Source organism: Collimonas rhizosphaerae, assembly GCF_038896935.1.
Classification (GTDB): Bacteria; Pseudomonadota; Gammaproteobacteria; order Burkholderiales; family Burkholderiaceae_D; genus Collimonas; species Collimonas rhizosphaerae.
The window spans coordinates 283,982-341,652 of the sequence record NZ_JBANDC010000001.1; the positions used below are offsets into that span (position 1 = coordinate 283,982).

A 57,671-nucleotide genomic window follows, 5' to 3' on the forward strand; every position below is an offset into this window, starting at 1 on the left:
CGAAACCGGCCATGGTGCAGCGGATTTGCGCCGTCAAGCAAGCCGGGGCCAGCGTTTCAGCCTTGCGCATCGCGTGAGGAATCCAGCGCAGCTTATGGATAAATTGCTAAATGGCAATTGTATTTGTAACCTGTTTTACAAGCGGAAATACCCACAGCCACTGTGATCCGCTACAATCAGTCTTTTATTTTTTCGCATTTACGATCATGATCAAGGGCAGCATTGTTGCAATCGTTACTCCCATGCATACCGACGGCAGCCTCGACTTGCCAGGTTTGCGCAAGCTGATCGACTGGCACATCGCGGAAGGGACCGACGCTATCGTCATCGTCGGCACTTCCGGAGAATCGCCGACAGTCACCGTGGAAGAGCACTGTGCCTTGATCAAGCTGGCGGTCGACCATGCGGCCAAACGGATTCCCATCATCGCCGGCAGCGGCGGCAATTCCACCGCGGAAGCGATCCAGCTGACCCGCTTCGCCAAGGAAGCCGGCGCCGACGCATCGCTGCAGGTGGTGCCTTACTACAACCGGCCGACGCAAGAAGGCATGTACCAGCACTTCAAGAAGATCGCCGAATCGGTCGACTTGCCTATCATCCTGTACAACGTGCCCGGCCGCACCGTGGCCGACATGAGCAACGAGACCATCCTGCGCCTGGCGCAGGTGCCGGGCATCATCGGCGTCAAGGACGCCACCGGCAACATCGGCCGCGGTTCCGACCTGATCCGCCTGGCGCCGCCTGAATTCGCCGTCTATTCCGGCGACGATGCGACCGCCATGGCGCTGATGTTCTGCGGCGGCAAGGGTAATATTTCGGTGACGGCCAACGTCGCTCCGCGCGACATGCACTTGCTGTGCGTGGCGGCAATGGACGGCAATGTCGCCGAAGCAGTCAAACTGAACAACAAGCTTTTGCCGCTGCATAATAAATTATTTGTTGAGCCGAATCCTTTGCCTGTGAAATGGGCTCTCACGGAGATGGGCATGATGTCTGACGGGATCCGTCTGCCGTTGGTGCCGCTGGCTGCCGAGTACCACGCAACGGTACGGGCCGCGCTGCGTGAATCGGGTGTATTACAATAAACTGCGCTGACAGGCGTTTCCATTTCTCTCGTTTTTTTGATCCTGTATCCACATGACTATTCGCAAGAACATTTCATCGACTCAAATCAGTCTCACACAACGTGGCGTTGTCATCGCTTTGGCGCTCGCCGGTCTGGCAGGATGTTCGTCGATCAGTTCGGTGCTTGAGCCGGATCGCATCGATTACAAAAGCGCAGGCAAGGTAACCGCGCCGAAACTGGATATCCCGCCTGACCTGACCCAGCTGCAGCGCGAGAATCGTTATGCGATTCCTGAATCCAACGCAGGCACCGCCACCGCTTCCGGCTACAACCTGGAGCAGGGCGTGACGCGTCCGGCCGAAGCTGCCGCGGCAGTCGCGCCGAATGCCGCGCCGGACATGCACATCGAACGCGACGGTTCGCAGCGCTGGCTGGTGGTCAACGCCACTCCTGACAGCCTGTGGCCTAAGGTCAAGGATTTCTGGCAGGATTCGGGTTTCCTGATCAATGTCGAAAATCCGTCGACCGGCGTGATGGAAACCGACTGGGCGGAAAACCGCGCCAAGATCCCGCAGGATTTCGTGCGCAACACGCTGGGCAAGGTATTCGATTCGCTGTATTCGACCGGCGAACGCGACAAGTTCCGCACCCGCCTGGAACGCGGGCCTAACGGCACCACTGAAATCTACATCAGCCACCGCGGTGCGGAAGAAGTGCTGTCCGGCGCGCAAAAAGAATCGAGCATCTGGACCGCGCGCGCTCCCGATCCGCAGCTGGAAGCAGAATTCCTGTCGCGCCTGATGGGTCGCCTGGGCAATGACGAAGTGAAAGCCAAGGCAGCAGTCGCCAATGCGCCATCGCTGCAAGCACGTTCCAAGCTGGTGAAGAATGCCGCCGGCGATTACGTGCAGGTTGATGAAGGTTTCGACCGCGCATGGCGCCGTGTCGGCCTGGCGCTGGACCGCGTCGGCTTCACCGTGGAAGACCGCGACCGCACGCAAGGCTTGTACTTTGTGCGTTACGTCGACCAGGACGCGGACGCCAAGGACAAGAAATCGGACAAGGGTTTCTTCGCCAAGCTATTCAGCAGCTCGGATAGCGACAAGGCAAAGAATGCCGCCAGCTACCGCATCCTGGTCAAAGGCTCTGACGCCGGCAGCCAGGTCGCCGTGCTGGACAAGGATGGCAAGCCTGAACTATCGAAGACTTCCGGCAAGATCCTGGCTTTGCTCAACGAACAGCTGAAGTAAGCTGACTCGCAGTCGTAGCGCGCAATGCGGCTGTCTTCCTGTCACCAGAGCTACCCTTGAAATTCGCAAGCCTGGGTAGCGGCAGCGAAGGCAACGCATTGCTGATTTCAGCAGCGTCAGGCAGCACCGCCACCAACGTGATGCTTGACTGCGGCTTCGGCATTCGGGAAACCGAACGCCGCCTGGCCCGCCTGGGCCTGGATGGCGCTGCACTCTCCGCAATTATCGTCACCCACGAACACCAGGACCATATCGGCGGCGTTTTCAAATTCGCCCGCCGCCATCGCTTGCCTGTGTGGCTCACCTACGGTACTTATCAAGCCTTGCGCCAGGACAGCACGGACGGCGTCGCGGTCTGTTTCTGCCGTGACAGCGATCCCTTTGCCGTCGGTAATCTGCAGTTAATTCCATATACGGTCCCGCATGATGCACGCGAGCCGGTCCAGTACGTCGCCACCGACGGCGATCGCAGGCTGGGCGTGCTGACCGACGCCGGCAAGCTGACCGAGCATCTGGTGCAAGCCCTGGGCGGCAGCGATGCGCTGGTGCTGGAATGTAATCATGATAGGAAGATGCTGAGCGATTCCGCTTATCCGCCATCGCTCAAGCGCCGCATCGGCGGCGAATACGGCCATTTGTCGAACGATGCGGCGCGCGAAATCCTGGCGGCGCTGGATCAGTCGCGCTTGCGCAAGGTGGTTGGCGCGCATTTGAGTGCGCGTAACAATTTGCCTGAGCTGGCGTATGCGGCGCTGTGCGGCGCCCGCTGCAGCGAATCGGTGGAAGTGACGATAGCGTGCCAGGAAGAAGGCTTCGGCTGGATAGAGATGTAGTGCGCGGCATGGCGCGCGAGCGATGCGCCGGTTCGATATTTACCGGAAATTTTCAGCAATAAAAAAGCCGACCCAGAGGTCGGCTTTTTTTAAGCAACCAATGATTACTTGGAAGCAGCAGGTGCGGCAGCAGCTTTAGCAGCGTCAGCAGCAGCGTCAACAGCTGTGTGAGCAGCATCAGCAGCAGCGGAACCAGCGGCAGCAGCAGCGGAACCAGCAGCAGTTGCAGCGTCAGCAGCAGCCGAACCAGCGGCAGTTGCAGCAGCAGCAGCGTCGGATGCAGCGGATGCAGCAGCGTCAGCAGCAGGAGCAGCGACGGATGCAGCAGGAGCAGCGTCAGCAGCAGGAGCTTCGTCTTTTTTGCCGCAAGCAGCCAGAGTCAGAGCCAACAGGGATGCGATCAACAGTGTTTTTTTCATGAATGTTCCTTCAGTAGTAATCAAAAATTTTGCGATGAATAATTACCGGTAATTATCGCTCTACAGGATGTTTTCGCAGTGCTTTGCCGGGACTGCGCATCGCGATGCAACAAAAACTTTCCAGCTCAGAATTATAGCTGGAATTTGTTAAATATGACATTAACGGTTTGCTATTTGGTAAGAATTTGTATCAATGCAACAGCGCTGTCGCGTGTCCAGGTAAACGTTGCCAGCTAGTCGGTGACAGATATCTGCTGTACTTATTCAATTTGTCGCTGAATGCGCATTTGCCGTCGCTGCATGACTAGTCGCGGCAAATGTGAATGGATATCCGCTTTTGGCAGCTTATTTGTTAAATAGTGTGAATTGCAGATAATGTTTATGGCGACCGGATTAAATATTAACTCCGGTATTTGTTTTATTATTAATGGCATTAAAACAAAGTTATATTTATTCTATAACTAAGTTTCAGATGTGGTTTCTCGCAGTTTCTCGCGGTTCCTCGCAGTTCCTTATTCGCGGCTGCTTATTTAAAGCAGCCGCGATAACATTCCGCTGCACCGCCATGGCGGGAAAGGCATCCGGCGCGGCCGGCCTGAAGCGCGTCCCAGCAATCAGCCGAGGGTAATCCAGCCGTCTTCGTACCAGGTGTAGAGCGCCTCCAGCACATCAGTGGAAACCTTGGCGGCGGCTTCGCTATCGAGCCGGCGCTGGTCTGCCAGCAGCGTCAGCGATGTTTTGTCGGCACGGCCCGCAGCGAATGATTCGCCGTTGATGAATACATGCTTGCCGCGATACAGCATCTGGGTCTTGCGCGACAGCGCGACGCCACGCTTGTTCAACGCAGCGGTAAAGCGCGCCAGGGTCAGCGGCCGCGCCGGCGATTCGAAAAACACATTGGCCTTGGGTTCGGACAAATACTCGCCGACGAAAATTGCAATGTCATCTTCGGTGAAGCGCACCTTGTTGAGTTCGTCCGAGATTTGCGCCAGCATGGCGCTGCCGATTTCCGCCGGATGCTTGCTGGCCTGCAGGTCCGGGTCGGCATAGCGTCCCGGCAGGTCGATCGAGTCCGCCATGAACTGCAGGAAGGCTTCGCCCAGTTCCTGGAACGGCGGGGCGCGGAAACCGATCGAATACGTCATGCACTCGCCGATCGCGGTGCCGTCGTGGGCGTATTGCGGCGGCAGGTACAGCATGTCGCCCGGTTCCAAGATGAATTCCTGCTCGGGCGTGAAGTTCTTGAGTATCTTCAGCGCGCTGCCTTCCACCAGGGTCAGGTCCTGGGTGGCGCCGATTTTCCAGCGCCGCTGGCCGTGGGCCTGCAACAAAAACACATCGTAGGAGTCAAAGTGCGGACCGACGCCGCCATTGTCGGTCGCATAGCTGATCATCAGGTCGTCCAGCCGTGCATCGGGGATGAAACGGAACTGGCGCAGCAAGGCGTCGGCGCCGTCGTCGTGCAGGTTGACGCCTTGCACCAGCAGGGTCCAGTCCTTCTGTGCCGTGTCCGGCAGCTCCAGGGCCGGGCCGTTGCTGACTTGCCATTGCTGCTTGAAGTGGGTCACCAGGCGTGATTCGACGTCGTCCCGCTGCGCCAGTTCAAACAAGGCGTCGGGCGTCAGCAAGGGGATGAAGCCAGGCAGGGCCTGGCGGATCAGCAGGGGTTTCTTGTGCCAGTAATCGCGTAAAAATTGCGCGGGCGACAGGCCGCCCAGGAGTGTTGAATTTTTCATGCGGTCATTATATCGGGTTGGATGCCGTAAAATCAGGTCGGGGATCGGGATTCGACGTGCGTTCAAGCCGCTTGGACGGAACCATCGCGTAATTTTTTGCTATCCCGGCGAGGCAGGGCCGTTCCGGCGGGTATAATCCGAACGCATGTTAAATGAAAGGAATGATCATGAAGATTGCCAAAAATACGGTAGTGACTGTACGCTACAAATTGTCAGATGCCCAAGGCAATCTGATCGAAGAAAGCAGCGAACCGATGGTGTACTTGCACGGCGGTTACGAAAACACGCTGCCGAAAATCGAAGAAGCACTGGATGGCAAGGAAGTCGGCTATCAAACCGAGCTGCAGGTTGAGCCGGACGATGCGTTCGGCGAATACGATTCGAACCTGGTCAAGATAGAGCCGCGCAACCGCCTGCCGACGCCGCTGGAAGTCGGCATGCAGTTTGAGGGCACGCCGGACAACGAGGATGAAGAAGAGCAGGCATTGATTTTCACGGTGACCGACATTGCCGACGACAAGGTGGTGCTCGACGGTAATCATCCGCTGGCCGGGATTGCCCTGCGTTTCGACCTGAGCGTGACCGAAGTCCGCGCCGCCTCGGAAGAAGAAATCGCCCATCAGCATGTGCACGGCGCTCACGGCCATGACCATGACGATCATGACGACGATGGCGCAGACGATCATTTCCGCAGCCATCCTATCCACTAAAGCATCGGTGATTCGTGTCGTCGCAGCCGCGACGGCGCATCAGGAAAAAAGCCGCAGACATGTTCTGCGGCTTTTTTTTTTGTTTCCAGGCGCTTGCCCGCGCTACGGTTAACGGCGCGACAGCACAGGCTGGTCCGCCGGCTTGCCGAGTTCGAACAGTTTCGGGTTGGCCGGGTCGACCATCACTTTCAGCCAGCCGGCGGGAATTTCCAGGTCGCCCAGGTTGCGTTGCCAGACGATGTTCGCCGGATTCTGCGAACTGGTTCCATGCGGCCCGTGGATCACCAGCACCTTGCCCTCGAAATGCGCGGCGTGCGAGCTGATGCGCTGGCGGATTTCGGCAAAGCCGTCGCGCTTGACGTTGAAGTCGAACACGCGATGGCGCTGGGCGGCCAGCGGATCGCCGTCGCAAAACAGGACCACCGCATCCGATTTCTTTTGCGAGGCATTCAGGAAAACGCGCTGCAGCCACTCCCGGTTGGCGATCTGCCTGTCCTCGAATTCGCTGTTGCGGCCGCCTTCCGCCAGGTAGTGGTTGTTGGCGGCGGGCAGGTTGATGGTGGCGAACACCACGTTGCCGATTTCCCAGCGCGCGTTCTCCACATAGCTGCGGAATTTCGGCGAAGTAGATTGCCGGATCAACGGGATCTTGCTGTCGCCAAAAGAAAATTCGTCGGAGAAGAACAGGTCGCGGATCCGGCCCAGGCGCTCTATCGCAGCCGAGCGGTCGGCTGCGGTCCTGCATGTCACCCAGTCGCTGGCGGACAGCGATACGATCAAGCCGTTTTTTGCGCTGTTCAGCAAAGCCTTGCGCTGGCCGTACAGCTTGTCGGTGCAAGGTTCGCTGCTGGCCTTGATGCCGTTGGCCACCACAAACGCCAGGTTGTCGGCGTCGGTTTCGCTGATGGCGCTGCGCAGCGCCGTTTCATCCGCGCTGCTGCGAAACACATGCGCGATCACGCCGAAACTGAAGCTGGTGGTTTCCGCCAGCGCAGCGCCGCAGCTTGCCGTCAGCGCCAGCAACAGCGCCAGCCGAAGCGGCAACCTGCGGCGTGTGTGCGGGCGGCCGACGGCGCTCATCAGTTTTTCTGCCCAGCGACGAGATGCTTCAGCCGGTACAGCTGTTCCAGCGCTTCGCGCGGGGTCAGGGCGTCGGGGTCGATGCTGTCCAGGGCGATCATCAGTTCGCTGTCCGGCGCTGCGTCGTCGCCGGCTTCATCGGCGTCCATGCCGGCGGCTTGCGCAAACAGGTCGAACTGCGGCGTCGGCTGCACCGACTGCGATTCCAGCAAAGCCAGGTGCTTGCGGGCGGCGCGGATCACCGGCGACGGCACGCCTGCCAGCTGCGCTACCTGCAAGCCGTAGCTCTGGGATGCCGGCCCGGCCTGTACCGCATGCAGGAACACGATGCTGTCCTTGTGCTCCACCGCCGACAAATGCACATTGGCCGCCGACGGATGCAGGTCCGGCAGCTGGGTCAGTTCGAAATAGTGGGTGGCGAACAAGGTGAAGCTGCGGGTGGCTTCGATCAGGTGGCGCGCAATCGCCCATGCCAGCGCCAGGCCATCGAAGGTCGAGGTGCCGCGGCCCACTTCATCCATCAGCACCAGCGAGTTTTCGCTGGCGCCGTTGAGGATGGCTGCCGATTCAGTCATTTCCACCATGAAGGTGGAGCGGCCGCCGGCCAGGTCGTCGGCGGCGCCGATGCGGGTGAAGATGCGGTCGATCGGGCCCAGCACGGCGCTGTCGGCCGGCACGTAGCTGCCGACATAGGCGAGCAGGGTGATCAGCGCCACCTGGCGCATGAAGGTCGATTTACCGCCCATGTTGGGGCCGGTGATCAGCAGCAGCTTGCGTTCGGTCGACAGCTGGCAGTCGTTGGCGATGAAGCGTTCAATCTGCTTTTCGACCACAGGATGGCGTCCTTGCACGATCTGGATCGCCGGTTCGGCCACCAGCCGCGGCACGCACCAGCCGTTGCGCGCGGCGTGGTCGGCCAGGGCCACCAGGGTATCGAGCTGGGCCAGGGCATGGGCGATGTTTTGCAAGGTGCCGATATGCGGCGCCAGGTCTTGCAGGATCTGTTCGTATAGCGCCTTTTCGCGGATCAGCGCGCGTTCCTGTGCCGACAGAGCCTTGTCTTCAAAGGCTTTCAGTTCCGGCGTGATGTAGCGCTCGGCATTCTTCAGGGTCTGGCGCCGGCGGTAGTCGTCCGGCACCTTGGTGGTCTGGCCGTGGGTGACCTCGATGTAAAACCCGTGCACCTTGTTGTATTCGACGCGCAGGTTAGCGATGCCGGTGCGCGCCCGTTCGCGCGTTTCCAGGTCGACCAGGTACTGGCCTGCGTTTTCCGACAGTCCGCGCAGCTCGTCCAGTTCGGCGTCGAAGCCGGCGGCGATGACGCCGCCGTCGCGCACCATGGTCGATGGTTCGGCCGCGATCGCGGTCTGCAGCAGCTGCAGGCAGTCGACCGGGGTTTCCAGCGCGATTTGCAGTTCCTGCAGCAGCGGCACCTGATTTTCGCTGCCGCACATGGCGATGTCGGCGCGCAGCGCGTCGAGTTGCAGCAAGCCGTCGCGCAAGCCGGCCAGGTCGCGCGGCCGTGCCGACAGCAGGGCGATGCGGGCGGTGATGCGTTCGATGTCCGGCACCGCGCTCAGCGTGCTCGAAATGGCGCTGCCGGCATCGGCGGCAATCAGGGCGCCGATCGCCGCGTGGCGGCCACGGGCCACGGCCTGGTCGCGCTTGGCATGGTGCAGCCAGTGGCGCAGCAGGCGCGAACCCATCGCCGTGCGGCAGTGGTCCAGCAGCGAAAACAGGGTGGGCGCGCCGGACGAGGCATCCTGGCCGCGTATGGTTTCGGTCAGTTCCAGGTTGCGCCGGGTGGCGGCGTCAAGGCCGATGAATTCGTTTTCGGTTTCAACCGTGAGCGTGCGTACATGCTGCAAGCCTTTGCCCTGGGTCGACTGCGCATAACGCAGCAGGGCGCCGGCAGCGCCGATGGCGGCGCTCAAGCCTTCTGCGCCGAAGCCGCCCAGGCTGCTGACGGCGAGCTGGTCGAGCAGGGATTTCTGGCCGTTGGCGATATCGAAATGCCATTCCGGCACGGTGGTGGCTTTGTCGACCACTGCGCTGCCCAACATGGTTTCCACCATGTCGGCAGCCAGGATCTCGGCCGGTGCGATGCGCTCCAGTTCCTGCTTCAGCAGGGTATCCAGCGTCGCCGGTTCGCACGCGAATTCCATCATCTTCAGCGCGCCGCTGGCCATCGACAGCCAGGCCAGGCCGACCTTGACCGCCTTGCGCTGCTGGGTGACATACAGCGCCAGCAAAGGCTGGTCCGATTTTTCCGGCAGCAGGTTGGAGTCGGTCAGGGTGCCGGGGGTGATCACGCGCAGCACTTTGCGGTCGACCGGACCCTTGCTGGTGGCGGGGTCGCCGATCTGTTCGCACAGCGCCACCGATTCGCCCAGCTTGATCAGCTTGGCCAGGTACTGGTCGGCGGAGTGGAACGGTACGCCGCACATCTTGATCGGCGCGTTGTTGTAGGTGCCGCGGGCTGTCAGCGTGATACCTAGCAGGCGCGCCGCTTTTTCCGCATCGTCGAAAAACAGTTCGTAAAAATCCCCCATCCGGTAAAACACGAGCGTGTCCGGATAGTCGGCCTTGATGCCGAGGTACTGCTGCATGCCGGGTGAAACTTTTTGTGCCGCTGCCGTCATCGGGCGGCCCGTTGCTGGAAATTTGATTGCATTAAATGGGTTCTTTCTCAGGCGCTGGAGCGCGCCTGATTGCTAATATTCGGGAATAGGCGATATTGTAAGCCGAACAAGGCCCAGCCGCCATTTCTTTGCAGCCGGCGATGCCTGTTGCACAAGCATCGCCGGGCCCTTTTTATCGCGGCGGCGCGCTGTCCTGGTAAAACATTTCGCGCATCAGGAACTGCTGCAGTTCGGCGGTATCTTTCAGCCTGGCGCTAAGCGTGATGACGCGCCCCAGCCGTTGCGAACGCCACGGAATATCGGTGCTGGTCTTCTTGCGGATCATCTCGATCATTTTATTGACGATCGCCATTTCGATGCTCTCGTCGCTGCCGCGCTCGACCGGGATATTCTGCTGTGCGCTCCGGCTGACATTCGCGTTCCAGCCGCGGAAAATCAGGCTGGCCCGGAACGGGGTCTTGTCGCGCACTTCGAAAATACCGCCCGACTTGTCCTTGTCCATGCCCATCCAGCCCCGTTGCGCCTGGATGTTGGCGCGCGCGATATCGTTCGGCGATTGCGGCGCGTCTTCCGCGGTCTCGCCGGCCTCGGCGCGTTCCTGGGCCAGGGCCGCTTCGCGCCGCTGGCGCGCGGCCTGGATGTGCGTAGAAAAATCTTCCTCCACCGATTGCTGGTACTTGGGCGCATCGGGCGGCGGCGGTATGGCCGGTTCCGGCGCAGTTGCGACCACCGGCTTGCGCACCTGTTCCTGTTTGGGCGCGCTCTTGCGCGGCTTGGGTGCGGATTTCGGCTTGGCCGGAGTGGCCTGCGTTTTCGGCGGCGGCACGCTGCTGGGCGCCGCCGCCTCGCTGATCAGCAGCAATCCCATGTTGCCGGGCGACGGCGACGCCACCGGCATCTCGACCGCCAGCTTGGTCAGCAAAAACCAGATGCCGAGAATGTGGACCAGGACCGAAACCAGCACGCCGACGATCTTGGAAATGCGCCATTGGCCGGCTCGCTGCTGGTCTGCCTGCGACAGTTCGCCTGGATTCACACTCCCTTCCTTCATCGGTTCAGCCTTGTGTCGTCAACGTGATTGCAAATTGAATGGCGGCTCCTCGGGAAGCTGCGCCATTCGCCGGCAGGAGCCCGGAGCCAAAGGTCGTCATGTTACCGTAACCAGCTTAAAACGCCATTGCCGGCAGCACGTCCGGAAGCCAGGCAGGCGCTTAGCAGGTAGCCGCCGGTGGGGGCTTCCCAGTCGAGCATTTCGCCGGCGCAGAATACGCCCGGCAGGGCCTTCAGCATGAGCTGCGGATCCATGCCTTCGAAGGTTACCCCGCCGGCGCTGCTGATGGCTTCATCGATAGGGCGGGCGGCCAGCAGGGTCAGCGGCAGCGCCTTGATCGCTTGCGCCAGCAGCAAGGGCTGGCCGAAATCGGCGGCCGGCACCAGTTCCCGCAGCAGGCTGGTCTTGACGCCTTTCAAGCCCAGGCGGCTTTGCAGGTGGCTGGACCAGGAACGCGCGCCGCGCGGCCGCGCCACCTCATCCGTCACGCGCTGCAAGGACCAGTCCGGCAGCAGGTCGAGGTAGACCAGGGCGCTGCCGCTGGCGGCGATGCGGTCGCGCAGGCCGGCTGACAGCGCATAGATCAGGCTGCCTTCGACGCCGTCGGCGGTGATCACGAATTCCCCTTGCTTGCGCTGCGCCGGCTGGTCGCCGTCGGTCGTGGTTATCGCTACCGATTTCAGGTGGTGGCCGGCAAAGTGCTCGCGGAAATATGCGCTCCAGCTTGCCTCGAAACCGCAGTTCGCCGGCAGCAGCGGGGCGAGCGGAACCTCGCGCTGCGCCAGCAGCGGCACCCACCTGGCGTCGGACCCCAGGCGGGCCCAGCTGCCGCCGCCCAAGGCCAGCACCACGGCGTCGGCGCGCACCGCGAGCGGTCCTTGCGTGGTGTCGAAAGACAACGCGCCGGCCTCGTTCCAGCCCAGCCAGCGATGGCGCATGTGGAAGCCGACGCCGGCCTGGCGCAGGCGGTGCAGCCAGGCGCGCAGCAGCGGCGCGGCCTTCATGTCGGTCGGGAACACGCGGCCGGAGGAACCGATGAAGGTGTCTATGCCAAGCGCGTGCACCCATGCGCGCAGCGCGTCCGGACTGAACTGCTCCAGCAGCGGTGCGATTTGCGGGCGGCGGGCGCCGTAGCGCGTCAGGAAATCGTCGTAGGGCTCGGAATGGGTGAGGTTCATGCCGCCTTTGCCGGCCAGCAGGAATTTGCGGCCAACCGACGGCATGGCGTCGTACACATGGACTTGCAAGCCGCCGGCCGCCAGCACCTCGGCCGCCATCAGGCCGGCGGGGCCGCCGCCGATAACGGCGACTGTTTTTTGCAATCCGGAATTATTCAACGATGTCATCAGTCGGGAGAGGCCAATCCTGCAGTGTGATCCAAGGGAGCGTGGTTCAAGGAATATCTAACGGGAAGAGTTGCAGGAACTGCCATAAAAATCTGCCAGAGGAAGCGGTCTGCAACTTTACCATATTGCAGCAACGGCCACGGGCCGCATGCGGGCTCCGCGGTACTGGTGACATGGAAACAAAAGAGGCTGGTTTGCACCAGCCTCTTTTACAGAGAGTTACATTTTTCTTGCTAGATAAACGCTAGGACACAAATGCGTATACCGCTTAACGTTTCAGCTGACTGATGTCGCGCACCGCGCCGCGGTCGGCCGAAGTCGCCATGGCGGCGTAGGCTTGCAAGGCCTGCGACACATAACGCTGGCGGTTGACCGGTTTCCAGGCATCCTTGCCCTTGGCTTCCATCGCAGAGCGCCGCTGCGCCAGTTCGCTGTCGCTGATTTTCAAGTGCATGCGGCGTTCCGGGATGTCGATTTCTATGATGTCGCCTTCCTCCACCAGGCCGATGGCGCCGCCTTCCGCCGCTTCCGGCGAGGCATGGCCGATCACCAGGCCGGACGAACCGCCCGAGAAGCGGCCGTCGGTGAACAGCGCGCAGGATTTGCCCAGTCCCTTGGACTTGATATACGACGTCGGATACAGCATTTCCTGCATGCCAGGACCGCCTTTCGGTCCTTCGTAGCGGATGATGACGACGTCGCCGGCATGCACCGTGTCGCCCAGGATCGCTTCCACGGCGTCGTCCTGGCTTTCAAAGACGCGCGCCCGGCCACTGAACTTGAGGATACTTTCATCGACGCCGGCGGTTTTCACGATGCAGCCGTTTTCCGCCAGGTTGCCGTACAGGACCGCCAGGCCGCCGTCCTGCGAATAGGCATGGGCCTTGTCGCGGATGCAGCCGTTGCTGCGGTCGGTGTCGAGGCTGGTGAAGCGCTTTTCCTGGGAAAACGCGACCTGGGTCGGCACGCCGCCGGGAGCCGCGCTGAACAGCTTGTGTACCGCGGCGTCCTGGGTCTGGGTGATGTCGTTGCTGGCGATGGCGTCGGCCAGCGTCTTGGCGTGGATGGTCGGACGGCTGGTGTCGAGCAGGCCGGCGCGCGCCAGCTCGCCCAGGATGCTGACGATGCCGCCGGCGCGGTGGACGTCTTCGATATGGTATTTGTCGGTCATCGGCGCCACCTTGCACAGGCAAGGCACGTGGCGCGAGATGCGGTCGATGTCGGCCATCTTGAAATCGACTTCGGCTTCCTGCGCCGCGGCCAGCAAGTGCAGCACGGTGTTGGTCGAGCCGCCCATGGCGACGTCCAGCGTCATGGCGTTCTCGAACGAAGCCTTGCTGGCGATGGTGCGCGGCAGGACCGAATAGTCGTCTTGCTCGTAATGGCGTTTGGCCAGTTCCACTATCAGGCGGCCGGCGCGCAGGAACAGCTCCTTGCGGTCGGCGTGGGTAGCGAGGATAGTGCCGTTGCCGGGCAGCGCCAGGCCAAGCGCTTCGGTCAGGCAGTTCATCGAGTTGGCGGTGAACATGCCGGAACAGGAGCCGCAGGTAGGGCAGGCCGAGCGTTCGATTTCAGCGATGTCGGCATCGCTGACGGAGGCGTCGCCGGCCTTGATCATGGCGTCGACCAGGTCGATCTTGAAGATTTTCTGGTCGATGACGGCTACGCCTGGCAGTTTTTCAACCACTTTGCCGGCTTCCATCGGGCCGCCGGAAACGAACACCACAGGGATATTCAGGCGCATCGCCGCCATCAGCATGCCGGGCGTGATCTTGTCGCAATTGGAGATGCACACCATGGCGTCGGCGCAGTGGGCGTTGACCATGTACTCCACCGAATCGGCGATCAGTTCGCGCGAAGGCAGCGAATACAGCATGCCGCCGTGGCCCATGGCGATGCCGTCGTCGACCGCGATCGTATTGAATTCCTTGGCGACGCCGCCGGCCGCTTCGATCTCGCGCGCGACCATCTGGCCCAGGTCCTTGAGGTGGACGTGGCCGGGCACGAACTGGGTAAACGAGTTGACCACGGCAATGATCGGCTTGTCGAAATCGCCGTCTTTCATGCCTGTGGCGCGCCACAGGGCGCGGGCGCCGGCCATGTTGCGGCCGTGGGTAGTAGTGCGGGAACGGTATTGCGGCATGATTTGCATCTCCAGGATTGATGGCTTAAGGCTGACGTTAGATTGCCTTGCCCATAACGCCATGTCAAATATATGATTTGTGGCTTATTAATATCTATTGCATATATATAGGATTTGGTGTCTTTGAGGATGCCGGGCTGCGTGCTTTCTTGCTGATTTGTATTTAATTTCTTTGTATTATTGAAATTTTAGGAAATTATTCTAATAAATCGTGATTCAAGGATGTTTGTTGCAATAATTTTCCACGCGGGCGACCCTACAATGGCTACAGGTAATCTCGCCGTACAGTCCAGCATGGAGCGCTTCTTATGTCTTCCAATCATTCTTCAGCTTCCCCGGCAACCCATGTCGATACGCAGCTGGTGCATTGCGGCCGCGAGCCGGCGCGTTTTGCCGGCATGGTGAATACGCCGGTGTTCCGCGGTTCGACCATCATCGCCAACAACCTGGAAGACTGGGAGGCCGCGCGCCAGATCGACAATCCGATGTCCAACTACGGCCGCTTCGGCACGCCGACCACGCGTTCCTTCGAGCAGGCGATCGTGACGCTGGAAGGCGGCCACAACTGCCTGGTGTTCCCGTCCGGCCTGTCGGCCTGCACCCACAGCATCATGGCCTTCGTCAAAAGCGGCGACCACGTTCTGATGACCGACAGCGTGTATGGTCCGACCCGCACCTTCGCTGACCGCGTCTTGCGCCGCATGGGTGTTGAAGTTGAGTATTTCGATCCGCTGATCGGCGGCGAAATCCGTACGTTGCTGCGGCCGAACACCAGCGTGGTGTTTGTCGAATCGCCCGGGTCGTGGACCTTCGAGGTGCAGGACATCCCGGCCATCGCAGAAGAGGCGCATAAGGTCGGCGCTTACGTCTTGCTCGACAATACCTGGGCCACGCCGCTGTTTTTCAAGCCGTTCGAACATGGCGTCGACGTCTCGATCCACGCCGCCACCAAATACATCGTCGGCCATTCCGACGCCTTGCTGGGCGTCGCCAGCGCCAATGAACGGGCCTGGTGCATCCTCAAGCACGGCGCCCACGATTTCGGCCAGACTGCCGGCCCGGACGATATCTACCTGGCTTTGCGCGGCATGCGCAGCATGTCGGTGCGCCTGCGCCAGCATTCGGAGAGCGGCATCCAGCTGGCGGAATACCTGCAGACCCAGCCGCTGGTGGAGCGCGTATTGCATCCGGCGCTGCCGTCCGATCCCGGCCACAAGCTGTGGCAGCGCGATTTCCTCGGCGCCAGCGGCCTGTTCACGATTGCCTTGAAAGAAGTCGGCCGGCCTGCGCTGTCGAAATTCTTCGATGGCTTGCAATTGTTCGGGATCGGCTTGTCGTGGGGCGGTTTTGAAAGCCTGGCTTTGCCGCTGGACAAACCGCCGACCCGCGTGGCGTCGGCAACCACCTACCCGAATCCGCTGGTGCGGATCCACGTCGGGCTGGAAAACATCGACGACCTGATCGCCGACATGGGCCAGGCGTTCAAGCGCATGGAGCAGGCGCTGTAGGCAGCCGGCCGGATCAGTCTAGCCCGGCATAGTCAAGCGGCAGCGCGGTAGTGTGCTTGATCTGTTCCATGGCGAAGCTGGCGTTGACGTCGAACAGCGCGTTCGACTGCGTCAGCTTCTGGTACACCGCGTCGTAGGCGGCGATATTCGGCACCACCACCCGCAGCAGGTAATCGATGTTGCCGCTCATGCGGTAGAACTCGACCACTTCGGGAATCAGTTTTACGGTATTGCTGAATTGCGCATACCAGCCGGCGTTATGCTGGTTGGTCTTGATCGATACGAATACCGTCACGCCGACATTGAGCTTGTTGGCGTCCAGCAGCGCCACCCGGCGCAACACCACGCCATCCTCTTCCAGTTTCTGTATGCGGCGCCAGCAAGGCGTCGACGACAGGTTGACCTTCTCGGCGATTTCCGCCACCGGCGTGCTGGCGTCTTCTTGCAGGATGGCCAGAATCTGTTTATCTATTTTATCCATGGTCGGTATGGTTCACGATGAGTGCTTGCGCAGTTGGCAGAGGCAGTTTAGCGCCACTTGCGCGGACGCAGTGGATTTCGAGTGTTTTGCCTATGTCCTCGATTGACTTTGCAGCCCGGGAAGCAGATATTAATGGCGCAACATCTATAAATACAAGAGGGAGACACAATTGCGCATTTCATTAGCAAAACCATTCCGCCTGCGCCCCATGGCCCGTGCACTGACATTGGCGACCCATACCGCTGCCGTATTGGGCGCCGGGTTCGTCATCTGCGCGCCGGCCGGCGCCGCGAATTTTTCACAGATGGTGTTTTTCGGCGACTCGCTGACCGACACCGGCTATTTCACCGGCGTGGGCAAGCAGCCGTCGTTCACCACCAACCCGGATCCCGTCTGGGCGCAGCTCCTGGCGCATAAATACGGCACCACCGCCAATCCGGCAGCGGTGCTGACGCCGAGCGGCGTGCAGGCGGCCGGCGGCACCGACTACGCAGTCGGCGGCGCGCGCGTGACCAGCCAGAACGGCTGGCCCGACGCCGCCACGGCGCCTTTGGTGCCGACTGTCGCCAGCCAGGTCCAGGCTTACCTGGCGGCCAATCCGCGCCTCGACAGCAAGGGCCTCTACGCAGTCTGGGCCGGCGCCAACGATGTGTTCGGCTACACCCAGACCAATATCGCCGGCCTGCTCAATCCGGCGACGCAGACCGCCACCGCGGTGCAAACCATCCAGCAAGTCACCGGCGAAGCCGGCAACGTGGTCAGCCTGGTCAGGCAATTGCAGCAGGCCGGCGCCGGCACCGTGATCGTGATCAACCTGCCCGATATCGGCCGCACTCCGCAGGGCTCGTCGATTCCGGCGCTGGTCACCTTGTGGACCGCAGCTTCGACCAGCTTCAACGCCAGCCTGAACAGCGGCTTGGGCGGCCTGGGCGGCAACATCGTCGCGCTCAACGCCTTCGGCCTGCTGCGCGAAGCGGTCGCCAATCCTGGCTTGTACGGTTTTACCAACGTCACCACACCGGCCTGCACCACCAGTTCTTCGTCGACCTGCACCACCTCGACCCTGGTTGCGCCGAACGCCGACAAGACCTACCTGTTCGCCGACGGCGTCCATCCGACCGGAGCAGGGCATGCGATCCTGGCGCAGTATGTCGAATCGGTGCTGCAGGCTCCCGGCCAGATCGGCATGCTGGCAGAAGCGCCGCTGGCCGGCGCCCAGGCTTTCACCCGCGTGATCGACGACCGCCAGCGGCTGACGCCGCGCGCGGGACAGGTCGAAGCCTATGCCGCGTATGACAATACCCACCAGAGCCTGGACCACAACGGCAACAATCCTGGCCTGGACGGCTCGTCCAATAGCGTGTCGGTCGGCGTCGATTACGCCGTCAACCAGAACGTTACGGTCGGCGGCGCTTTCGGTTTCGCCCATAACCGGGCGAATTTCGGCAACGATAGCGGCGGCTTCAAGCTGGACCAGGCCATGCTTTCGGCCTACACCCAATACCGCGACGGCGCCTGGGCCGTCAACGCGCTGGGCATGGCCGGCTCGCTGCAGTACAAGGATGTGACCCGCAATATCGCCCTCGGTGCGGCCACCCGCAGCGAGAGCGGCAGCAGCAACGGCCACCAGTTCCTGCTGCGCATCGGCGGCCAGTACGATTTCGATCTTGGCGCGCTGGTCCTGAGCCCGGTCGGCAACCTGACCTGGCAGCAGGTCAATGTCGGCGGCTACACCGAAAACGGCAACGACAGCACCGCCATGAACTTCCAGTCGCAGCGGCGCAATTCGCTGGTGTCCAGCCTCGGCGCGCAGGTCAGCAGCAAGCTGACGCTGGGGCAATATGCGGTGCAGCCGTTCGCCAAGCTGGCATGGGAAAAGGAGTTTAAAGACAGCGAGCGCGATGTGCGCGCCAATGTGGTCGGCATGGCCGGCAGCTTCGGTTTGCCCGCATACCAGGGGCCATCCAACAGCGCACGGCTGGATCTCGGCGCCAGCATTGCGCTGGCTGCGGATTTCAGCGCGTTTGCCAGCTACAGCGGCCAGTTCGCCGGCGGCAACAAGACCAACTCGTTCCAGGTCGGCTTGAAGAAGGCGTTTTAACCAGCTGTTGACATCCAGGTTAGAGCTTGACGGCCGCCAGCGTGTGAAAACACCGGCGGCCTTTTTCCTGGGCGGCGTTATTCCGGCGCTTTCGGCGCAGGCTTGACCGGCAGCGCCGGCTTGTCGCCCAGGCCCACCGCGGGCAAGCCGGTGTCGAGGCCGAGGTAATGTTCGATCAGGCCGAAGAAACGATCATAGAACTGCCCGGCCGGAATCGTTTCGCTGGCGACCTTGACCAGCGAATCGGAAGTGCTGCCGATCGGCATCGACACTGAACCCAGCACGCTCAGGCCGACGCTGGCCGAGTTGTTGGTTTTCTTGAGCGCATAGCGGTCCTGGGTGGCGCTGACAAACAGCGTGCTGCTTTTGCCTTGCTTGTCGTTGGCGGCGCACACCACATGGAATTCGATTTCGACGTGGACGTCGCTCTCCGGCTGGAAGTGCTTGTGGCCGTCGACCAGGTCATCCTTGGCCTGCTTGATGATGTAGCCCTGGCTCAGCAAGGTGCGGCGCGCCGCTTCGCAGGTATCTGCGCCGGACTTGGGGAAGTCGTGGGAAAAAGTGCTGGTTTCGCTGAATTCCTCGCCCTGGTAAACCTTGGGCTTGGCGGTGGAGCAGGCGGCGAGGGCGCCGGCCAGCGCGACCAGCAGCGCGGCGCGCGAAAAACTGTACATCCTGGGCATGAACGAAAACTCCTTGAATCGGCTAATCGGCTAATTGATAGCGGCGATGGCATTTTAGTCTATCGCACGCTCGATGATCAGCCGATTCGACAGAAGTCAGGGTATTTCGTTGCAATCCCGGTTCAGGCGGCTCTAGGTCCGCGCACCACGGCGTACTTCCCGGAATAATCGGAAAGCCATTGTTCCGCCAGCTCCCGGTTGTCATGCTGCCACGGGTGAAAATCGCGGCGCAGGTAGGCCAGCAGCGGGCCGGCGCTGAGCCAGACCAGGCCGTAGCGGCCAAAGAAGAAACGGGCGGCATCCAGCCAGGTGCCGGGCTTGAACAGCACACGGTCGTGCCAGAGGTTGTTGATCGTTTGCCCGGTCGCCATCAAGGTTAAATGCAGCATGGCAAAAGCGTAACCGCTCATCCGCGCCCGGTAGTCGCCGCCCAGCGTGTGGAACAGGTCGAAAGCGACTGCCTTGTGCTCGGTTTCTTCCACCGAATGCCAGCGCCACAGGGTTTGCAAGGACGGTTCCGCGCCGTCCAGCAGCTGCGGATGGCGTAGCGTCAGGTCGGCCATCGCCGCGGTGTAGTGCTCCAGGGCTACGGTAATCGCCAGCCTGCGCATGGCAGGAACCTTGTGCTGGCGTCCCAGTGCGATCAGGTTGCCGGACCAATGCTGCCAATGGTTGTGCAATCCTTGTTTTTCCAGCTCGGCGTTGTACAAATCGTGCACGCGGCGGTGGGTGGCTTCCTGTCCCACAAAATCCTGGATGGTGGCGCGCAGCGCGCTGTTCTCAGGAGAATCCGGCAGTGCTTGGGCGGCGTCGCGCACGGAATCGATGAATTCCTGCTCGCCGACCGGAAAACTCATCGACAAGGCGTTGAAGTATTGGGTACGGAACGGTTTGCCTGCCAGCCAGTGGCGCGGGAAGCCTTGCGACAGGTCGACCAGCAGTTTTCTTACCATCAGTGGCGTGGAGGTGTTCACGGGCCTGCCTTTGTAGATTTGCGATAGAACCACTATACTGAGCTTTATTCAGTTTTTAAACTCGCAACTTGCTCAGTTTTTGACAGGCACGGACATGGCCAAGCGTAATCCAGGATCTCACTCTGAAATCATGCGGAAATTGCCCACCCAGGAGCGGGCGCAGCGCACCATAGAGACTATTTTTGAAACCACTGCTCAGATTCTGGAAAGCGAGGGTCCGGCAGGGCTGACCACCAACAAGGTGGCGGAAAAGGCCGGTTTCTCGATCGGCACCCTATACCAATATTTCCCCAGCAAGGAAGCGATACTGACAGCCCTGATCGCGCGCGAGCGGCGGCGCGTGATGGATGAGCTGGACGCATTGATGGAAAACGCCGAGAACCAGGTCGGCCAGCTCGATCCGAAAACTTTCCTGCGCCAGTTCATCCGCATCAATATCGAGGGCCTGGGCAGCGGCCGCAGCGCCAAGCGCGCCATGGTCCGTTTCGCCTGGCAGCACGATCACCACGAAGACATCACACAGGCCCTGCGCGAGACGGCGGAACGGATCGCCATCAGCATGCAGCGGATCCACCATCCCAAGCTGCGGCCGCCGACGCCGGCCATGATGTTCGTGGTGACCCGCGCCGTCATCGGCGCCATCCGCAGCGCTTCGCTGGAAAAGTCACCGCTGCTCGGCAGCGTCGAATTCGAAGACGAGCTGGTGCGGCTGGCCTGGGGCATGCTGTCGGAGCAAGACGATGCCTGACAATTCGCCAGATTCGGAGAGGGCGGAGCAAATGCTTATAATGCGTGAGTGCTGTCGTTCCGCCAGCCAAAAACCGATCTAGAAAAACGCGCATGAAATACCCGGCATTGCTGTCCTTTCAAGAAGTCCTTCCCCGGCTCAACCAGTTCGACGCTGTCATCGATGTCCGCAGCCAGTCGGAATTTGCCGAAGACCATATTCCCGGCGCCATCAATTGCCCGGTGCTGGACGATGCGCAGCGGGCGCAGGTCGGCACCATGTACAAGCAGGTCAGCAGTTTCGAGGCGAAAAAGCTGGGCGCGGTGCTGGTCGCGCGCAATATCGCTTCCCATATCGAAACCCTGTTCCTGGGCAAGCCGCGCGAATGGACGCCCTTGGTTTACTGCTGGCGCGGCGGCAACCGCAGCGGCGCCATGGCGCACATCATGGCGAAAATCGGCTGGCCGGTGGCGCAGCTGGACGGCGGCTACCAGTCATATCGCAGGCATGTCAACGCCAGCCTGGCCGAACTGCCGCTGGGCTTGCGTTTCAGGGTGATCTGCGGCCCTACCGGCAGCGGCAAGAGCCGCCTGCTGCAAGTGCTGGCGCAACAGGGTGCGCAGGTGCTGGACCTGGAACAGATGGCGGCGCATCGCGGCTCGGTGCTGGGTAACCTGCCGAGCGAGCTGCAGCCCTCGCAAAAAACCTTCGAGAGCCGGCTGTGGGACATGCTGCAAGGTTGCGATCCGCAGCGTCCGGTATTCGTCGAATCCGAGAGCAGGAAAGTCGGCAACCTGCGCGTGCCGGAGGTGCTGATGGCATCCATGCGCAATTCGCCATGTTATGCGGTTGCGCTGTCGCGTCCGGACCGGGTGCGGCTGCTGCTGGAAGACTACGTGCATTTCATCGCCGACCCCGCCTTGCTAAATACCCAGCTGGCTTGCCTGGCTTATGTCCATGGCCGCGAGAAGGTCGCTTACTGGCAGCAGCTGAGCTTGTCGGGACGCATCGAGGAGCTGGTCGATGAATTGCTCCTGAAGCACTACGATCCGGCTTACGCACAGTCGATCAGGAGGAATTTCGACCAGTTTTCCGAGGCGCAGGTGATTGACCTGCCGGATATTTCGGACGCTGCCTTCGTGCGCGTGGCGCAACAGCTGCATCAAGAGAAATAAGCGCCGATGGCGCGTATACTTCATTCCTATCTTTGACTGACTTCATCTCAGGACGCGTATGCCAGATCCCGTTGAATCCAATATCCGACTGACTTCCTTTTCGCATGGCGGCGGCTGCGGCTGCAAGATCGCGCCGGGCGTGCTGGCGGAAATCCTCAAAGGCACGAGCGGATTCCCGGTGCCGAAAGAATTGATGGTGGGGATTGAAACCGCCGACGACGCCGCTGTCTACAAGCTCAACGACGAGCAGGCGCTGATCGCGACCACCGATTTTTTCATGCCGATCGTCGACGATCCTTACGACTTCGGCCGCATCGCCGCCACCAATGCGATTTCGGACGTGTACGCCATGGGCGGCACGCCGATCATGGCGCTGGCCCTGGTCGGCATGCCTATCGACAAGCTGCCGCTGGAAGTGATCGCCAGCATATTGAAAGGCGGCGAGTCGATTTGCGCCGAAGCAGGCATCCCGATCGCCGGCGGCCATACCATCGATTCGGTCGAGCCGATCTACGGCCTGGTGGTGCTGGGCCTGGTCCATCCGTCCAAAGTCAAGCGCAACGCCGGCGCCAAGGCGGGAGACAAACTCATCCTGGGCAAGCCGATCGGCGTCGGCATCCTGTCGGCAGCCTTGAAAAAGGGCGCGCTGGACGCTGCCGGTTATGCCGCGCTGATCAGCAATACGACCAAGCTGAACAAGCCTGGCCGGCTGCTGTCGGAACTGGCCGGGGTTAACGCCCTGACCGACGTCACAGGCTTCGGCTTGCTGGGTCACATGCTGGAACTGGCGCGCGGCGCCAAGCTGTCCGCGCGGCTGGCAATGGGATTGATTCCTTTGCTGCCGCAGGTGCAGCAGCTGGCGGAGCAGGGATATGTCACCGGCGCTTCCGGTCGCAACTGGAACGGCTACGCCAAGGACGTGACGCTGGCCGACGGCATCACGCCGGTGCAGCGCAGCCTGCTGACAGACCCGCAAACCTCGGGCGGCTTGCTGGTTTCCTGCGATCCCGCGGCGGTGGAGCAAGTGCTGGAGCTGTTCCGGCGCGAAGGGTTTGCCGAGGCTGCGGTCATCGGGGAAATGACCGCGGGCGGCGGCGTCGAAGTTGTGGCCTGACTAGGTCCTGTTCTTGAAAAACAAGGTGTCGCCTAGCCAGACGGCGATCATCGTCGCGCCCATCAACGGGAAGATGATGCCGAGCAGCGCCATATAGCCTTTCCAGCGCCTGATCGAGGGTGGCGGCTGCAGCACGCGCTTCGGCGCCCCGATCGAATGTTGCGGACGGCGCTTCCACCACATGATGAATCCGGTCGCGGCCATTCCCAGCAGCGCCATTGAAATGGCGGCGCAGATCAGCTGGTTGACCAGGCCGAAATACTCTCCCATATGCAAGGCAACGCCGAGCGAGACCAGCTTGGAGACCGGGTTGTACTCGGAAAAACGCATGTCCTTCATGATCTTTCCGCTGTACTGGTCGATATGCAGCGTACGCTGCTGGTCAAGGTCGGAGCGGACAAATTCGCCGGCACCCGGCGCATACGATGCGGTGAATACGCCGGAGCTCTTGCCCGGCAAGGCCAGCTGGTAGGTCTGCATGCCGTTGCGTGCCGCGATCGCCACCACCTGGTCGATCGCCAGGCGCTGCCGCGGCTGCTGCTTCGGCATATTCTGCGACGTCGGCACCGTGGTGGCGCCGACCGCCCACGGGACGCTGGCCAGAGGCAGGTCCTGCATTTTCATGCCGGGCATGTCCGCATGATGGGCTTGGGTTTGCTTCGCTGCTGCCTGTGGCGCCGTCTTTGCCGGCGCAGAATCCGCCCAGGTAACCACCGCCTGGAAATTCTTGCCCCAGAAACTGGACCACGGCAAGCCGCTCATGATGAAGAACACAGCGCCTATCGACACCCAGATGCCGGCTACCAGGTGCAGTTCACGCCAGACCGCACGGCCGCGCAGGCTAAGGCGCGGCAGCAGGGTGCCCCATGCCGAAAACCGTTTGCGCGGCCACCACAGGGCGATGCCGGTGCCGACCATCACCAGGGTCCAGCAGGCCGCCAGTTCCATCAGCCAGCCCCCCCATTTGCCGAGCAGCAGGTCGCGATGGATTTGCCGCACCTGTTTCATCAGCCGGTGTTCGACGCTGAGCGTGCCCAGCACCTGGCCCGTGTACGGATTGACATAGACGCTGCTGCTGTCGCCGGATGCAAGGCGGAATACCGCTTCGGTGCTGCGCTCCGGATCCTGGCTGACGGCGATCGAACTCGCCTTGGCGTCAGGCGGCAGCGCGCCGGCAGCGATGCCGAGCAGCTTGTCGTAGCCCAGCCTGGCCTGGGTGCCGGCGGGCACGAACAGCTTGTCGCCATAGAGCGCGCTTTCTATCTGCGGCTTGAAGACATAGATGGTGCCGGTGATGGCCAGCACGATCAGGAAGGGCATCACGAACAGGCCGGCATAAAAATGCCAGCGCCACAGGATGCGGTAATTGCGCGACGAGACTGAGCTTGTCTCATCAGGCGTGTTTTGCTGAATTGTCTGCATGATTGTTCCTTGCTAAAATTTTTGCACCGGTTACAAACTGACTTTGGCTTCCACGTAGAAGGTCCGGCCTGGATAGGGGTAGTAGACGTAGTAGCGCTTGTCGGTCAGGTTGTCGATGCCGATTCCCAGCTCCGTGTTCCTGGTCGGCTTGAAGGTCAGCTTGGTGTCGAACACCAGGAAAGAACTGGTGCCGCCGAAGGTGGCGGGATTGGTGTCGGTATTGGTCAGCGTGTTGTACTGCCGGCCCGAATAACGTCCGGCCAGCATCACGGTGGCCTGGTCATTGACGCGATAGCTGCCGACCAGGTTGCTGCGCCACAGCGGGATGCGGTAGAAATTCTTGCCGACGGTGGCCGGGTTCTTGCTGTTTTCCAGGATGATCGACCTGGTGTAGCCGACGCTGGCGCTCAGGTCCAGTCCGCGCAGGAACACGTCTTCGCCCGAATAGCTGAGCTCGATCCCGCGCGAACGCACGCGGTCGATGTTCTGGATATTGGTGACGTTGGGGAATACCGTGGTGTTGGTCTGGCTGAACAGAGTGTTTTTCACATCGTCTTCAAACAGGGACATGCGCAGCATGCCGTTGAAATGCGACCACTCGGCGCTCAGCTCTTTCGCCAGGTCGCTTTCAGGTTTCAGGTTCGGATCGTTGTTGACCAGCGTCGAGCCGGTCAGGCTGCCCTGGAACAGTTCGCTGACGGTCGGGAAGCGGTAGGCGCGGCCGGTGGAAAAGCGCAAGGTCAGGTCGGACGTGGCCTGGTAGGATAACGCCGCCTTCGGTGACCAGTAAGACAGGCTGCGACTGTCGTAGCGCTGGGCGGCGGCGCTGGTAGCGCGTGCGCCGTCATAGGCGCGCCAGTCCTCATAACGCAGGCCGTAGGTCAGTTTCCACAACTGGCTCAATTGCCAGGCGTCCTGCGCGAACAGGGCCTGGGTTTCGGTCTTGCCGGCGAAGGCGTTGTTGAAGCTGCCGCCGTTGTTGCCGCGCCAGTTGTCCAGGTTGTACGTCGTGTTTTCCAGGAAATAATTATCGTAGTGATAGCCGAAGGTCGGCCAATGGCTGCCGGCGGCGACGCTTGCCGGCTTGTAGTCGGCCGCCAGGTCCAGGGTTTTCCAGCCTGAACCGTCGCCATAGGTGGCGACACCGCCCAGGTTGCTCGCGAGGCCGCTGCCGGCGGAGCGCGAGATGCTCTTCGAGACGTCGAAATACGAAGCGATCGCCGAATAGTTCCAGCCGCTGGCATGGCGGGTTTTCAGCGTCAGGCCGTACAGCTGGTTTTCGCTTTCGCTGGCTGCCGGCGCAAAGAACGAGGCCGGCAGGTTGTACTGGTAGCCGCCGATATTGACCAGTCCCGAATACACCGGTTTGCCGTTAGCGTCGTGCAGGAAGGTCTGAGTGCTGTTGCTCACCTGCTGGCGCCAGTAGCCGAAGGTGAAGCCGGCTTGCAGGGTCGGCGTGATGTCGTAGGCAGCCTTGAACTTGAACTGGTCCTGCACCGCGCGTTCGGCGCCTTCGGCATTGACGCCGAAGATGGTGGCGGGCGCGCCGTTCGGATCGGTATATTGGTAGGCGCCCGTGACCGGCACCGCGGCAGCGGTCGCCAGCTGGCTGGAGCGCGGCTGACTGGCGTATACGAAGGGCTGGCCGGCGTTGCTGAGATGGTCTATGCCGAGCAGGAAGGACAGGTCACCGACCTTGTTGCCGATCGCGGCGGTGCTCTTGTTGCCGTCGAAACGGCCGTCGACGCCGAACAGGCTGAACTGCTGGCTGAATACCTGGGCCTTGAACATCGCTTCCAGTTTGGTCGGCATCTTGGTAGTGATGGCGACCGTCGCACCCATCGAATTGCCGGGATACAGCGCTGAAAAGGGGCCGTAGACCACGTCCACCTGGGCGATGTCTTCCGGGAAAACCATCGACCAGCGCGGCGGGAAGCTGTGGGTATTGCCGAGGAAATTGCTGAGCAGCAGGCCGTCGGCGTACACCAGGCCGCGCGCGGTTTGCGAAGTGCCGTTGCCGCGCACCGAAATGGTGGCGTTCTCGTCGCCGATAAAACGCTTGCGTATCGCCATGTTCGGCATGTACTTCAAGGCGTCTTCGGTATTGACGACGTTCAGGTTTTGCAATTGCACGGCGGTGATCCGTTCGCTGCTGGCGGGCAGGTTGGGATCGAGCACCCGCTTCTCCCTGGCGCCGGTGACGAATACTTCTGGTACTACATGGCTATCTTCTTCTGCCGCCCAGGCGCCTGGCGACAGCATGGGCAGGGCGAGCATGAGGACGAACGACTGCGGCAGCAATGCCGCCGACAAGGTGGACAACTGAGTGGACGAATGAGCGGACGTCTGGCGCGGCAAGCACGGCCGCGGACAGTTACGGCGCGATGAAGCACTCTTGGTTTGCGTGAGCAAAGCGAGCATAGATTCCCCTGGACTTCAAACGATATTCATCCCCGGATTGCGCAGGCAAGCGGGGACAGGCGGTACTGCCGGTGAAAATCAGGAAAAGAGCAGGGGCGGGTCGAGCGGGTGAGTCTGGCCGCGGAATGGACGTGGAGGGATGTAGTCGTAGGGCAGGAAGCTGGCGTGCGCGAAAGGCGCCACGGTCGCTTGCAGCAAATCGAAAGATGCCGGCGGCGGCGGGCTGTCGGCCAGCAGGGTGCAATAACCGCAGGCAGTCCAGTGGCCGGCGCCGGGCGCGGACGGCTTGCCGTCGTCAGGCGGCGGAGCGCTGACCAGTCCGGCAGCGGTGCAGATCTGGTTGTCTATCTGTATCGTCCCGGCCGCCTTGAGAGACTGGGAAACCGTCGGCATGAGGATGCCCAGCCAGATGGCAAACAGGCAGGCCCAGACCACAAGTTTTTGACGACGGATACGTAACATGGATGACTTACGAGGACGCAAGCATTGCGCAGACAGGATGAAACGGGCCAATTATATATGATGATCGCGGCGCAAACCTGTCACGCCGGACGGCATTCTTTTATCAATTCCTCATGCGGCCGCTTTGTCTTTGCCGGCTGCCAGCTGCGCCTGCTTCATTTCGCTCAGCAGGCAATGCAGCATCTCGCTCGACAGCCCATGCAGCACCAGGCGGTAGCCGGCGCCGAGGGTGGACATCGGCACCAGCGGATGCTTGTTGTTCAACAGCAGCAGGTGCTGGGGAGAGTTGAGGATGGTGGCCGCATACACCGCCATGGTTTCATCCAGCTGCAGCGAATTGGCGGCGCGCCAGAAATCGTTATCGGTCAGGAACAGCTGGTAGACCGGCGTAAAAATCTCGATGGCGGTCTGCAGGTCGATGAAGTTGAGAGCGCGCTGCGGCATGGCTGCCAGCGCCAGCGGCGGCTCGCTGATCATGCTGAAGTCGACCTCTTGCACCGCCGCCAGGGTCTTGCCTTCGGTGCGCAGCTGCTGGTTGAGCCGGATCACGAAATTGAACAGGTTCAGGTCATGTTTCAAGAACAGCTCGTCGCCCAGGTCGTCGATCGTCAACGGCGTCAGCGGCGACAGGGCGACGCTGACCGGCGCGTTGCGCTCGATGAATTCGATGATCTGCGCGCCAAGGTGGAAGTGGCGCAGTATCAGCCAGTTGGCCTCGGGCGAGACGAATCCTTTCAGACCCCACACCAGCAAGCGGTGCAGCGTTTTCGAGGCCGACCAGCGCTTCGGCAGGATCGTCTTCAAGACCTGGATCAGGATGATCATCAGCCGCGCCAGCGGCCGTACGAACGGCAGCAGGTACTGGCGCGACGGCGACGCCAGGTCGTGCAGCCAGGCGCTCTTGACCGGATCCGGCAGCGGCGTGCTGCCATCCAGGTAGAGCGCCAGCCAGGGATTGGGATCGCGCGGATCGTGCGCGCGCTGCAGGAAATCGTCGCTTTGCATGGTTTGGGCCCGGTAATTAATCTTGTATGTGTTCCAGCTGCATCAGGTACAGCTGTGCGGTACGCTTGGCGGTGGCGTAGATGGCCTCGGCCGCCTGCGGATCCAGGGCCAGGGTGATCTCCACCGCGGTCAGCCAGCGCGCCAGGTGGTGTTCGTCGTTGGCGCCGTGGTATTCCAGGAAACGGAATGCCTGCGGCGGCAACGCGACCTGCTGGCGCAGCAAGGGCAGCAGCGCCGGCACGATCCGTTGTCCGGTGCCTTCGATAATGTAGATGGCGCCCAGCAGCCCGACCGGGTTGGAGGTAGAGGCCAACGCGTGCAGGTAGCTGTTGAGCGCTTCGCCGCCGGGATTGCGCTTGAGCGCCGCCAGCGGCAGTTCACCGCCGGCGGCCTGGTAGTCCTGGTACAGGATCTGGAAATCGTTCTGCTCTTCGCCGGCATGGGTGGTGATCAACTGGCCGAGCGCGGCAAATTCGCCGTTGAGCGAGGCCACGGCTTCGCGCATCCACAAACTGCCTTCCTTCACTTGCGGGGTCCACTGCGCGGTCCAGTTGCGGTAGGCGGCGACGTCGAAACGGCCGCTGACCAGGCGATGGATCACGGGGGTGCGCCAGGCTTGCGAACGGTAGTCTTGCCACAGGCTGGCCAGGCGCGTCAGCAGAGGCTGCAGCGGCAGCGGCGCGGCCTCGGGCTGATGCGGGGCGGCGATCGCCGGCATGGCGACGCTGGCGCCGGCATTGCCGCCCGCCGCCGCGGCAGGCTGCGCGGATTCAGGCGCGTTCGCATCTTCCACCTCGAACAGCATGTAGGCGGCCGTGATGCGGCCCGATTCCGGTATGAAGCAGAAAATCTTTTCGCCGGCGCGCAGGGTCTTTTCCTGCAGGAATTCCGCCAGCATGATGAAAATCGACGCCGCGCCGGTATTGCCGCGAGTAGCCAGGTTGCTGTACCAGCGTTCAGGCGGGATGGTGAGTCCTGCCTTGGCCAGCAGCTCTTCAACCACCGGCATGAATTTGGCGGAAGAGTAGTGGCACAGGAAATGGTCGACCTCTTCAGACTTGATCCATCCTGCTTCCACCAGCTTGACGTACTCATGGATGCAGACATCGAACAGGTGCGGCAGCAGGCGGATGTCCTGGCGCAGCGACAATGCGCCGGCGGCTTCAGCTTCGCCGGAAGAGGCAAAGTCCAGGAACGATTTGCTGCGGTCTTCCGTCAGGCCGAGCTGCATGCAGACCGGATAATCGCCGGAAAAGCTTTTCTGGTGCACCCACTTGAGCTTGATGCGCAAGCCGTTGCGCGGCTGCGGCTGGCGGCTGAACAGCATCGCGCCGGCGCCGTCGGACAGCATCCAGCGCAAGAAATGGGCGTCGAAATCGCTCTGGTAGCCGCGCGGCGCAAAGCGGCTGCGCTTGAACATGCGCGACGGCATTTCGGCGGCGACCGCCAGCGCCCGCTGGTGCGTGCCGAGTTCTATCGCCTGCGCGGCGAATTCTATGGCGCTGACGCCGGCCGCGCACACGCCCTGGCTGGACAGGGTTTGCATGGGCGGCGCTCCCAGTTCGCCCTGGATCATGTTGGCAAATCCTGGCATCAGGGCATCGCCGCCGGATGATCCCACGCTCAGCAAGGAAACCTGGTCCAGCGCGGTGTCGGTCTGCCGCAGGCAGTCGCGGATGGCGCCGGCCGCCAGCTGGGCGTGGCTCTGCTCCGTATTGCCATCGGCGTCGATGGCGTAGTGCCGCGTCCGTATGCCGTTCTCGGCCAGGATGCGCTGCTTGATGCGGCCCGAGATGCGGTTGATCGGAGCGATATAGCGATCCATGTCGTCGTTGCCGACGGGCGCGCCCGGCAGGTGGAATCCTGCGGCGGCGAGATACACGCGATTGAACTCAGTTGGCATTCTTCTTCCCTGGCTGCATAAGGCTGCGGCTGGCACGGTGCGGCCACAGCAGACTCAAAATGAAAGTACGGAACATGTAAGGCAGTAACGGTCCTGCATTCAGTTGCGGATGCACCAGGTGGCGGTAGCGCTGGTGCAGGGCGGGCAATTGCGTCCAGTGCGCACGCGGATGGCGATGGTGCGCCGTATGCAGGCCGATATTGAACAGCAGCGGATTGACCGGGCCCTCGAAATTGCGGGCGAAGTCGGTCGGGGAATGGCCGTCCGTATGGGCATGCTGCAGGTAATTGGTGGCCAGCAGCCAATGCAAGCCATGCAGCTGCGGCAGCAGCACCAGCAGCAGGAATTTGTGCCAGTCGAGCCAGGCCAGCAGCATCCACAGCAAGGCCACCGCGAGGTATTGGCGCAGGAAATAGCGGGATACGCCGGCGTGGCGACGGCGCATGCGCAGCAGCCAGCGCCATATCAGGGGATACAGGACAAGCGCCGCCTGCACCGGGTGCAGCAGGTAACCGAGCAGATGGTTGGTGTCGCCGCCGAAACGATAGGTGCGCGCTACATCCAGCGGGCCGTGGCGGTAGCGGTGATGGTTGCCGTTGTGCGCCGGATAGAATACGAAAGTGGGGTGCCCTTGCAGCAGCGTGATCCAGAAATCGGTGAGGCGGTTGAGTTGGCGCCCGTTCCAGATGCGCAAATGGGCGTGGTTGTGGTGGATCACGCCTGTGCCCAAGGTCAGGAACAGCAGCAAGCCGTATAGCAGCGCGTTCAGCAGCGACAGTTCCGGATGGCGCCAAAGATAGGCGGCCAGCAGCGGCAGGGCAATCAGATACGCCAGGCTTTGCCAGTCGCGGCGGTTACGCAGCATTCTGCTTCTCGTCCGGTTTCGCGCCGCGGGCAATCCTGGTTTCCGCCGCATCGGGCGCCAGTTCGGTGGCAAACAGCCGGTCCATGAACGGAAACATGAAGCCGTAATTGCCGCGGTAGCAGGCGTGGTGCAAATGATGGCGGCGGGCGCCGTTGAGCCACCAGCGGTCGCGGTCGGCGTCAGGCAGGTAATCGTAGTTGGAATGGCCGATGTTGTTGAACACGATGCTGAACACCGGCACGAAGGCCAGCGAATAGATGCTGAAATCGTGCAGCAGCATGGGCAGCAGCAGTACATTGCCCAGCATCATGGCTTCCAGCGGCGTGAAGCTGTAGCAAGTCCATGGCGTGGTGACGACGGAGCGGTGATGCGGCAGGTGGAAACGCTTCAGCCACGACACATGCAGCAGCCTGTGGCTGAGGTAAAAATGCACTTCATTCCACACCACCATGAACAGGATTTCCAGCGCGATCTGCCAGCCCGGCGCTTGCACGGCCAGCCGGGCCCAGCCGAGCTGCAGCAAGCCCCAGGGGAACACCATGCCGGTGCCGAACAGGAATATGGTGACGGCGGATTCGCCCAGTTCGCGCCGCAGCTGCTGCGGCGCCAGCGGCCGCGGATCGAGCACCCGGCCATAACCGAAGGCGGGCAGGATGCGGCGGCTGAGCAGCCAGTTGAGGCCGCCGAAAACAAAATACAGGCAGGCAAAAAATACGATGCCGACGCCCATGATGGTGTACCACTGACAGGTCAGGATGAAGTCGCGCATGAGAATGGATAGCAGGCTTTAGGAGCCGGTTCTTTTGATGATTGTCGCGAACGCATGTTGTCTCGACGCAACCCTGAATTTTGCGATGATAGCATGTTGCTAACGATACGCCGAGGGTGCGGGAACAATAAATATCACGGTCGGCCCGCTGACCGGGCAAGGCCGGAATCAGTCCAAAAGCGGCGCAACCGGCCTGGTCTTACATGTCGACCGGCTCGGGCCTGGCTTCCAGTTGCTGCAGCGATGCGATCAGGTCGACAAAGCGCTGGCCCTGGACCGTGACGTGCTGGCGCAGCAGGTCGGCCGCCAGCTCGCTGTCGCCGGCGATGATGGCTTGCACCACGCCGTCGTGCTCCTGGTAGGACACTTTCAAGCGGTCGCGCACCCGCAGTTGCAGCCGCCGGTAAGGCCGCAGCCGGCGCTGCAGCGATTGCGCCTGGGCTGCCAGGAAGGCGTTATGGCTGCCTTCGTAGATGGCGCCGTGGAACGCTTCGTTCATGTAGAAATAGGTGTCGGGATCCTGGGCGTCGCGCGCTTCCATGCATGCCTGGTGCGCCGCCAGCAGGCTGGCCTGTTCGTCGCCGGACATGCGGCGCGCCGCCAGGCGTCCGCACATCGCCTCCAGTTCCGCCATCACTTCAAACATTTCCACCAGCTGGCGCGGGCCGATTTCGGCGACCACCGTGCCGCGCCGCGGCCGCGTCACCACGATGCCCATCGAGGCCAGCTGGATCAATGCCTCTCGCACCGGCGTGCGGGACACGCCGAACTTGATTGCCAGGTCGGTTTCATCAAGGTGCTGGCCTGGACGAAACTCACCAACCGCGATCATCTCTTCGATGGTTTCGCGCAGCGATTCCGAGCGATTTTTTGTCGTGAGCATAATTGGGCCGTTTCTGGGATAAAGGCTCCGTTAGGGAGTAAATTGAACATTTGTGCTGGCCGTAGCTGGCGCGCTGCTGCGTTGCCCGCCGCTTGCAGTGCTAGCACTGCGGCGCGTCGGGCGCCTTGCTTCGCATCCAGCTACGGCCGCCCAAATGCCCAATTTACTCCCTAACGGAGCCGTGTATTCGAGATTTGATTGTAAGGCGTATTTATTCGTTGACATAAAAATGTTTTATGGAATATTGTGTATACAAGGAAACAAAAAAAGAATACATAGCATCTATCTTCAGCAATAACCGCATGAAAAGTAGCTAAAACTGTATCGATGGTTTTTCCAACAGAGGAGAGGGGATATGTCTTTAATCAGCAGAAGGACGGTGCTGGGCGCGCTCGCGAGCACACCGTTCTGGTCAGTGTCGTCAGTCTGGGCGCAATCAGGCGCCTTGAAAATTTCCCACCAGTTCCCCGGCGGCACCATCAGCGAAGGCGACTTCCGCGACCGCCTGACCCGCATGTTCGCCGCTGAAGTCGGCAAGCGCACCAACGGTAGCCTGAAGTTCGAAATCTATCCCGGTTCGTCGCTGATGAAGACCAACTCCCAGTTCTCCGCATTGCGCAAAGGCGCCCTGGATTTTTCCCTGGTGCCGCTCAACTATGCCGGCGGCGAAGTGCCGGAAGTGAATATCGGCCTGATGCCTGGCCTGGTGACTTCGTATGAACAAGGCGCGGCCTGGAAGAATTCGGAAGTCGGCAAGGAACTGTCGCGCATCCTGCTGGAAAAGGGCGTCATCATCGTCAGCTGGATCTGGCAAGCCGGCGGCGTCGCGTCGCGCGGCAAGCCGATCGTCGATCCTGCCGACGCCAAGGGCCTGAAGGTGCGCGGCGGTTCGCGCGAGATGGACCTGATCCTGAAAGAAGCCGGCGCCGCCGTGGTGACCCTGCCTTCCAATGAAATCTATGCGGCAATGCAGACCGGCGCCATGGATGCAGCGATGACGTCGTCGACTTCGCTGATTTCCTTCCGCCTGGAAGAAGTCTCCAAGAGCCTGACCAGCGGCCGCGACAAAGCCTATTGGTACATGCTGGAGCCGCTGATGATTTCCAAGGCGACCTTCGATCGCCTGACCAAGGAACAGCAGGCAGCGGTGATGGCGGTCGGCGCCGAAATGGAAAAGTTCGCCACCAGCGCGGCGCGGCTCGACGATTCCGGTGTCGCCGCAGTATACCAGCGGGCCGGCGCCAAGGTGGTCGACTTGAATGCGGCTACGGTCAAGAAGTGGCAGGACATTGCGCGCAACACGGCGTGGAAGGACTACGCCGCCAGGAACGACAATTGCGCCAAGCTGCTGAAACTGGCTGAGAAACTCCTATGAGCCATGGCTTCGATACGAAGCCGAATGCCGGACCCGCCTTGCCTGCCACGCCCGACAATCCGGTAGTGGCGGTCCTGTCCGGTATCCTGGAACGCTTCCATAAACTCGCCCTGTATCTTTCCATGGCGGCGCTGACGCTGACCTCGCTGATCATGACGTATTCGGTGGTGGCGCGCTATTTCTTCCATGTCCCCACCGACTGGCAGGACGACGCCACGGTGTTCATGCTGGTCGGCGTGATCTTCCTGTGTGCAGGTTATGCCCAGTCGTACCGCGGCCATATCGGCATCGAAGCCTTGTCCTCGATATTGCCGGCCGGCGTGAATGCGGTGCGCCTGCTGCTGGTCGACCTGGTCTCTTTCCTGTTCTGCGCTTTCTTCTCCTGGAAATCGTGGGCGCTGTTCCATGAAGCCTGGTCGGAAGGCCAGACTACCTCGTCCACTTTTGCGCCGCCATTGTGGATTCCCTATTCGCTGATGGCGCTTGGCATGACGGTGCTCACCTTGCAGCTGCTGGTGCAAGTGCTGGCGCGCCTGACCGACCGCCCCACATCCGTTAACACTGTCACGGGAGAGTAATGAGTCCGCTTGCCTTAGGTGCCTTGTATGGCATCGTCACGATTGTCGTGATGTGTTCCGGCATGCCGATAGCGTTTGCGCTCGGTGTGGTCGCGACCAGTTTCATGTATTTCTTCATGCCCGCGTCGTCGCTCGATACGGTCACGCAAAACGTCTATGAGGAAATCGCCTCGGTCACCTTGCTGTCGATCCCGCTGTTCATCCTGAAAGGGGCGGCGATCGGGAAATCGCCCGCCGGGCGCGACCTGTATTCGGCGATCCATGCCTGGCTGAGCAAGGTGCCGGGCGGCCTCGGCATCGCCAACGTGTTTGCCTGCGCCTTGTTCGCGGCGATGGCCGGTTCTTCGCCTGCGACCTGCTCGGCGATCGGTTCCGCCGGCATCCCGGAAATGCGCCGCCGTGGGTATTCGCCCGGCTTCGCGGCCGGCATCATCGCCGCCGGCGGCACGCTCGGCATCCTGCTGCCGCCTTCGATCACCATGATCCTGTACGCAGTGGCGTCGGAACAATCGCTGGGCCGGCTGTTCCTGGCCGGCGTCGGTCCCGGCGTATTGCTGGTGATCCTGTTTGCCGGTTATGCCGTGTACCGGGCGCGCAAGGAGTATCGCCTTGCGCACCAGGTCTATAGCGAAGGCGGCGCCAAGTCGGCCTACCTGGACGACGAGCATTTCACTTTCGCCCAGAAAGTCGAGATGCTGCCGCGCGTGCTGCCGTTCCTGATCTTGCTGATCGGCGTCATGATTGCCTTGTACGGCGGGTTCGCCACGCCGTCCGAAACCGCCGGCCTGGGCGCCTTGCTGGCGATCGTGCTGATCGCGGTGGTGTACCGCATGTGGCGCCCGCGCGACCTGATGCCGTTCCTGAATTCGACCATCAAGGAATCCTGCATGCTGCTGCTGATCATCGGCATGTCCTTGCTGTATTCATACGTCATGAGCTACCTCCACATCAGCCAGTCGGCGGCGCAATGGGTAGTCGCGCTGCACCTGTCGAAATGGCTGCTGCTGGCGGTGATCCTGCTGATGGTGATCGTGCTTGGCTTCTTCCTGCCGCCGGTATCCATCATCCTGATGACCGCGCCCATCATCCTGCCGCCGCTGCGCGAAGCGGGCTTCGACCTGATCTGGTTCGGCGTGGTGATGACGGTAGTGATGGAAATGGGGCTGATCCATCCGCCGGTGGGCTTGAACCTGTTTGTCATCAAGAATATCGCGCCTGACATTCCCTTGTCGGATGTGATCAAGGGCACGCTGCCGTTCCTGCTGCTGATGTTCCTGGCGATCATCCTGCTGTGCCTGTTTCCAGGCATCGTCACCGGCTTGCCTGATTTGCTGATGGGAGCCCGATGATGGAAAACCGGCGCTGGGATCTGCGCAACAGCAACCGCGAACAGCGCCTGCAGCGCGCCGCCAATCTCCTTGGCGGCGCCTGCAAAGGCAAGGTGGTGGACGCGGGGCGGATTGCCGACCTGCTGTACAGCGTGCTGGAGTCCGGCGACCGCGTTTGCCTGGAAGGCAACAACCAGAAGCAGGCCGATTTCCTGGCCAAGGCGCTGGCCCGGCTCGATCCTGCCCGTGTCAGCGGCTTGCACATGCTGCTGTCGGTGCTGGCCTTGCCCGAGCACCTGGACGTATTTGAAAGCGGCGTCGCCGAGCGCCTGGATTTTTCGTTTTCCGGGCCGCAGTCGGTGCGCCTGGCGCGGCTGGTGGCGGCCGGCAAGCTGAATATCGGCGCTATCCATACTTACCTGGAATTGTTCGGCCGCTACTTCGTCGACCTCACGCCGCGGGTGGCGCTGGTGGCGGCGCAGGCGGCGGACCGCCACGGCAACCTCTACACCGGGCCGAATACCGAAGACACGCCGGCGATTGTCGAAGCCACCGCTTTCAGCGGCGGCATCGTGATCGCCCAGGTCAACGAGATAGTGGATACGCTGCCGCGCGTCGACATCCCGGCCGACTGGGTAGGTTTTGTGGTGCAGGCGCCGACGCCGCACTATATCGAACCGCTGTTTACCCGCGACCCGGCGCAGATTTCCGAAATCCAGGTCTTGATGGCGATGATGGCGGTCAAGGGCATCTACGCAGAATATGAAGTGCAGCGCCTGAACCACGGCATCGGTTTCGACACCGCGGCCATCGAACTGATCCTGCCGACCTATGCCGCTTCGCTGGGCCTGAAAGGCAAGATCTGCCAGCACTGGGCGCTCAATCCGCATCCGGCGCTGATCCCGGCGATTGAAGCAGGTTTTGTCGAATCGATCCATTCCTTCGGTTCCGAACTCGGCATGGAGGACTACATCCGGGCGCGCCCGGATGTGTTTTTCGTCGGCGGCGACGGCTCCATGCGCAGCAACCGCGCCTTCAGCCAGGTGGCCGGCCACTATGCCTGCGACATGTTCATCGGCTCCACCCTGCAGATCGATTTGCAGGGCAACTCATCGACCGCGACTGCCGGCCGCATCGCCGGTTTCGGCGGCGCGCCCAACATGGGCGCCGATGCGCGCGGACGGCGCCACGCCAGCCCGGCCTGGCTGAAAGCCGGGCGCCAGGCGCGCGACGGCAAGAACCTGATCCCGCGCGGACAAAAGCTGGTAGTGCAGATCGTCGAAACTTTCCGCGAGCACATGCAGCCGGCCTTCGTCGAACGGCTGGACGCCTGGGAACTGGCGGAACAGGCCGACATGGCGATTCCGCCGGTGATGATCTACGGCGAAGACGTCAGCCATATCCTGACTGAAGAAGGGCTGGCCAACCTGCTGCTGTGCCGTACCGACGAGGAACGCGAGCAGGCGGTGCGCGGCGTCGCCGGCTACACGCCGGTCGGACTGGGGCGCGACAAGCGCATGGTGGAGAACCTGCGCGACCGCGGCATCATCCAGCGGCCCGAGGATCTCGGCATCGACAAGCGGCTGGCTACGCGCGACCTGCTGGCGGCGAAAAGCATGAAAGACCTGGTGCGGGCCTCGGGCGGTTTGTACGATCCGCCGAAACGCTTCAGAAACTGGTAGCAGCGAGTAGAAGGGCAAGGAGCGGTTGATGGAAACCTTGAATTTTCGTTTTGAACATGGCCAGCGCCGTTTGCCGCCGCTGGCCCAGCTGTCCGGCGTGGTCAGTTCGGGCAACCTGGAAGTGCTGGTCGAACCGGCGGCGCTGAACGGCGCCTGCACGATTGAAATCAAGACTGCCGCGCGCGGCTTCGGCGCCATCTGGGAAGCGGTGCTGGGCGATTTCCAGCAGCGCTGGCAGCTGGCCGACGCCCATATCGCCATCAACGACATGGGCGCCACGCCGGCGGTAGTCAGCCTGCGCCTGGACCAGGCGTTGCAAGCCATGACCGGGAGCGCTCCATGAACAGCTACCTGGAGGCGAACGCCCGCGAACGCCTGGCCGCGGTGCTGGATGCCGGCAGTTTTTACGAATTCCTGCCGCCGGCGCTGAAGATCGTCAGCCCGCACCTGGCGCAGCTGGATGCGCCGGTATCGTTTGACGACGGCGTGGCGATCGGCCAGGGACGGCTGTTCGGCGAAACCGTATTCGTGGCCGCGCAAGAGGGCGGTTTCATGGGCGGCGCGGTGGGCGAGGTGCATGGCGCCAAGCTCACCGGCCTGCTGCTGCGCGCGGTGCGCGAGCGGCCGTTTGCGGTGGTGCTGTTGCTGGAAAGCGGCGGCGTGCGCTTGCATGAAGCCAATGCCGGCCTGATTGCGGTATCGGAAGTGATGCGCGCCTTGCTTGAGGTGCGCGCCGCCGGCATTCCCGTGATCGTGCTGGTCGGCGGCTCCAACGGCTGTTTCGGCGGCATGGGCATCGTCGCCCGCTGCGCCAATGCGATCGTGATGTCGGAAGAAGGCCGGCTGGCGATGTCGGGGCCGGAAGTGATTGAAACTGCCAACGGCGTCGAAGAATTCGATTCACGCGACCGGGCGCTGGTATGGCGCACCACCGGCGGCAAGCATCGCTACCTGCTGGGCGATTGCCAGGTGCTGGTGGCCGACGACGGCGCCGCGTTCCGCCAGGCTGCCTTCGGCTTGGCGCAGGAGTGCCATGCCGACACCGGCGGCATCGGCTTGACGCTGGCGGCGCTGGAGGCAGAGCAGCAGCTGCTGCAAGACCGAATCGACAGTTTTGGCGACGCGACCGACCCGCTCGATATCTGGACCCGGATCGGCGTCGCCGACGCTGCCGGGCTGCCGATGCTGGAAGCCGACGCATTTGTCGCCGCCACCGCCAAGCTGCGGCTGGGAGCGTGAGGATGAGCACGGACTGGAAAACCCTGGCAGCGAGCTTGTTCCCGGACGGCCATACGGTGGTCGAACAAGATGATTTCCTGACTGGCACGGCGCAGCTTGACGGCGACGCCGTGACGGTGATCGGCACCACCGGCCACGCGGCGATCGGCGTCGAAATCGCGCTGCTGCAGGCGCAGGCGATCCTGGCCACGGTGCGCCAGCATCCGCAGCGTTCCATCGTCATCCTGATCGATACCCAGGGCCAGCGCCTGCGGCATCGCGATGAAATGCTCGGCATCAACAGCTACATGGCGCACCTGGCCAAGTGCATCGACCTGGCGCGGCGCCGGCAGCACAAGATAGTCGGCCTGGTATACGACCAGGCCTTGTCCGGCGGCTTCATCACCAGCGGCCTGATGGCTGACGGCTGCTATGCCTTGCCGGAAGCAACCATCCGCGTCATGGGGCTGGCGGCGATGGCGCGCATTACCAAGGTGCCGGAGGCGAGGCTGACGGAGCTGGCCAAGAGCAATCCGGTATTTGCGCCGGGAGCCGTCAATTACCTGCAGATGGGCGGCGTCGAAGCCATCTGGCAGGCCGACCTGGCGCAACAGCTGGTACAAGCGTTGCACCAATCAAGCCCGCAAGACCGGCGCAGCGCGGCCGGCCTGCAGCGCGGCGGCCGCAGCCTGGCCTGGACCGTAACGCAGGCAGTGATCGATCATGCCGGCCCGCCATAGCCTGGTCTGGCTGAGCGCCGACGGCTGGCAGCGCGCAGCGCAGGCGGCGCCGGCGGATTATCGGGCCGTGCTGGCGCGCTGGCAGTCGCGCGACTGGCCGGCCGTCCTGCGCCGCCGCCAGCCGGATACCCCGGAAGATCAATTGTGCCTGGGCCTGGCGCTGCCGCCTGACGCCAATGGCGACAAGGGCAGGATCCCGTTCCAGGCGCAGTTTGGCGATGTCGGGCGGATTGCCGATCCGCTGGCATTGCGGGCCGCCTTGCCGCATGCGCCGCCAGCCTGGAGCCGGGCGCTGCATGCTTTTGCCGGCGATTGCCTGCACAGCGGCATCGCGATGCGCATCTATGGTTCGTGGGCCTGGCAGATACTGACCCAGCAGAATTACCTGACCCGGACTTCCGACATCGACCTGTTGTTTACGCCGGGCAGCACGGAAGAATTCAGGCGCGGCATCGCCTTGCTGGCGCAGTACGCGGCGCGCTTGCCGCTGGACGGCGAAGTGGTTTTTGCGGACGGCCAGGCAGTCGCCTGGAAAGAATGCTGGCAGGCGCTGCAGGCCGGCAACGGACAGCAGGTGCTGGTCAAGACGCGCAGCGCGGTCAGGCTGGCGCCGATGGCTGACCTGGTAGCGACGCTGGAAAATGCATGATGCTGAGCAGCCGCACCGCCGAGCCGCGCCTGCCGGCATCGCCCCAGCTGCGCCGCCAGGGTAGCGCGCGGGAGCAGGGCCCATGCCAGCAACGGATGTTTTGCCTGGCGACCGGGCGGCTGGCCTTGCGCAGCCTGTACCGCGAATTGCAGCTGTATCCCAAGCCGGGCCTGGTGTCGCTGCTGGACAGCGGCAGCCACGACGACATGGACGCCGCTACCTTCATGCGCAGCCTGTTCGCGCTGCGCCACTATTTCATCCGGATTACCCAAGCCGGCATGGCCGGCAAGGAGTTCGCGGCGCTCAAGCAATTGGGCCTGGAGGCCGAACAAGCCATGTTGCGCGCCACCGGCGGCGTCAATACCCACCGCGGCGCGATCTTTTGCCTCGGCCTGCTGTGCGCCGCCGCCGGCTATTGCCATGGCCGGCGCATGCCGTTGTCGGCGGCTGCGGTCCGCGCCACGCTGCTGATACAGTGGGGCGACGCCCTGGGCCGCCACATGCATGAGCGGACCGGCGTTTCGCACGGCCGCCAGGTGGCCCAACAATACGCGGTAAGCGGCGCCAGCGAAGAAGCCGCGCTGGGATTCCCGTCGCTGTTCGAGATCGCCTTGCCGCGCTTCCTGCAAACGCTGGGCGCCGCGCGCGGCTACGACGCCGCTGCCGTTGACACCTTATTTACGCTGATGGCGGGCATCAGCGACACCAACCTCTATCACCGGGGCGGCCCGGCCGGCGCCGCCAAGGTCAAAAGCAGCGCCCGCCAGTTCCTGGATGCGGGCGGCTGCGCAACAGACGACTGGCGCGAACGCGCAATTAGTTGCCATAAGGTATTTATTCAGGATAAGCTGTCGCCCGGTGGCGCAGCCGATTTATTGGCGGCGACTTATTTTCTGCATGGACTTAGCTACTTGCGGTGATGGCGAGATAGCCGATCGGCCCTGCTGCTATTGCCTTTATACGCACATCAATTAATCCGTCATCATTTCTGGAGTACAAATGAAGAAGTTGTCTTTGGCTGTCAGCATCAGCCTGTTTGGCTTGTTTGGCATTGGTAGCGCTAACGCAGAACCGGGCATCACCTCGAATACCATCGTCATCGGCCAGTCGGCCGGCTTTACCGGCACCGCCGCCGAAGAAGTCAAGCAGGCGACCGCGGGCGCGCAGCTGTATTTCGATATCGTCAACAAGCAAGGCGGCGTGTTCGGCCGCAAGATCGTGCTGGAATCGCTGGACGATGGTTTCGAGCCGAAGCGCACGGTTGAAAACACCCGCAAGCTGCTCAATGAAAAGAATGCCTTTGCCCTGTTCCTGTATCGCGGCACGCCCACTACCGAATCGATCCTGGGCGCCATCAACGACGCCAAAGTGCCTTTGATCGCGCCGGTCAGCGGCGCCACCTCCCTGCATGAGCCTATGCAGCGCTACCTGTTCAATGTACGCTCTAAATATCGCGATGAAGTAGGGACGGCCATCGAACAATTGTCGGGCATGGGCTTGCAGCGTTACGCGGTGCTGGTATCCAACGATTCGTTCGGCAACGACGCCTTGGAAGGCTTGAAGCAGGCGATCAAGAAATACAAGCTGCCGGAACCGGTGATCGCCAATTACGAACGCAATACGGTGGCGGTGGAAGGCGCGGTGAAAAAGATTTTCGACGCCAAGCCGCAAGCCGTGCTGCTGATTTGCACCGCCAAGCCATGCGCCGCTTTCATCAAGGAATATCGCCTGGCTGGCGGCCAGCAGCAGTTGATTGCGCTGTCGAATGTCAGTTCGCAAGTGTTCCTGCAAGGCTTGGGCAAGGATGCGCGCGGCCTCGGCATGACCCAGGTGTTTCCGAATCCGAGAAGTTCGAGCACGCAGATTTCCAAGGAATTCATGACCGCGCTCAAGACCCGCAGCGAGTTGTCCGACTCTTATCCGACGCTGGAAGGATTCATTTCCGCCAAGGTACTGGTGGAAGGACTGCGCCGCGCCGGCAACAAGCCGACCCGCGAAAGCCTGGTGAGCAGCCTGGAAAGCATGGGCGGCTACGACCTCGGCGGCATGTCGCTTAAATACGGCCCTGGCAGCCGCGACGGCCTCAGCTTCATTGAACTGACGGTGATCGGCAAGGATGGTTACGTACTGCGCTAGGCAAGTTCGGCAAGTCAAGCCGGGTGCGGGCCGGACATGAGCCTGCGCCTGGCGATCCTGTGTCCAGGCCAGGGCGGGCAGCATGCCGGCATGTTCGACTTGCCGCGCACCGATCCGGCCACTGCAGCGGCGCTGCAGCAATGGCTGCCGGAAGCCGCGCCGGGAATGCCGCTGGAGCAGGTGCTGGCTGACGACGCGCTGTTGTTTTCAAACCGGCTGGCGCAGCCCCTGATCGTGGCGGCGACGGCCGCGGCCTGGTCGGCGTTGCAACCCTTGCTGCCGGCGCCGGCGCTGGTGGCCGGATACAGCATAGGCGAGCTCACGGCGTATCATGTCGCCGGCGCGATTTCGGCGCCGCAGGCGATCCGGCTGGCGGCATCGCGCGCGCAGCTGATGGATGCCTGCCTGCAGGCAGCAGCGCCGCAAGTCTTGTGCGCGGTGAGCGGGCTGGCTGTCCGCACGCTGAACGCCATGCTGGCGCCAAGGAATTTATATCTCGCGATTGAAACAGACGCCGACAGCTGCATCGTCGGCGGCCTGGCCCGGGACATGGATCTTGCGGCAAGCGAGATTGAACGCCTGGGTGGAAAAATCCGCCTGCTGCCGGTGACGGTGGCTTCCCATACCCCTTTGATGGACGGCGCGGTCGAGCCGTTTTTGCAGCAGCTGCGCCAGCGGTTTTCCACCGACCCGCAAATGCCGGTGTTGTCGGGATTAAGCGGGCAGGCGGTGGTGAAAAAAGAACAGGCGGTTAGCGTGCTGTCCCGGCAGCTGGCGCAGACCATACGCTGGAGCGATTGCATGGACGCCTGCGCCGAACAGGGCATCACGGCGGCGCTGGAGCTGGGGCCGGGGGCTGCGCTATCGCGCATGCTGCAAGCCAGGCATCCGCAGATTGCCTGCCGCTCGATAAGCGAGTTCCGCTCGCTGCGCGGCGTAGCCGGCTGGCTGCAGCGCTTGTGACGCGGGTTGCCGTCAGATTTTCTCGGCTTCCGGCATCAGCCGCAAGATGCTTCTCTCGTAAGCCAGCTAGCCGGCCTGGGCCAGCTCGACCAGGGGCGCGGCGGCGATAGCCGATGAACCGATTGTTCATGCTAAATTAGCGCACCGCTACCACATCGACCTGAAGGATTTTAATGCGCCGACTGCTGATCGTCCTGTTCTACCTGCCGTTCCTGGCGCATGCCGCTGCGGACCCTGCGCTTGCCGGCGTGTGGCGCGGCAAGCTGGGCAATGCAGAGATTGCCGCCTGCTTTAACACGGCTGACGGCGGCGAAGCGAGCGGCAGCTATTATTACGCGCGCTACAAGAAACCGATCCAGCTGAAAATGGAAGCAGGGCAGGCAGGCTGGAAAGAAGGCGACGGCACCGGCGCATGGACGCTGGAACCACCCGCAGGCGATAAATTGCTGGGCAGCTGGCGCAATCCGAAAGGCGGCAAGCCGCAAGCGCTGGCGTTGACGCGTGTCAGTTGGAACGGCGAGGGAAATGCTTGCGGCAGCGACACCTATAACCTGGAGCTGGAAGTTTTCCCGGCGCTGCAGGTTGGCAAGGTGCAGGAATTCGAGGGCAAGAAATACCGCAGCCTGCGGATTGCAGATGTCGTCACGCTTGAATTGCTGGAGCCAGGCGACCGGCTGGCCGGCCTCAACCGGACGCTGCGCGCCGAGCTGCCCGGCAAGCCCGAAGACATCGCCGATTATTTTGCCACGCGCCGCCGGTTTCTCGGCGACATGGGCCTGGCGGCAGAAGATGAAACGCGGACTGAACCGGTGTTCTGGTCAGCGCGCTGGATCACCATCAATTTTTACCGCTGGGCCGCGGGATACGGCCGCAACGGCATCACGCTCGACTACCGTACCTGGGACCTGCAGAGCGGCGAGGAGGTCAACCTGTGGCAGTGGTTCATCGCCAAAGCGCCGGGCGACCGCAATGCCAATCCCTTGCCGGACAAGCTGAAAAAAGTCCTGTTCAAGGGCCTGAAGCTGGAGAAGGAATGCCAGGACGGCTACAAAGGCGAAGGAGATTATCGCGTGTCGCTCAAGAACGACGGCGTGCAATTCTGGGAAGAGGCTTACGGCACCGGTTGCGAGCAAGACTTCCTGGTCCCTTATGCACAACTCGGCCCGTACCTGACGCCGCAAGGAAAGGCAGCCTTGCGCGACAAGCTGGGCCGCTGATCACGCATGTCCTGCCTGGGGCGTTGTGCTCGTTCCAGGCAGTGAGCGCATCAGGATCTCCACCGCATGCTCGCGCTGGTCATCTGTCAAAGCAATCGCGCTATCTTCCTGCGCCACGCCATCTACCTTGAAATGCACAATGGCGTCCTCGGCAGTAGTCTGCGTTACCACTATCCTGTACATGGTGTCTCGGTATCGATAATCCATGCTATAGGTATCCCAGTCGTGCGGCAGGCATGGGGCGACGTGCAGCTTGCCGCCTTCCAGCCTCAAGCCCAGCAGCGATTCCACGATCAGGCGGTACATCCACCCGGCCGATCCGGTGTACCAGGTCCAGCCGCCGCGGCCGACGTGCGGCGCTCCGGCGTAGACGTCGGCCGCCACCACATAGGGCTCGACCTTGTAGATGGCGATCTTTTCAGCAGTCTTGCCGTGGTTAAGCGGATTGATCATGCGCATCAGTTCCCACGCGCGCTGCCTGTCGCCCAGCTTGGCGAACGCCATCACGGTCCAGATGGCGGCGTGCGTATACTGCCCGCCATTCTCGCGCACGCCTGGAACATAGCCGCGGATATAACCCGGGTCCTGGTCGGATTTGTCGAACGGCGGATCCAGCAGCTGGATGATGCCGTCTTTGCGCCGCACCAGGCGCTGGTCGACTGCCTGCATCGCGGCCTGCATCCGTTGCGGATCGCCGGCGCCGGACAGCACCGCCCAGCTTTGCGAAATCGAATCGATCTGGCATTCGACATTCTGGGCGGAGCCCAGCGGCGTGCCGTCGTCGAAATAAGCGCGCCGATACCAGCCGCCGTCCCAGCCGTTCTTGGCGATGTTTTCCTGCAGCCGGCCGGCCTCGGCATGGCAACGGTCGGCGAATGCCTGGTCCTGCTGGCCGAGGGCGATTTCGGCAAAACCGGCCAGCACGTCGTACAGGAAAAAGCTGAGCCAGACGCTTTCGCCTTTGCCTTTGTCGCCGACCTTGTCCATGCCGTCGTTCCAGTCGCATGATCCCATCAGCGACAAGCCATGCACGCCGAATCTCAAGCCCCTCTCGATGGCGCGCACGCAATGCTGGTACAAGGTTGCGACCTGGCTCGAATGGCCTGGCAGGTCGTAGTAGGAATCCTCGTCCGGATTGACCGCGCGGCCTTCCAGGAAATGTACGCTCTCGTCCAGCACACTGCGGTCGCCGGTGCTGCTGACGTAACGATGGACCGCCAGCGGCAGCCACAGGAAGTCGTCGGAGCAATGGGTGCGCACGCCGCGGTCGCTGGGCGGGTGCCACCAGTGCTGGACGTCGCCTTCGATGAACTGGTGGGCGGCGCACAGCAGCAGATGGGCGCGCAGCAGCTGTGGCTGGCAGTGCACCAGCGCCATGGCGTCCTGCAGCTGGTCGCGGAAGCCGAAGGCGCCGCCGGACTGGTAGTAACCGCTGCGCGCCCACAGGCGGCAAGCGATGACCTGGTACATCAGCCAGCCATTGGCGAGCAGGTTCAGCTCGCGGTCCGGCGTTTTTACCTGGACTGCTCCCAGCGTATGTTCCCAGAATGCATGTACCGCCTGCAGCGCTTCATGCGCCGCAGCGCCGCCGCGATAGCGTTGCACCAGGCTGCTGGCATTGGTCTGGCGGGTATCAGCCATGCCAAGGATGAAGACGATTTCGCGCTGCTGGCCCTGGTTCAGTTCGAACTGCACCTGGATTGCGGCGCATGGATCGAAACCGGCGCCGACCTTGCCGGACAGGCGCAGCCGTTCCATTGCCGCGGGTTTTTGCAGCGATCCGTTGCGGCCTATGAATTCATTGCGGTCGCCGCTGACGCTGCGGTTGCTGGCGTCGACATCGAAGAACGCGGCGCGCTCGGTGAATTCGGTATTGTAGGGATTGCGTGCAAACAAGGCGCCGGTGGCCGGATCGGTTTCAGTGACGATGTGCATGGACGATTTAGGGCGCAGGTCGCCCAGCACCCATTCGACGTAGCCGGTGGCGGAAAGCTTGCGCATGGCGTCGGACTCGTTGCGTACCCGCAGTACCGAATACTTGATCGAGGCATCGACTGCGACATAGACGGTCAGTTCGGAAACAATACCGTCCTCGATATGTTCGAACACGCTGTAGCCGAAACCGTGCCGGGTCACGTAGTCGCCGCTGCCGCGGCGGGGCAGCGGCGTGGGGGACCAGTAACGTCCGCTTTCTTCGTCGCGCAGGTAGAACACTTCGCCGCCGCCGTCGCTGACTGGATCGTTGGCCCACGGCGTGAGCCGGAATTCATGGGCGTTTTCGCCCCAGCTGTAAGCTTGTCCGTTTTCCGAAATCACGCTGCCGAATTCCGGGTTGGCGATGATGTTGACCCAGGGCGCCGGCGTCAGCCGGGTGCTGGAAGTGGTGATGACATACTCGCGGCCGTCAGCCGTGAAGCCGCCGATGCCGTTCGCCAGGTCCAGCTCGCGCCGCGGCAGTCGGATTTCCGGCGGCATTGCGGGCAGCGTTTGTTTCAGTGCCGGTATCAGGCGCGGCAGGCGGATTTCCATCAGGTCGCGGCGGTTGATCTGCTCGGCCAGCGTGCCGCGGCTGTCGCTCAGGATGATCCGCGCCACCGACTGGAACAAGACCCGGTCTTCATCCGAGATCTGGTCGACCAGGCGCACAAAAATGCCACCCGGGCGATCGATTTCATGGGCGCCGGTAACCGATGAAATCAGCCCCAAGATCTGCTCTTGCAGCAATTGCCGGTAACCGGCGTGGTCTTCGTTCCAGATCACCAGGTCGACCGCCAGTCCTTTCGAACGCCAGTAGGCATGGGCCTGCACCAGCTGCCGCACCAGTTCGATGTTGTCCTGGCTCTTGAGGCGCACCAGCACGATGGGCAAGTCGCCGGAAATGGCGTAGCCCCACAAGCCGGACTGTCCGCGATGGTTGCGGATCAGGATGCTGGCGTCGGCGCGCAGCAGCGGATTGACATAGATCACCGAATTCGCCAGCCGGCTGTAAAGCTGGGCGTCGGCTTCGCTGGCGTTGAGCTGGCGCAGCACGACCTGGCTGTGCGGCCAGGACAATTCGACGACCCGGTCCGCCAGGTGGCGATCCTGGTATTTTTCGATCAGGCCGAGGCAGATGTCGCGCGAATCGCCGATGCCGGTCACCATGTCGATGGTGGCTGTCTGTTCCGCTTCCAGCGTGATCTGGTAACGGATGGCGACAATCGGATCAAGCACCGGGCCGGCGTTGCCTGCCAGCGGGCCTTGCCGGCGCATCGCTTGCGGCGCAGCCACGGTATTGCCGCGGCCGATGAACTGCATGCGGTCGGTTTCGTAAGATACGGCGTCGATATCGGCGCCGTGCAGCGCCATCAAGTGGAACATCCACGGCATCTTTTCATGCATGGAACGCGGCCGGCGCGTGCACAGGATAGCGCGCTGGGCCGCCACGATTTCAGTCTGAACGAACAGGTTGCTGAAGGCCGGATGGGTGGCGTCGGCGGCGGCCGGCGCCAGCACCACTTCGGCGTAGCTGGTGATATCGATGGTGCGGCGCGAGCGCGAGCGGTTGACGATGCGGGTCCGGCGCAATTCGATATCGTCTTCCTGCGACACCACGATTTCGGTGTGCATGTCGAAACTGTTGTCGCGCCGGCGGAATTCGGCGCGGCCTTCGGAGAAAATCACTTCGTAGCTGTCCGGCTGCGCCAGCGTCGGCTGGAAAGCGGTCGACCAGAAATAGCCGGGTTCGCCGCCGTTCAGTTCGCGCACATAGCAGAAGGCGCCCCAGTTGTCGCGCGTGCTGTCTTCCTGCCAGCGAGTCACGGCGAGATCGTTCCAGCGGCTGCGGCTGCCGCCGGCGCTGGTGATCATCACGTGATAACGGCCGTTCGACAGCAGCTGTACTTCCGGCGTACGCGGATCCGGACGTTGCAACACCCGCATCTGCATGCCCTGGTCAGCCACGGCGGTGCGGATGTCGGCCAGCTCGGTGGTGTTGGAATAAGTTGCGCTGGCTTTCGGCACGCGCTCGTGCAGCAGCGACATGGTGGCCTGGAACAGCGGGTCCGATTCGAAGCGTTTTTGCATGGGCCGGTCCAGCAGCAGGTACGCCAGCGACAGGAAACCCATGCCCTGGTGATGCGCCATGAAAGAGCGGATGACCACGCTGGCTTGTCCGCGCGGCAGGCGCGACGGCGTGTAGTCGATCGCTTCGAAGAAGCCGTATTCGCCCTCGAAACCTTCGGCCGACAGCTGCTGCAGGTTGCGGCATGCTTCTTCCGGCGCCACCATCAGCGCCATCATCGATGCGTAGGGAGCGATCACCAGGTCGTCGCCGAGCCCGCGTTTGAAACCCAGGCCCGGCACGCCGAATGCGCGGTACTGGTAGTTGAGGCTGGCGTCGAAAGTATGGTAGCCCGATTCCGAAATGCCCCAAGGCACGCCGCGCTGCATGCCGTATTCGATTTGCCGCCTTACCGCCGACTGGTAAGTCTGGCCGAGCAGGGTGTTTTCAAAATTCGGCATGACCAGCAAGGGCATCAGGTATTCGAACATCGATCCGCTCCACGACAGCAGGATCGGGTCGCCGCCGGCGATGGTGAGCTGGCGTCCCAGCGCGAACCAGCTTTCCTGCGGCAGCTGGCCCTGGGCGATGCCGACGAAGGTGGCGAGCCTTGCTTCGGATGCCAGCAAGTCGTAGAAGCTGACGTCGCGCCGGCGCTCGCTGACGTTATAGCCGATGGCCAGCAGATGGGTGGCGGGATCGTACAGGAAACCGTATTCCATGCGGGCGAACTCGCCGGCCTGGGTCACCAGCTGCTCGATCAGCAGCATGCGTTCGGCGGCGTGCCGGCTGCCCTCTGCCACCAGCTGGCCGAGGGTGGCCGGGGCCTGGTCCTGGCGCGGGTCATCGTCGCCGGCAACGGCCGGTTCCAGCAGCGGCGCCAGGTCGGCATGGATCCGCGCCAGCTGGCGCAGGGTCGGAATCCGGTCGAGCTGCGGGAATGCGGTGATCCATGCCGCCGGCGCCAGCGCGGATATCCACGGCGCCAGGATAACCAGTTCGTTCAGGGCTTCGCGGCACTGGCTGGCCAGCGCGCGCGCCCAGACATTGAGCTGGGTGTCGGGAACGGTGTCGAGGCCGGCCACAAAGCCGGCGGCGCAATGGCTAAGGCCCTGCAGGCAATCGTGCGCCACGGTCAAGGTGGCTGGCGCCGATTCGCAGGCGTCCTGCAAGTCTTTTTCGAATTGGACCAGTTTGACCAGCGGCCCGCCGCCGGCGGTGGCGCGCAGGATTTCATAGGTGTCGCGGATGCCTGAGAACACCTTGGGGTCGAATATCGGCGCATCGAGCAGCCCGTTCAAGCCTGGCCGCAGGGTCATCAGGTGGCCGGCAAGGTTGCCGCTGTCGACGGTCGAGACATAAATCGGCTGCAGCGGCTTCAGGTATTGGGTGTCGTACCAGTTATAGAAATGCCCCTGGTAACGTTCCAGCGAAGCCAGGGTCTGGAAAGTGTTTTGGGTGCGTTCCAGCAGCTGGCCCGAAGGGATGTAGCCGAAATCATAGGCGCTCAGGTTGGCCAGCAGCGACAAGCCGATGTTGGTGGGAGAAGTGCGGCGCGCCACCACGGCGACCGGGTGTTCCTGCACGTTGTCGAGCGGCAGCCAGTTGTCCTCGGGGCCGACATAGGTTTCAAAAAACAGCCACATCTTGCGCGACAGCGCTTTCAGGAACCGGGTCTGCTCGCCTGACAGTTGCACCGCGCGGCGCGCAATCGGCTGGCTGATCCAGCAGGCGACGAGGGGCGACAACCACCACAGCAGCAGGACGGCGCCCGCCGCCTGCAGGGCGGACGGATTCCTTGCCAGCAGCCAGATTGCTGTCGCCAGCGCAATCGCCGGCGCGATCCACATCGACCGGTAGTAGGACAGCAAGCTGTTGCTGGCCAGGCGGCCGGCCTCGCTGGAAGGCTGCCATTCCAGCAGCTTGCGGTGCGAGACCAGGATCCGCCATTGCGTGCGGATGATGGCGTCGAGGTTGAGCGCGGCTTCATACGGCAGGAAAACCAGGGTCAGCGTGGCATGGGCGAAATGCTGCAGGGTTGCATGCAGCGATGCCGAAAGGTGTTGCCGCAGCAGCACATCGTCCGGCTTGCGCAGCAGGCTCAGGATGCTGGCGCAGAGCGAGGGAATCAGCACGATGCCGAGCGCGGCGCCGGTCCAGAACCAGGCTGAAGGCAGGCCAATCCAGCCGGCCAGCAGCAAGGCCGTCAGCGCGAACGGGACGACGCTGCGGCGCAGGTTGTCGAACAGCTTCCAGCGCGACAGGGCGGACAGCGGATTGCGGTGATGGCCGATCTTGCCGCTGGCGGCATCGCGTGCGCCCGGCACCCGCGGCAGCAGCCAGGACGCGATCTGCCAGTCGCCGCGTATCCAGCGGTGGCGGCGGCCGGCGTCGGCGCTATAGCGCGACGGATATTGTTCGTACAGCTGGACGTCGCTGAGCAGGCCGGCGCGTGCGTAGCAGCCTTCCAGCAGGTCGTGGCTGAGCACGCGGTTTTCCGGCATGCGGTCCTTCAAGGTCTGTTCGAAGGCGTCGACATCGTAGATGCCTTTGCCGACGAAAGAGCCTTCGCCGAAGATGTCCTGGTAGACGTCGGACACGGTGCGGGTGTAAGGATCGATGCCGGTTTCTCCGCCGCACAGCAGTTCATAGCGGGAGGCGCCGGCGCTGGGCAGGCTGACCGCTATGCGCGGCTGCAGGATGCCGTAGCCTTCCACCACGCGCTGGCGGCTGGCGTCGTACAGCGCGCGGTTCAGCGGATGCGCCATGGTGGCCACGAACTGGCGGGCGGCGTCGCGCGGCAGTTCGGTATCGGTGTCGAGCGTGATCACGTACCTGACATTGCGGAGGCCTCCGGTATCGCCGACGATCAGCGAGAAAGTGCCGGCGCCGGCGCCGCGCAGGAAAGCATTGAGGTCGGCCAGCTTGCCGCGCTTGCGTTCGTAGCCCATCCAGGTTTTTTCCTGCGGGTTCCAGCGGCGCGGACGGTGCAGCAGCAGGAAGTTGTCGCCGTGGTCCTGGCGGTATTTCTTGTTCAGTTCCTGGATATTGTGTTCGATATGCTGCAGCAGGACGTCGTCCCCGGGCAGGACTTCTGTATCGGCGTCGGCGAAATCTGTCAGCAGGCAAAAGCGCAGGTTGGGATCGCGGTTGGCGAGAAAGCGCACCTCCAGGGCTTCCGTCAGGCTGTCGATGTTCTGCCTGTTCGACAGTATCGTGGGCACCGCCACCAGAGCCCGCGATGTGGCCGGAACGCCATCCGAAAAATCCATGCGCGGCAGCGGGTGCGGCAGGGCGACCAGCGTAACCAGCCAGTTGACCATGGCTTGCGCCAGCTGGCTGCTGGCGACCAGCGCCAGCACCGCGACCAGGGCCAGCAGCCATTGGCTGGCGCCGCCGGCATAGGCCTTGAAGGCGATGCCGGCGCTGACGGCCAGGGTGATCAGCAATATGCTGGCCAGGTAGGTGCTCAGGGGCGCGGCCTTGCCTGCGCGGCGCAGCGCTTCCAGTTTCGGCAGCTTGAACGCTACTGCCCGTTCCAGCTGCGGCAGGCCCTGGCCGATCAGGTAGTAGCCGACGTGGGCGCTGCGCTGGTCAGCGCCGTTTTGCGGCGCTTGCGTGCCGGCGAGGCGGATTGCGTGTTCAGCTATCTCAAATTCCGGCAAGCTGCTGTGCCGGGCGATTCTTTCAATCACGTGCCGATAGTGGTCGCGGGTAGAGAAATCCATGCGGGCATAGACGTCGGCCGGATCCTTGCGCAAGGCATGCTCGACCACGCTCATGGTTTCGACGAATTCGCGCCAGTCCATGGCGCTCAGGAAGCGCAGGCTGCCGATGCTGTTGCTGATCGATACCTGGTCGGCAGCCTGCTGCTGCGTCTCCAGCTGGACCAGCTGCTCGATGGCCTGGCCGGATTCCGCCAGGCGCTGCGATAGCCAGGTCATGGGCAGCGTCAGGGCCGGACTTTGCCCTTGCAGGCGGCGCACCAGTTCGGCCACGAATGAACTATCCATGGGCGGATCGGAGCGCGCCATGTCGGCTACCAGCAAGATCAGGTTGCTGGGGTCGTTTTCGGCGCTTTCCACCATGGCGTCGGCCCAGGAATCGGCCAGGTTGCGGTTGAAGCTGGTGAGCGCCAGGCGGGCGGCGACGCGCCGCAGGTTTTCGATCAGCGCCAGGCGCAGCATGATCGGAATCGCCCACAGTTCGCCCAGTTTCAGGGGCGTGACTTGCTGGTAGGCGGCGACAAAGCGGCTCAGGCTTTCGGGATCGACGCGGCCGTCGCCATGGGAAATGGTTTCCAGCGCGATGTCATAGACCCGCGGCCGGCCGGCCGAGCTGCCGCGCAGCAGGCGCGGCAATTCCCTGCTGTAGTTCTTCGGCAGGTGGCGCTTGGCGGTGCGGATCTGTTCTTCGATCAGGTAGAAATTGTCGAGCAGCCATTCCGCCGCCGGCGTCACCTGGCGTCCGGCCCGGATTGCCTCGGTCAGCAGGCTGCAGGCATCGATGATGACATTTTCATTGTCGGCCAGGCGCGACAGCAGCTGGTCGCGCCCGCGTGCGCTGCTGAGCTTGTGGGCGTTGGCCAGCACCCGGCCATGCTGTTCCATCTGCAAGGCGCTGAACAGTTCCGCGCGCAGCGGCAATTCGTCGCTCGCCGGACCATTGCGCAGGCTGCCAGGCAGCAAGGCATTTTTGATGTCGAGCAAATTGTCGCGTAGCGCTTTGCGCAGGGATTCGTTATCTGATTTCAATTCTGACGTTTCTATTTATGCAATGAATCAGGAAGGAACCGGATCGCATGGCGTGGAAGGGTCAGAGATCTGATTCTGGCCCGGCCGGACCTCCTTGCTGGGAGAGGCGGCAGGGGACGGTAGAGATTGAGGCAGCAAGGGGGCAGACTGATAGTCTGCGGACTGATTTCCTGCGGACCTCCTGCGTGATGCAGCTTGATAGAAGCTTGATACAAGCTCGATACAGCTTAACAGTTTCCCCGGATAATTTTTGAATATCAATCTGCTACTGGCCTGGCCGCCGCGGATGAGGCTGCGGGACCGGATCAGGCTACGTGAAGCGGCGGATAAATTCGGTGCGCTGCCGCACATAATGCAAATCGGGAGCGCCTTGGCCATTGTGCGCCGGCCGCCAGCTATTTGCCGGTTACGTGTGCTGGCGCACAGATTCGCCGGCCGGATCGGCTTATCGTCCAGACAGGTCCTGGCTGCATAACCGCAAGACCCGCGACCAAGTGCACGCGACGAATATGGTGCTTCCCGTAAATGGAGACTGAGATGAAAATGAAAGCAATTGCATCCGCCATCATGGCGGTATCCCTGGCTACGGGAGGATTTGCTTCCGCCCAGAATTACGGCGACCGCAATGACCGCCCGCAACGCAACGACCAAGGCGATCGCCGCGACGGCCAGGGGCGGCAGCAGGATCATCGCGACGATAGGGGCCGCGGCCAGCAAAACCGCGATCAGCGCGGCGACTGGCATGGCGACCGGCAGCAGGGTGAGCGCCAGGGCGAGCGAGGCGCCGGCCCTAACCACGAGTTCTACCGGGGCCAGCGACTGCCGCCCGAATACCGCAACCGCCAGTATGTGGTCGATGACTGGCGCGGCCATCACCTGAATGCGCCGCCGCGCGGCTACCATTGGGTGCAGACCGGCGGTGACTATGTATTGGTGGCGATTTCCACCGGCATCATCTTGCAGCTCCTGCTGAACAACTGACCGGACTGCGTTTGCTGCTCCCCATCCCGTGATGCAAAACGACAAAGCCCTCCCGTACGGATGAACGGGAGGGCTTTGTTTATTGTGGCGCCTCTGGTTTAATTCCCCAAGGTCCAGAACATCGTCAATACGGCGAGCGCCATGACCCCGGTGCAGGCCCAGCCCAATATCTTCAGCCTGGCGCCGATCACGAACTGCCCCATGATTCTGGGATGGGCCGCCATCAGCATCATGACAGCCATGATGGGCACCGAAATGACGCCGTTGATCACGGCGCTCCAGTACAGGGCCTTGATCGGATCTATGGGAGTAAAGCAGAGCACCACCCCGATAGCGGTCGAGACGGCGATGATGCCGTAGAATTTCTTGGCCAGCAAAGGTTTCATCTCCAATCCGTTCTTCCAGTGGAAAGCGCCCGCCATGGCGTAAGCGGCTGAGCCTGCCAGCACCGGCACCGCCAGCATGCCGGTGCCGATGATGCCGGCGCTGAACAGCCAGAAGGCGAATTCGCCGGCGATCGGGCGCAAGGCCGACGCCGCTTGCGCCGAGGTCTGGATATCGGTAACGCCGTGCAGCCCAAGCGTCACCGCCGTGGTCAGCATGATGAAGTAGGCGACGATATTGGAAAAGCCCATGCCGATCGTGGTGTCGACCGTGATCCTCCGGAAATTGGCGCGGGCCTGGTCCGGCGCGTCTCGCAGCGGCCGGGCTCCGGGCTGCGCCTTCTGTTCCTCGACTTCCTGCGACGCCTGCCAGAAGAACAGGTAAGGGCTGATGGTGGTGCCGAATACCGCGACGATCGTGGTGATATAGGCCGGCTTCCAGGACAGCTGGGGCCAGACGGTTCTGGCGGCGGCGCCAGCCCAGGGCGTATGCACCACGAATGCCGTGCCGACGTAAGCGAGCAAGGCCAGCGTCAGCCATTTCAAGATACGTACATAACGGTCGTAGGGAATGAAAATCTGCAGCAGCAGCGACAGCATGCCGAATCCCAATGCATACAGGTGGGCCGGGCCGCCGGCCAGCAGTTTCAGGGCTTCCCCCATGGCGGCGACGTCCGCCGCGATATTGATGGTGTTGGCGACCAGCAGCAGGCCGACGATGCCGTACAGCAGCCAGCGCGGATAATGGCGGCGGATGTTGGTAGCCAGGCCGTGGCCGCTGACTCGGCCGATCTTGGCGCTGATGACCTGGATGCCGACCATCAGCGGATAGGTCAGGCACAGTGTCCACAGCAGGTTCAGGCCGAACTGCGCGCCCGCTTGCGAATAAGTGGCGATGCCGCTGGGATCGTCATCCGCGGCACCGGTGATCAGTCCTGGCCCGAGTTCGCTCAGCCATGTTTTTTTTGCGTCCGGATTTGTCATTGAAGAACCGTCTCCATGTCAGCAAACCAGTTTCCTGACAGCCTAGTGTCCAATCCCGGCCATGGTCTGTGCGCTGGCGCACAGACCATGGCAAGGTGTTGGCGAACTTGCAAAAAAATACTTCTTTCATCAAAGCTAAAGCTGGCGCTATGTGTGTCAGCGCACCGATTTTTTCTGTCCGGCGCCATACATTGGATACATGCATTGGACGCATCGGCAAGCCTGACTTCAATCCGGACACGCTGGTGCGGCGCAGCCATGCGGAATACGACGCCACGGATGGTTTCAGGGCCATGATCAAGGCCAACCTGGTTGGCGAACGGGCGGCGTGCCGCCAGATGAGCACGCCGACGACATGCGCGACCTGCTGGCTTGAAGGCTGGGCGCGTCACGAGGACAGGGCGCTGGCGCGCCGAAAACGTTTCACTACTGCTACTTTGAGGAGATTATCTTGCTTGAATCAAATTTGAAGGCCGTCAACGATGACGTGAAAAAACTGATCAAGGATGCGCAAGCCTTGTTCCTGGCAGCGGCTGACTTGACCGGCGACAAAGCGGATGAAATGCGCAATCGCGGCATGCGTCTGCTCGACAAGGCCGTGGTCACCGCGCAGGAAGCGCAAGCCAGCGCCCGCGTCGCCGGCCGGGAAATGGCGGATTCTGCCGAGAGCTACGTCAAGGATAATCCTTGGGGGGCATTGACCACAGCCGCCGGAGTGGGATTTCTGGTCGGCGTGATCCTGACCAAGAGATAGTCCGGCAGCGCCGTAAAACAGGATCGCTGTCTCGCTGCCGCGGGACGACGGCGTGGCGCATATTGCGCCACGCCTTGTTTATTGCAGCAGGTTATTTCAAAGGCGTCCGGTCAACAGCATGACGATCAGGATGACCACGATCAGGCCGGTGATGCCGCTCGGACCGTAGCCCCAGCTGCGGCTGTGCGGCCAGCTGGGCAAAGCGCCGATGACAATGAGGATCAGGATGACGAGTAAGATGGTGCTCATGCTTGGCTCCTAAAGAAGTTGGCAGACTGGTTGGCAAGCAAGAGCGTGCGGCTTGCAACAGGAACTTGGCGCCGGAATTATTTCCCGCCAGGAGTGGAACCAAGATAATCCGGAAAGATCACAAGGTCTGTGCGCTGGCGTACAAAAACGATTGCTTGACTGCCGGCCGCCAAGGTGTGCTGTAGACGTTGACAGTAGCTGCGTCGGTCAAAATGCGGTCTGATCGAAAGCGCCGCGTTTATTGTGCCAAAATACAAAATCCGCAGATGCCGGCCCGGTTGCCTGTTCAGCCGTTTGAGCCGTTTATATACCGTCCGGAGATTGCAATGCCTACCGAAACAATTGGTGAATATGAAATCGAATATTCCGGAATCCAGCTGCCCGACAGCGAAGACTGGGGCGCCAGCCTGGCGATCTATGGTCCGTCCTGCAATCCCATGCATAGAAACGATATCTTCCCGTCGCAGCGAGTGGCGGTCGATACGGTATTCCATACCGAGCAGGAAGCCGAGGCAGAAGCCCGTGTGTTCGCCATTTCGATGATAGAAAAAGGCAGGAAAAAAGAAACTTGAAAACAGGTTGATGTGAAAAATTCAGCGATACAGATTATTCAGCGAGGAGAGGCACGATGCAGCTAGGGATGATTGGCTTGGGGCGCATGGGCGCCAACATGGTAAGGCGCCTGACCAAGGGCGACCATCATTGCGTGGTGTATGACCTGCACCAGGATGCGGTGCAGGCGCTCCTGCATCCGGGCGCCACCGGCGCCTCTTCGCTGCAAGACCTGGTCGGCAAGCTGAGCAAGCCGCGCGTGGTGTGGCTGATGCTGCCGGCCGCCGTGGTCGATGAAAACCTGGCCTTGCTGGCGC

General features: G+C 62.2%; 48 protein-coding genes (2 of these 48 running past the window's edge). 27 read left to right on the forward strand and 21 right to left on the reverse strand.

What is annotated here, in order from left to right; translation table 11 throughout:
* From V8G57_RS01360 to V8G57_RS01375, 4 genes are all read left to right on the forward strand, one after another.
* A protein-coding gene (locus V8G57_RS01360) for a class I SAM-dependent methyltransferase (RefSeq protein ID WP_342827867.1) crosses the window boundary here: on the forward strand, window positions 1-77 show its 3' portion. It extends 490 nt beyond the left edge of the window; 77 of the gene's 567 nt are visible here — the last part of the coding sequence; its start codon lies beyond the left edge, outside the window; its stop codon occupies window positions 75-77.
* Window positions 78-206: 129 nt separating this feature from the next.
* On the forward strand, window positions 207-1,085 hold the full coding sequence (gene dapA, locus V8G57_RS01365) for a 4-hydroxy-tetrahydrodipicolinate synthase (RefSeq protein ID WP_061539754.1): 879 nt from the start codon (window positions 207-209) through the stop codon (window positions 1,083-1,085).
* Between the two features lie 52 nt (window positions 1,086-1,137).
* Window positions 1,138-2,316: an outer membrane protein assembly factor BamC gene (gene bamC, locus V8G57_RS01370; protein WP_092392006.1), complete on the forward strand. Its 1,179-nt coding sequence runs from the start codon at window positions 1,138-1,140 to the stop codon at window positions 2,314-2,316.
* Between the two features lie 56 nt (window positions 2,317-2,372).
* Window positions 2,373-3,149 (forward strand): MBL fold metallo-hydrolase, encoded by a 777-nt coding sequence (locus V8G57_RS01375; protein WP_092392008.1) that lies wholly within the window; start codon window positions 2,373-2,375, stop codon window positions 3,147-3,149.
* Window positions 3,150-3,253: 104 nt separating this feature from the next.
* Here the strand turns inward: V8G57_RS01375 and V8G57_RS01380 are convergent, their stop codons facing one another.
* Window positions 3,254-3,568 carry a hypothetical protein gene (locus V8G57_RS01380; RefSeq protein WP_041741578.1) on the reverse strand — a complete coding sequence of 105 codons (315 nt, stop codon included), beginning with the start codon at window positions 3,566-3,568 and terminating at the stop codon, window positions 3,254-3,256.
* A 614-nt stretch (window positions 3,569-4,182) separates the two neighbouring features.
* On the reverse strand, window positions 4,183-5,304 hold the full coding sequence (locus tag V8G57_RS01385; protein WP_342827869.1) for a JmjC domain-containing protein: 1,122 nt from the start codon (window positions 5,302-5,304) through the stop codon (window positions 4,183-4,185).
* Window positions 5,305-5,471: 167 nt separating this feature from the next.
* On the opposite strand from V8G57_RS01385, the gene V8G57_RS01390 reads away from it, so the two are divergent.
* Window positions 5,472-6,014 (forward strand): FKBP-type peptidyl-prolyl cis-trans isomerase, encoded by a 543-nt coding sequence (locus V8G57_RS01390; protein WP_061542287.1) that lies wholly within the window; start codon window positions 5,472-5,474, stop codon window positions 6,012-6,014.
* A gap of 108 nt (window positions 6,015-6,122) precedes the next feature.
* Here the strand turns inward: V8G57_RS01390 and V8G57_RS01395 are convergent, their stop codons facing one another.
* From V8G57_RS01395 to ilvD, 5 genes are all read right to left on the reverse strand, one after another.
* Window positions 6,123-7,094, reverse strand: a complete 972-nt coding sequence (locus V8G57_RS01395; RefSeq protein WP_342827870.1) for a hypothetical protein — start codon at window positions 7,092-7,094, stop codon at window positions 6,123-6,125.
* Window positions 7,094-9,736 (reverse strand): DNA mismatch repair protein MutS, encoded by a 2,643-nt coding sequence (mutS, locus tag V8G57_RS01400; protein ID WP_342827871.1) that lies wholly within the window; start codon window positions 9,734-9,736, stop codon window positions 7,094-7,096. The genes V8G57_RS01395 and mutS overlap by 1 nt, the downstream gene beginning before the upstream one ends.
* Window positions 9,737-9,908: 172 nt before the next feature.
* Window positions 9,909-10,772 carry a cell envelope integrity TolA family protein gene (locus tag V8G57_RS01405; protein WP_092392016.1) on the reverse strand — a complete coding sequence of 288 codons (864 nt, stop codon included), beginning with the start codon at window positions 10,770-10,772 and terminating at the stop codon, window positions 9,909-9,911.
* A gap of 116 nt (window positions 10,773-10,888) precedes the next feature.
* Window positions 10,889-12,133 carry a TIGR03862 family flavoprotein gene (locus V8G57_RS01410; RefSeq protein WP_342827872.1) on the reverse strand — a complete coding sequence of 415 codons (1,245 nt, stop codon included), beginning with the start codon at window positions 12,131-12,133 and terminating at the stop codon, window positions 10,889-10,891.
* Between the two features lie 268 nt (window positions 12,134-12,401).
* Complete coding sequence (gene ilvD / locus V8G57_RS01415) at window positions 12,402-14,276, reverse strand: dihydroxy-acid dehydratase (RefSeq protein ID WP_342827874.1); 1,875 nt, start codon at window positions 14,274-14,276, stop codon at window positions 12,402-12,404.
* Window positions 14,277-14,584: 308 nt separating this feature from the next.
* Between ilvD and metC the strand changes: the two genes are divergently transcribed.
* Window positions 14,585-15,784 carry a cystathionine beta-lyase gene (gene metC, locus V8G57_RS01420; RefSeq protein WP_342827876.1) on the forward strand — a complete coding sequence of 400 codons (1,200 nt, stop codon included), beginning with the start codon at window positions 14,585-14,587 and terminating at the stop codon, window positions 15,782-15,784.
* A 13-nt stretch (window positions 15,785-15,797) separates the two neighbouring features.
* On the opposite strand, the gene V8G57_RS01425 is transcribed toward metC, so the two are convergent.
* Window positions 15,798-16,265, reverse strand: coding sequence for an Lrp/AsnC family transcriptional regulator (locus V8G57_RS01425; RefSeq protein WP_092392021.1), 468 nt, complete (start codon window positions 16,263-16,265; stop codon window positions 15,798-15,800).
* A 208-nt stretch (window positions 16,266-16,473) separates the two neighbouring features.
* Between V8G57_RS01425 and V8G57_RS01430 the strand changes: the two genes are divergently transcribed.
* Window positions 16,474-18,366: an autotransporter outer membrane beta-barrel domain-containing protein gene (locus V8G57_RS01430; protein ID WP_342827877.1), complete on the forward strand. Its 1,893-nt coding sequence runs from the start codon at window positions 16,474-16,476 to the stop codon at window positions 18,364-18,366.
* A 77-nt stretch (window positions 18,367-18,443) separates the two neighbouring features.
* On the opposite strand, the gene V8G57_RS01435 is transcribed toward V8G57_RS01430, so the two are convergent.
* Both V8G57_RS01435 and V8G57_RS01440 read right to left on the reverse strand, forming a co-directional pair.
* Window positions 18,444-19,049, reverse strand: coding sequence for a DUF2242 domain-containing protein (locus tag V8G57_RS01435; RefSeq protein WP_342827878.1), 606 nt, complete (start codon window positions 19,047-19,049; stop codon window positions 18,444-18,446).
* 122 nt (window positions 19,050-19,171) lie between these two features.
* Window positions 19,172-20,023 carry a metal-dependent hydrolase gene (locus V8G57_RS01440; RefSeq protein WP_342827880.1) on the reverse strand — a complete coding sequence of 284 codons (852 nt, stop codon included), beginning with the start codon at window positions 20,021-20,023 and terminating at the stop codon, window positions 19,172-19,174.
* 130 nt (window positions 20,024-20,153) lie between these two features.
* On the opposite strand from V8G57_RS01440, the gene V8G57_RS01445 reads away from it, so the two are divergent.
* From V8G57_RS01445 to selD, 3 genes are all read left to right on the forward strand, one after another.
* Window positions 20,154-20,771 carry a TetR/AcrR family transcriptional regulator gene (locus tag V8G57_RS01445; RefSeq protein ID WP_342827882.1) on the forward strand — a complete coding sequence of 206 codons (618 nt, stop codon included), beginning with the start codon at window positions 20,154-20,156 and terminating at the stop codon, window positions 20,769-20,771.
* A 92-nt stretch (window positions 20,772-20,863) separates the two neighbouring features.
* Entirely contained in the window at window positions 20,864-21,925 is a 1,062-nt protein-coding gene (gene mnmH / locus V8G57_RS01450) for a tRNA 2-selenouridine(34) synthase MnmH (protein WP_342827884.1), read from the forward strand.
* A gap of 58 nt (window positions 21,926-21,983) precedes the next feature.
* On the forward strand, window positions 21,984-23,039 hold the full coding sequence (gene selD, locus V8G57_RS01455) for a selenide, water dikinase SelD (protein ID WP_342827885.1): 1,056 nt from the start codon (window positions 21,984-21,986) through the stop codon (window positions 23,037-23,039).
* Here selD and V8G57_RS01460 read toward each other — a convergent pair whose 3' ends face one another.
* From V8G57_RS01460 to V8G57_RS01495, 8 genes are all read right to left on the reverse strand, one after another.
* Window positions 23,040-24,461 (reverse strand): PepSY-associated TM helix domain-containing protein, encoded by a 1,422-nt coding sequence (locus V8G57_RS01460; RefSeq protein WP_342827886.1) that lies wholly within the window; start codon window positions 24,459-24,461, stop codon window positions 23,040-23,042.
* 30 nt (window positions 24,462-24,491) lie between these two features.
* Entirely contained in the window at window positions 24,492-26,882 is a 2,391-nt protein-coding gene (locus tag V8G57_RS01465) for a TonB-dependent receptor (RefSeq protein ID WP_342827887.1), read from the reverse strand.
* 78 nt (window positions 26,883-26,960) lie between these two features.
* Window positions 26,961-27,344: a DUF2946 domain-containing protein gene (locus tag V8G57_RS01470; RefSeq protein ID WP_342827888.1), complete on the reverse strand. Its 384-nt coding sequence runs from the start codon at window positions 27,342-27,344 to the stop codon at window positions 26,961-26,963.
* A 111-nt stretch (window positions 27,345-27,455) separates the two neighbouring features.
* Window positions 27,456-28,349 carry a DUF6999 family protein gene (locus V8G57_RS01475; protein WP_092392040.1) on the reverse strand — a complete coding sequence of 298 codons (894 nt, stop codon included), beginning with the start codon at window positions 28,347-28,349 and terminating at the stop codon, window positions 27,456-27,458.
* A 16-nt stretch (window positions 28,350-28,365) separates the two neighbouring features.
* On the reverse strand, window positions 28,366-30,252 hold the full coding sequence (locus V8G57_RS01480; protein WP_092392042.1) for a StlD/DarB family beta-ketosynthase: 1,887 nt from the start codon (window positions 30,250-30,252) through the stop codon (window positions 28,366-28,368).
* Window positions 30,242-31,117 carry a fatty acid desaturase gene (locus V8G57_RS01485; RefSeq protein WP_254784844.1) on the reverse strand — a complete coding sequence of 292 codons (876 nt, stop codon included), beginning with the start codon at window positions 31,115-31,117 and terminating at the stop codon, window positions 30,242-30,244. Before V8G57_RS01485 ends, V8G57_RS01480 begins: the two co-directional genes overlap by 11 nt.
* Complete coding sequence (locus tag V8G57_RS01490) at window positions 31,107-31,886, reverse strand: sterol desaturase family protein (protein ID WP_254784845.1); 780 nt, start codon at window positions 31,884-31,886, stop codon at window positions 31,107-31,109. The genes V8G57_RS01485 and V8G57_RS01490 overlap by 11 nt, the downstream gene beginning before the upstream one ends.
* Before the next feature lie 199 nt (window positions 31,887-32,085).
* Window positions 32,086-32,769, reverse strand: coding sequence for a GntR family transcriptional regulator (locus V8G57_RS01495; RefSeq protein WP_092392046.1), 684 nt, complete (start codon window positions 32,767-32,769; stop codon window positions 32,086-32,088).
* A 355-nt stretch (window positions 32,770-33,124) separates the two neighbouring features.
* Here V8G57_RS01495 and dctP point away from each other — a divergent pair, with 355 nt between their 5' ends.
* The 12 genes from dctP to V8G57_RS01555 all read left to right on the forward strand — a co-directional run bounded on the left by dctP (window position 33,125) and on the right by V8G57_RS01555 (window position 44,655).
* Window positions 33,125-34,144: a TRAP transporter substrate-binding protein DctP gene (gene dctP / locus V8G57_RS01500; protein WP_342827893.1), complete on the forward strand. Its 1,020-nt coding sequence runs from the start codon at window positions 33,125-33,127 to the stop codon at window positions 34,142-34,144.
* Window positions 34,141-34,722 carry a TRAP transporter small permease gene (locus tag V8G57_RS01505; protein WP_342827894.1) on the forward strand — a complete coding sequence of 194 codons (582 nt, stop codon included), beginning with the start codon at window positions 34,141-34,143 and terminating at the stop codon, window positions 34,720-34,722. The genes dctP and V8G57_RS01505 overlap by 4 nt, the downstream gene beginning before the upstream one ends.
* A complete protein-coding gene (locus V8G57_RS01510; protein ID WP_342827895.1) occupies window positions 34,722-36,071 on the forward strand; it encodes a TRAP transporter large permease in 1,350 nt (449 codons plus the stop codon). Before V8G57_RS01505 ends, V8G57_RS01510 begins: the two co-directional genes overlap by 1 nt.
* Complete coding sequence (gene mdcA / locus V8G57_RS01515; RefSeq protein ID WP_144736119.1) at window positions 36,068-37,732, forward strand: malonate decarboxylase subunit alpha; 1,665 nt, start codon at window positions 36,068-36,070, stop codon at window positions 37,730-37,732. Before V8G57_RS01510 ends, mdcA begins: the two co-directional genes overlap by 4 nt.
* A gap of 28 nt (window positions 37,733-37,760) precedes the next feature.
* Window positions 37,761-38,075, forward strand: a complete 315-nt coding sequence (gene mdcC / locus V8G57_RS01520) for a malonate decarboxylase acyl carrier protein (RefSeq protein WP_144736120.1) — start codon at window positions 37,761-37,763, stop codon at window positions 38,073-38,075.
* A complete protein-coding gene (locus tag V8G57_RS01525) occupies window positions 38,072-38,971 on the forward strand; it encodes a biotin-independent malonate decarboxylase subunit beta (protein WP_342827896.1) in 900 nt (299 codons plus the stop codon). The genes mdcC and V8G57_RS01525 overlap by 4 nt, the downstream gene beginning before the upstream one ends.
* Before the next feature lie 2 nt (window positions 38,972-38,973).
* Window positions 38,974-39,690 carry a biotin-independent malonate decarboxylase subunit gamma gene (gene mdcE, locus V8G57_RS01530; protein WP_342827897.1) on the forward strand — a complete coding sequence of 239 codons (717 nt, stop codon included), beginning with the start codon at window positions 38,974-38,976 and terminating at the stop codon, window positions 39,688-39,690.
* Complete coding sequence (mdcG, locus tag V8G57_RS01535) at window positions 39,674-40,339, forward strand: malonate decarboxylase holo-[acyl-carrier-protein] synthase (RefSeq protein ID WP_342827898.1); 666 nt, start codon at window positions 39,674-39,676, stop codon at window positions 40,337-40,339. Before mdcE ends, mdcG begins: the two co-directional genes overlap by 17 nt.
* Window positions 40,336-41,259 carry a triphosphoribosyl-dephospho-CoA synthase MdcB gene (mdcB, locus tag V8G57_RS01540; RefSeq protein ID WP_342827900.1) on the forward strand — a complete coding sequence of 308 codons (924 nt, stop codon included), beginning with the start codon at window positions 40,336-40,338 and terminating at the stop codon, window positions 41,257-41,259. The genes mdcG and mdcB overlap by 4 nt, the downstream gene beginning before the upstream one ends.
* Window positions 41,260-41,338: 79 nt before the next feature.
* Window positions 41,339-42,475 (forward strand): ABC transporter substrate-binding protein, encoded by a 1,137-nt coding sequence (locus V8G57_RS01545; protein WP_342827902.1) that lies wholly within the window; start codon window positions 41,339-41,341, stop codon window positions 42,473-42,475.
* 36 nt (window positions 42,476-42,511) lie between these two features.
* Window positions 42,512-43,438: an ACP S-malonyltransferase gene (locus tag V8G57_RS01550; RefSeq protein ID WP_342827904.1), complete on the forward strand. Its 927-nt coding sequence runs from the start codon at window positions 42,512-42,514 to the stop codon at window positions 43,436-43,438.
* A 173-nt stretch (window positions 43,439-43,611) separates the two neighbouring features.
* Window positions 43,612-44,655, forward strand: a complete 1,044-nt coding sequence (locus V8G57_RS01555) for a hypothetical protein (RefSeq protein WP_342827905.1) — start codon at window positions 43,612-43,614, stop codon at window positions 44,653-44,655.
* Here the strand turns inward: V8G57_RS01555 and V8G57_RS01560 are convergent, their stop codons facing one another.
* Window positions 44,656-53,451 (reverse strand): GH36-type glycosyl hydrolase domain-containing protein, encoded by an 8,796-nt coding sequence (locus tag V8G57_RS01560; protein WP_425458207.1) that lies wholly within the window; start codon window positions 53,449-53,451, stop codon window positions 44,656-44,658.
* Window positions 53,452-53,988: 537 nt separating this feature from the next.
* Between V8G57_RS01560 and V8G57_RS01565 the strand changes: the two genes are divergently transcribed.
* Window positions 53,989-54,432: an RcnB family protein gene (locus V8G57_RS01565; protein WP_092392070.1), complete on the forward strand. Its 444-nt coding sequence runs from the start codon at window positions 53,989-53,991 to the stop codon at window positions 54,430-54,432.
* Window positions 54,433-54,530: 98 nt separating this feature from the next.
* On the opposite strand, the gene V8G57_RS01570 is transcribed toward V8G57_RS01565, so the two are convergent.
* Entirely contained in the window at window positions 54,531-55,799 is a 1,269-nt protein-coding gene (locus tag V8G57_RS01570) for an NRAMP family divalent metal transporter (RefSeq protein WP_342827906.1), read from the reverse strand.
* Window positions 55,800-55,906: 107 nt separating this feature from the next.
* Between V8G57_RS01570 and V8G57_RS01575 the strand changes: the two genes are divergently transcribed.
* Window positions 55,907-56,269: a hypothetical protein gene (locus V8G57_RS01575; protein ID WP_342827907.1), complete on the forward strand. Its 363-nt coding sequence runs from the start codon at window positions 55,907-55,909 to the stop codon at window positions 56,267-56,269.
* Window positions 56,251-56,553 (forward strand): ElaB/YgaM/YqjD family protein, encoded by a 303-nt coding sequence (locus tag V8G57_RS01580; protein ID WP_092392074.1) that lies wholly within the window; start codon window positions 56,251-56,253, stop codon window positions 56,551-56,553. The genes V8G57_RS01575 and V8G57_RS01580 overlap by 19 nt, the downstream gene beginning before the upstream one ends.
* A gap of 96 nt (window positions 56,554-56,649) precedes the next feature.
* Here V8G57_RS01580 and V8G57_RS01585 read toward each other — a convergent pair whose 3' ends face one another.
* Complete coding sequence (locus tag V8G57_RS01585) at window positions 56,650-56,802, reverse strand: DUF3309 domain-containing protein (RefSeq protein ID WP_092392076.1); 153 nt, start codon at window positions 56,800-56,802, stop codon at window positions 56,650-56,652.
* Window positions 56,803-57,128: 326 nt separating this feature from the next.
* Between V8G57_RS01585 and V8G57_RS01590 the strand changes: the two genes are divergently transcribed.
* Both V8G57_RS01590 and gnd read left to right on the forward strand, forming a co-directional pair.
* Complete coding sequence (locus V8G57_RS01590) at window positions 57,129-57,374, forward strand: hypothetical protein (RefSeq protein ID WP_092392078.1); 246 nt, start codon at window positions 57,129-57,131, stop codon at window positions 57,372-57,374.
* Window positions 57,375-57,430: 56 nt separating this feature from the next.
* Window positions 57,431-57,671 carry the 5' end (the start) of a phosphogluconate dehydrogenase (NAD(+)-dependent, decarboxylating) gene (gnd, locus tag V8G57_RS01595; RefSeq protein WP_342827908.1) on the forward strand. 794 nt of this gene lie beyond the right edge of the window, so only the first 241 of its 1,035 coding nucleotides appear in the window; its start codon is at window positions 57,431-57,433; the stop codon falls past the right edge of the window.

Excerpts from the sequence above, each read along its gene's own strand:
- dapA (WP_061539754.1), top strand. The coding sequence starts at position 207 with ATGATCAAGGGCAGCATTGTTGCAATCGTTACTCCCATGCATACCGAC.
- bamC (WP_092392006.1), top strand. The coding sequence starts at position 1,138 with ATGACTATTCGCAAGAACATTTCATCGACTCAAATCAGTCTCACACAA.
- V8G57_RS01380 (WP_041741578.1), bottom strand. The coding sequence starts at position 3,568 with ATGAAAAAAACACTGTTGATCGCATCCCTGTTGGCTCTGACTCTGGCT.
- V8G57_RS01385 (WP_342827869.1), bottom strand. The coding sequence starts at position 5,304 with ATGAAAAATTCAACACTCCTGGGCGGCCTGTCGCCCGCGCAATTTTTA.
- V8G57_RS01390 (WP_061542287.1), top strand. The coding sequence starts at position 5,472 with ATGAAGATTGCCAAAAATACGGTAGTGACTGTACGCTACAAATTGTCA.
- V8G57_RS01395 (WP_342827870.1), bottom strand. The coding sequence starts at position 7,094 with ATGAGCGCCGTCGGCCGCCCGCACACACGCCGCAGGTTGCCGCTTCGG.
- mutS (WP_342827871.1), bottom strand. The coding sequence starts at position 9,736 with ATGACGGCAGCGGCACAAAAAGTTTCACCCGGCATGCAGCAGTACCTC.
- V8G57_RS01410 (WP_342827872.1), bottom strand. The coding sequence starts at position 12,133 with ATGACATCGTTGAATAATTCCGGATTGCAAAAAACAGTCGCCGTTATC.
- ilvD (WP_342827874.1), bottom strand. The coding sequence starts at position 14,276 with ATGCCGCAATACCGTTCCCGCACTACTACCCACGGCCGCAACATGGCC.
- metC (WP_342827876.1), top strand. The coding sequence starts at position 14,585 with ATGTCTTCCAATCATTCTTCAGCTTCCCCGGCAACCCATGTCGATACG.
- V8G57_RS01425 (WP_092392021.1), bottom strand. The coding sequence starts at position 16,265 with ATGGATAAAATAGATAAACAGATTCTGGCCATCCTGCAAGAAGACGCC.
- V8G57_RS01430 (WP_342827877.1), top strand. The coding sequence starts at position 16,474 with ATGGCCCGTGCACTGACATTGGCGACCCATACCGCTGCCGTATTGGGC.
- V8G57_RS01435 (WP_342827878.1), bottom strand. The coding sequence starts at position 19,049 with ATGCCCAGGATGTACAGTTTTTCGCGCGCCGCGCTGCTGGTCGCGCTG.
- V8G57_RS01445 (WP_342827882.1), top strand. The coding sequence starts at position 20,154 with ATGCGGAAATTGCCCACCCAGGAGCGGGCGCAGCGCACCATAGAGACT.
- mnmH (WP_342827884.1), top strand. The coding sequence starts at position 20,864 with ATGAAATACCCGGCATTGCTGTCCTTTCAAGAAGTCCTTCCCCGGCTC.
- selD (WP_342827885.1), top strand. The coding sequence starts at position 21,984 with ATGCCAGATCCCGTTGAATCCAATATCCGACTGACTTCCTTTTCGCAT.
- V8G57_RS01460 (WP_342827886.1), bottom strand. The coding sequence starts at position 24,461 with ATGCAGACAATTCAGCAAAACACGCCTGATGAGACAAGCTCAGTCTCG.
- V8G57_RS01465 (WP_342827887.1), bottom strand. The coding sequence starts at position 26,882 with ATGCTCGCTTTGCTCACGCAAACCAAGAGTGCTTCATCGCGCCGTAAC.
- V8G57_RS01470 (WP_342827888.1), bottom strand. The coding sequence starts at position 27,344 with ATGTTACGTATCCGTCGTCAAAAACTTGTGGTCTGGGCCTGCCTGTTT.
- V8G57_RS01475 (WP_092392040.1), bottom strand. The coding sequence starts at position 28,349 with ATGCAAAGCGACGATTTCCTGCAGCGCGCGCACGATCCGCGCGATCCC.
- V8G57_RS01480 (WP_092392042.1), bottom strand. The coding sequence starts at position 30,252 with ATGCCAACTGAGTTCAATCGCGTGTATCTCGCCGCCGCAGGATTCCAC.
- V8G57_RS01485 (WP_254784844.1), bottom strand. The coding sequence starts at position 31,117 with ATGCTGCGTAACCGCCGCGACTGGCAAAGCCTGGCGTATCTGATTGCC.
- V8G57_RS01490 (WP_254784845.1), bottom strand. The coding sequence starts at position 31,886 with ATGCGCGACTTCATCCTGACCTGTCAGTGGTACACCATCATGGGCGTC.
- V8G57_RS01495 (WP_092392046.1), bottom strand. The coding sequence starts at position 32,769 with ATGCTCACGACAAAAAATCGCTCGGAATCGCTGCGCGAAACCATCGAA.
- dctP (WP_342827893.1), top strand. The coding sequence starts at position 33,125 with ATGTCTTTAATCAGCAGAAGGACGGTGCTGGGCGCGCTCGCGAGCACA.
- V8G57_RS01505 (WP_342827894.1), top strand. The coding sequence starts at position 34,141 with ATGAGCCATGGCTTCGATACGAAGCCGAATGCCGGACCCGCCTTGCCT.
- V8G57_RS01510 (WP_342827895.1), top strand. The coding sequence starts at position 34,722 with ATGAGTCCGCTTGCCTTAGGTGCCTTGTATGGCATCGTCACGATTGTC.
- mdcA (WP_144736119.1), top strand. The coding sequence starts at position 36,068 with ATGATGGAAAACCGGCGCTGGGATCTGCGCAACAGCAACCGCGAACAG.
- mdcC (WP_144736120.1), top strand. The coding sequence starts at position 37,761 with ATGGAAACCTTGAATTTTCGTTTTGAACATGGCCAGCGCCGTTTGCCG.
- V8G57_RS01525 (WP_342827896.1), top strand. The coding sequence starts at position 38,072 with ATGAACAGCTACCTGGAGGCGAACGCCCGCGAACGCCTGGCCGCGGTG.
- mdcE (WP_342827897.1), top strand. The coding sequence starts at position 38,974 with ATGAGCACGGACTGGAAAACCCTGGCAGCGAGCTTGTTCCCGGACGGC.
- mdcG (WP_342827898.1), top strand. The coding sequence starts at position 39,674 with ATGCCGGCCCGCCATAGCCTGGTCTGGCTGAGCGCCGACGGCTGGCAG.
- mdcB (WP_342827900.1), top strand. The coding sequence starts at position 40,336 with ATGATGCTGAGCAGCCGCACCGCCGAGCCGCGCCTGCCGGCATCGCCC.
- V8G57_RS01545 (WP_342827902.1), top strand. The coding sequence starts at position 41,339 with ATGAAGAAGTTGTCTTTGGCTGTCAGCATCAGCCTGTTTGGCTTGTTT.
- V8G57_RS01550 (WP_342827904.1), top strand. The coding sequence starts at position 42,512 with ATGAGCCTGCGCCTGGCGATCCTGTGTCCAGGCCAGGGCGGGCAGCAT.
- V8G57_RS01555 (WP_342827905.1), top strand. The coding sequence starts at position 43,612 with ATGCGCCGACTGCTGATCGTCCTGTTCTACCTGCCGTTCCTGGCGCAT.
- V8G57_RS01565 (WP_092392070.1), top strand. The coding sequence starts at position 53,989 with ATGAAAATGAAAGCAATTGCATCCGCCATCATGGCGGTATCCCTGGCT.
- V8G57_RS01570 (WP_342827906.1), bottom strand. The coding sequence starts at position 55,799 with ATGACAAATCCGGACGCAAAAAAAACATGGCTGAGCGAACTCGGGCCA.
- V8G57_RS01585 (WP_092392076.1), bottom strand. The coding sequence starts at position 56,802 with ATGAGCACCATCTTACTCGTCATCCTGATCCTCATTGTCATCGGCGCT.
- V8G57_RS01590 (WP_092392078.1), top strand. The coding sequence starts at position 57,129 with ATGCCTACCGAAACAATTGGTGAATATGAAATCGAATATTCCGGAATC.